Genomic DNA, 53,910 nt, shown 5'->3' with positions numbered 1-53,910 from the left:
AAGAAAATTTGCCGTTACCTCAAAGCATGGCGAGACGCGCAGTGGGGCGATCGGGGACCTTCATCCATTTCATTAATGGCTGCGGCGGTAGGTATCCTAGACCAAACTCCTCACGACAAAGCTGATTTAGGTGCGACGATGCTGATGGTCGCACGTAAACTGCCGGATGCATTTTCTGCTGGCGTGGCGAGTCCGGACCCTTCTGATACAAAGCCCCTGTTCCCACCGGCGTATGAGCATGGAGAATGGGAAATCGGCGTGATAGAAAAACTGCGTGCTTTTAGCCGGTTCTTGGATGAAGCCGAAAATGCAACATCAAAACAACTAGCTCTGACTGCATTAAACAAAGCCTACGGTGAAAGGGTGATCAAAAGCGAACTGATAGACACGAAAGCGTCAGGCCCTGCGTTTACCAGCCCACCCGCTCAGGCATCGCAACCAAAAACCATCAGCAAAACGATGAGCAGCGGCTGATCCGATGGAAGTGCTTGAGTATACCCATCAGTGCTTGCTGCGCTGCGGCTTCCAGTACGTACTTGCCCGGACCCTCCCGGAGGGTTCTCCACTTCGTTTACTGAGTAAAGCCAGAGGTTTCTATGTTAAAGATTACAACACGCCCGAGGGCGTGTTTAAAATCGGTCTGCGGCTGACTGACGATCCCTTTACTTCGCTCCCCACTGCTTGTGTTTTGCGCATGCCTGAGCAATTCTGCGGATTATTAATGCCCCACATCAATATGGGCTGGTACCTGTGTTACGTTCAGGAAAAAGAAGCAGACTGGGATGTAACCGACCTGCAGGGCATTTTTACCAATATCGACCATCAGATTACCGTTACCATCGACAAATCCCTGCGATCAATCACTGATGGCGGGGTTGCTGACACTGAAATGGAAGGTGAGTTTTCAGCCTACTGGCTTTCCGAAAAAAAAGCCTACCTTCTTTCAGAAGCACCGCAGGAAAAAAAACTCAGCTGCTATGTGGCAATACCTGGGAAGGAAACGTCTCTCGGCCGCAGTGAAAAGTACGAAGAATGGATCGTCTGCGATGAGAGCACATTGACTGAACGTGACGCCTGGCTTACACAACGTGCGCTCAGGCTTCGTGATATGAAAAGTATCGTTGCCGGCTACATCCGGATAAAACCAGCCCGGCTTGCTGGAATTATGTGGCCTCCTGAGAGCTTTAAAGACTTACTCGGCTGGCTCGCCGTGGTTGATAATGTCGCTAGACAGCATATGATTGAGCATCTTATTAAAAACCCGGTAAAGCGGCATTTTTTGTTGCTGGATGTGGTTAAGCAGGACATGGTCGGCATTTACTTCGAGCTGAATACACAGGCAGTAGCCCTCAACTCCTATACATCTCCTAAAAAACGAAAAGCGAACATTAAAGCACGCTCCGGTTTCGGCAATCTGGCCACCGCACTTGGGTCAAAAACCGCCGTGAATGCGTTTTGTAGAACAGACGTAATTAAAGCAGATAGTCATTCGGTTCTTCGTCGTAACCGGCGAGGACATCTGGCTGGTGATTTGAGCAGCAGAAGTATCGCCCTGATTGGCTGCGGAACAATAGGCGGTTACCTAGCGGGTCTGCTGGCCCGCGCGGGCGCAGGGTGCGGAAGCAAAAAATTTGACCTCTTCGACGGTGATACGTTTTCTCCTCATAATTACGGGCGCCATGCGCTGACCACGGCTGATTTCGGCAATAATAAGGCTGTATCACTTGCTCATTCGCTAAATTCCTCTTCTCATCTGGCCCGAAGTATTAACGCCATGCCGTTTGAGTTCCCCCTCAAAGAAGAAACCCTCAAACGTTATGACATCGTGATTGATGCAACAGGACGTCCGCCAGTCTCAAAGCGTCTAGCCGTTGTTGTGCGCCAGATGCAAGCATCCAGCCGGCCCGTCCTTATCCATGGCTTTAATGATGGTAATGGCAGAGCTGCCAAAGTCATTATTGATGACGGCACCTGCTGCTATGGCTGCCTGCTAGCAAATGTCACGCTCTATAAGGACGGTGTTGACCTAAGATTTCAGGGAATTGACCACGACTTGGAACGCCATATCAGCTGTGGCAGTACCTTTACGCCCTATGATGCAGCCGTCAGTCTTATGACTGCTGCCATGATGCAGGAGGCCGCACTCTCGCTTTTAGAGCCGATAAAGAAATGGACGTATAACGAGCATGTACTGGATGGCGGACGTTCACGAAGGCCTCAGTACCTGCCGCGTATTGCAAAATGTGAGACATGCCATGGCAGAATTTGAAATGACGTTTAAGGACAGCGACAATAACCTGATTGTTATCATGCCGCACGTAGCTGAGAGGTTACTTGCTCACAAGCAGGTTAAATCGGACAGTGCAGAAGCTGCTGGTGTGATCATTGGGGAACGGAGGGGTAATCATATAGTGATTCAGCATATATCTGAACCCGGACAGGATGACAGGAGAAGTCGCTACGCTGTGGACCGTTGCAGTCGAATTCATCAACTGGAGGTAGATCAGGCATTCTACCAGTCCGGAGGTACATTCCAGTATCTCGGTGAGTGGCATACTCATCCGGAAGATTATCCCATACCCTCCCCGCGAGACCTTAAAAGCTGGCGAAAATATCTTACAGATCCAGAACCGATGGTGCTCATCATTGTGGGTCTCAGCCAGATTTGGGTGGCTAAAAAAGCGGGTTCGGATATTGTCCCGCTGACAGAGATTACCTGACGTAATTTTTCTGGCTGTATTCTTCATCGGCGGCCTGCCCAAGTAGGAAAACTGTCAGCCCCACTTGTATAAGACTTTTATGGAAGGGGTGAATTGCATTAAAAACTTAAAGGCAATAAATTTAATTTATTCGAAACATCAAGGTAACAAAAAGTCTTTTATGCCAAGCTTTATGACCCACGACGATGAACGTAGTTAGGATACTCTGTCGCATAAGAGCAGCAACGCTGCCGTTTCCTTCAAGCGTTATGAGCTCCATATGCGCTAGCCGGAGATTGAATTAGGGAGATTAGTGCTGGGGTGTTAAGGATTTTGAGCCGTTCATCAGGTGTCCACCTAATTAAAAATAAGTGGACATCTAAATTATAGGGAGAAGCGAAATTGACCAGAAGGTGTTGGCTACAGCATCCTTGCCGCTTGTGATCAATTTTTTATAGTTTAACTGCTTTTTTTGCTAATTCAGCTGCACTACCTCCTGCTTGCTGTACTTGCGAAGTTCCGTTTCTGAGTGCGCCATCGAGTGCACCACCCACTCTGATGCCTGCCCATGAAAGTGCACCCATCCAGAACGCCGGCAGTACCAGAAACATGGTTGCCATAACAAAGTTCATGATCAGATCATCCGAGCTATTCTGGAAGCCGGCCATGTTGAAACTGCTGTGCGTGTCCGAGCTGTACAGCGCGGTCAGCAGCCAGCTGTCCAGCCAGCGCGCCAGCTCCCACCAGAACGTCAGGAAGTTCAGGGCGAATACAACAAATGTCAGCGTGATAACCGTCTTAATTTCATACGCTGAGAAAGCCAGAATAAGCGGCAGAACCACCACCACGGCCATTAGCAGTACGGCCTGAACCATAGGCAACGCCTGCCGCATGGCGTCAAACGCCGGAAATGCCGCGACACTTCCCAGCGCGGTTCCGCCAATCGCCGCAACGCGCGATACAGAGTTATCCAGCGTGAAATCCGCATTGCCGCCGTAGCCAGCATAAACGTGGCCGCCCTGTGAAACCGTCAGGCTTTCCGGGCTTACCAGGCGGCGTATTACGGCCTCCCGGTAGTCGGTCGCATTGCCGCCGATCATGGTCATGGCCGCCGAGAGGCGGGTCCATAAGCCCGGATCAGCCTGGTCCACGACGCGGGCCTGCAGGCCGGTTTCGGCCTTGCTCCACCATTCGCTGCAGGTCGGATATCCGCCCCGGCCGGTGTCCGGCCGCCCGCTGTCCCGGCTTTCGCTCCATGGAAACGCGGCGCGTGGTGTTTTTGACTGCAGGCTGCCGTAATAGCTGCCCAGGAACGTCTTACTGCCAATCCACTCAATGTCGCGCAGGGTGGCTTTATCCTTCGTCTGCCCCTGGTCCTCGCGCTTCCACATGTACAGCGCCAGGGAATAGCAGTCGTTGGTGAAGTCCTGCAGCTCCTCGGCGAGTCCCTTGTTATTGATACGCGTGTGTTGCACCTCAAAGCGGATCTGGCGCATATCAGGACGGCAGGGGATGGTGGCGACGGACGCCTGTGTGATGCCCTTTGCCAGCTTGTGCATCAGATACCACCACACAGGTGCGGCGGCGGTCTGGTCATTAAGGCTGGAAATCACGGGCGAATAGCCCGTGTCATCCGGTGCCTTCGGTGTCCACGTCCCGCACGTCTGCGCGCGCGTGGCGTCATATTTGATGGTGCTCATGTCCACGTTCATCAGCGGCATACAGCAGGCAATTATGACCAGAAAGGAGGTGTAAATGGCGTGCTCCATCCGGGGAATGGACAGCGCCCCCTTGTTTCCCTCATCTTCACCTTCCTCCCGGACCTTGAGCCAGATGCCGATAAGGCGAAAGGCCACCGGGGCGGCAAAAAGGCCGGTACTGAGCAGGATATTCCACAAACCATTATTAACGACCCAGCCGAGCAGGGTCAGGAAATACTCCAGGTAGCTGTTAGTCAGCATTATGATGCTCCCGTGCCGCTGAGCAGCACCAGTTCACACACAACGGCAAAAACCACGCTGACGGCGGCAATCCGCATAAGCGGCTGCCTGTACTGCGACCTGAAGCCCGGCGCGCGCAGGATCTTCACAAACCCCCACGTCAGGGCGCCGTATACCGCCAGCCGCCACATCAGCCAGCCGTATTTTGCCTGCTCCATCCACTTGCTGAAAGCGGCCGTCTTGTCAGGATTTTTGATCGCGTTATCCGCAATAACGAGCGCTGCGAGCAGCAAAATTAGCAGCGTGCCGGCAATAATCAGCGTGCGCTGCAGAAAAGGATGACGACGGAAAAACGAGGCGCGGCGCGCCTCCTTTACAGGTTTCATGGTGCGGGCCTCGCTCATTTGCTTTCAGTCTCAGGCACCGCCAGGCGGTTCATGCGGCTGTCAGTGTTGTCATCGCTTTGGGTCTGCGGGTTGCTGTTTACGCGGCCATTTTCGCGCTCGATAATGGTCAGCACGGAGTTGCGGGACAGCTCGCGTTTGAGCTCCATTTCGTTACGCAGGGCGGTAATTTCCCTGTCGATGGCAGTTACCCGGCGGTCGCCTTCTTCAATGGCGGCTGTCTGGGAGGCGGCGTTCGGCTCTGACATGCCGGTGACGATCATACGGCGCATAATCAACGCCGTTTCTACCGTATCAGCCATTGCCAGCTCGCCTGCAAGTCGGGCTGTGAGTGCGGCATTGTCAGGATCACGCTGCAGCGCCCTGATAACGCCGGCTGTGATTGGCAGGCTGCCAGTTTTAAGCTTCGCCAGGTTGGTGGCGTTGGGCGGCTCGGATCCGTTAACCAGTTTCACAAGCTGATCCGTATTCTCTTTTGTTGTTTCCTCAAGAATGGGGGCAAAGCCGGTGCCGGCCTGAGTGGCTCCCGGCTGTTGTTCGTCATCGCCACTGGTGCACTGGGATGCATCAGCGCAGGTACGCAGTGAGCTGTCGCCAACCACTTGGACCACGGCTTTTGCTGCCTCTTCTGCGCTGCCATATTTTGCGCACGCACCGCCATTGCAGCTGCTGTTGCTGATTGGCGTGTTGCTTAGCACTGGCTGGCTGTTCATCATGTTATAGCCGGCGGCGGCCAGATCGTGCGTAGGACGAATGGCAGGCTGATTTTGCCCGCCGCGCTTCTGTCCACCTATCCAGTTCTGTCCGGACTTGCCCTGCAGCTTTTCAGAGGCGTTGTTAACGCGTACCGCGTCGGCATCGCCACTGTTGACAAGCGATTTATACTCATCCATGACTGCGCTCTGGTTCCACTTGTTGTTGCCAGCAAAGTTCATCATGCGTTTGGACATGTTCTGACAGTTAAGCTGGGCCTTATCAAATGCAACGCTGCCCTGCAGCACGCCGTTGGTCAGCATGTCGTACAGGCCCGGATTAGCGCGCTGTATTACCATGGCCGGCAGGCTGGCGACCGCGCCGGTAGCCCCCTGAATAACGTCGCTCATCAGGTTTTTATAGCCACTGGTCACGCCGTTCAGCTGGTTACCCACTGTAGTTTTAAGATCGAAATTGCCGCACATCAGGTCACTGCTCCAGCCTAAATCCATTCCCAGTTTGCGCATGCTGCTACGCGTGGCTGGCTGGGAAATTACGGAGCCTCCGCCGAGGGTGTAATAGAGCTTGTCAGATACCGCGCCGCTGACGTTTTTGCCATAGCCGAACGCACTGTCGTTGACCGACGGCAGTGAAATGCCAAATGCGCCGGACCGGTTATCGTCATCAGCCTGTGCCATGCCGATCGATATGCTGACCAGGACCGCAAGAAACGCTGGCCTCAGTGTGGTTGTGTTCATGATTGCCTCTTAAAAATTGGTTGCATACAGAAAGGTCTGGCCGCGACGTTTGCAGCAGCTGTAGGGCTGCCAAAGGGCATAGGCTTCGTTGCCGTCCTGCGCCGTGGGATAGGCGCCGTCGGGGAATACGGCACAGGTAGCCGAGAGCGTGGGCGACAGACGCTGCCATTTATGGTTAGCCGTGCCGGTGTTTTCTTTCACCTCGCCCGGCGGCCAGTACCCCGGCTTGCGAGTGCCCTTCAGCTGCTGATAAACGTGGATCTGCCCGGATCGGGTGATGATGTCGGCCACGCGCTGGGCGACGACGGCGGAAGCCTTGTCATCGTCCGTCTGGCTGACGAAGCCCGATCGTGGATAGAGGTTGCCCCACATGTTGGCGGCGGCCTGGCTGCCCAGCTCGCGCTGTCCGGGAATAAGCGCCTCCGGATAAAGCGATTCCGGCAGGCCCGTGCGCCACATAAGCGAATCGAGGGTGCTGAGAAAGTAGGGGTTAAATGCCCGGGCAGCGGTGTCGCAGGAGTAGCCGGCGATGCTGCCGCCAATCAGGGAGGTCGCCGGATGCCCGATAGCGTCTGCGTATTTAAATTTGATATTTGACTGACGACGCCCTGCGTCCTTGATGTCGGCGGCATTCCCTCCGCCGGCGGCAGCGCCGCTGGTCAGTCCGCCGTCAACGGCTCCCGCAGCTCCGCTCATAAAAGCCATTTCATGCCAGGGATTGCCGCCCGGGCCGGTGTAGGTTGATACCACCACCTCAGGAATGTAGTGCGTCACCTTAACCGAGGTTTTGACCGAGCAGCCAAAGGGCGTACACATCAGCCAGTAACAGACGCCACTCACGCGCCAGCTGATACAGTCCTGCGTCACCGCGCTGGCTATAATCCCGGCGGTATTGATGGCGGCAAATGTGGCAGGAGCGGCGGCTACGGCCAGAACCGAGGCAGTGCCGGCGGCGAAGAGGTGCTTTCTGAATGACCCTGGCATCAGCCTGCCCCCTGCGTGCGGTGCAAGCTGGCCTGCGCCACGTCAGCCGTGCCATATACCACGTCCCGATCATCAAATACGACGGCTGGGTACTTGTGCAGGCCAATTTCCCAGGCGTGGACCACCTGACGATAGGCGCCGGCAATTTGCGCCTGCTTCCGGGGCCAGTCTGGTGACTGAATGACCTGCTGAGCCTGCAGGGCAGCCTGCTGAGGATCTGACGACAAATCACCGAAAATAGCCTGCTGCAGACGATCGGGGCCGTCCAGCCAGACAACTTTGGTGTCGGCGGTAAGGTTCAGGGGAGGGTGCTGAGCGTCGGTGAAAACGACGGTGCCTGCCATTACCTGAATCGGTATCAGCAGGGAAAAACACAGGAGTGGCCTGATGCGCATTGCAAATCTCCGTCACGGATATCAGGGTGCCAGCGTGACAGCGCGTGCTCAGGGATTCAGCAGTAAACTCTATTTCGGATTTTGAAAATTTTCAGATCACGCCAGAATTCGGCGCCTGAACAAAAAAGTATGCGACAGAACATTTGTAATGACAGGTTTAACCAAAATGGGAAATTGCCTCCTGCGCTTTCAGGAGGCATTTGGAAAAACAGATAAAAGCTGGACAATGCAGATTTACTGTTAAATTTTCTTACTCATCTGAGCCATGCCAATGTCGAACTTATGATTTTTTGCTGCATCCAAAACCTCTCCGAGCCCCTGACGTTCAGGTCCGTCCCGGCCATCAAGACCCTCGCCTTCAGAGCGATTAAATTTAACAAATTTATAAATAGTTTCAACGCAAAACTCAGCCATTTCGGCTCGCGAGCTGGCATTATCATTTTCACTATTATTTAAAAAACTCTCCAGTTCCTGAGCAATACTACTTGTGTTTTTCACTAAGCAACCCTCTTGGTGATTTATTGTAATAACAAAATTCGGTCATTGTTGGTTAGTGAAGCTAATGTATTTAAGCATTTGGAAGCAAGGCGAGCTCAGGTGTTAATTGAAAGCGGATGTTAATTAACGTGGATTGAAAGGTTTGATTAGATGTTTTTTAGTTGCAAACAAACCGGCCAGATTGGCCGGCTAATTGATACGTCTGAGACGGGCATTACTCGTGAAAAACACTGCTAACCCAGAGCGTCATATACACCATGTTCGCCGCGTCGGGCACGTTGACGTACCAGCGGGGCGAGTCAAATTCGTTGTCCAACTGCAGGCTGGCGTGGCCTTCCTAGGTTACAAGAATGTCCGTGTGCTTGCCCCGGCTGTCTTCCAGATGAATGGCGGCTCAGCTGTTTTCTCCGATCCGGTGCGGGTTAAGGTAATGTTGACCTGTGGCTGTAGTGGAAAGGACCACTGCGAGAATAGCATCTCGTAGCGGTCTCTTTAGCTTTAAGTTTTTTATGCTACTAATTCTATTTCACATAAGTATAATGATTCAATTACAAATATAGATGTATTTCTTATCATATTTTCTAAAGTAAAGTTGAATAGTATATATCCATTAACTTCTATTTGATCAACTATTTTCTCCATGGATTCCATGAAAAATAATGAAGTCATTTCATTTCCTTCTGATTTACTTAACTCATTAAGTATTAAATCTATACTATCGTTCAATTTAGCGACTGATATGGTATCGTATTTATTATTATAGTGAACACATCTATTCCGTATAAGTGTCAACAAATCCCATGATAATGATAATGTTTTCCAGGTTTTGAAAAACTTACTTCTTTCAGATATTAATCTGATAAATTTATCTTTATTTTTAAATTTATTCAATCTTTTATTTAAACAAAGCGTTATTGCTTGTGATCCTGTTATTTTTTTAGGGTCATAAGATTTATTCGATTCTAGGAGTAAATTTTTTAAAGTTTCCTCCAAGAGGAAATAATATTGCAAAAACACATTGCAATTTAAAGTCCTTAACACTAACTCTCGTGGGGATATATTATTTTTATTCGCTTCCCCTATGAAATAATCAGATGCAAATGTTCTTTTTTCATTTTCCTGAATCACATCACCCACATCTATATGAGAACCTTTTGCAAATTTTCTATAAAACTCTCTTCTTTTTCTAGAGTCTTCTGGCATCGTATTTATGAATTCTGTTACATCTTCATCTAATTCATCATTTTCATTCCCACGTAATGGGATGAGAATCCCCTGAGAAACGTTGCAACTAATTGTTATATGGCAATATTTTGAGATAAAATCAGTGTAGTATGGTATGTCTTTTATCGGTGTTAAATAATCTGTTTGATTAATCTGTAAAAGAATCATATTAACTTATCCTTGTGAATCACAATTCATACATTCATTTGCATGTACTTTTATTCTGGTGAGCCCATTTAAGCCCATCACTCATCATGCAAGCTTTACAAGAGCTAAAATTAAGGCTGAGAGTGGAAAATAAATGACAACACCACCTTTCCCTTCAAGCAAAGATTAATATAGCTGAATATCACTTTTGAATGAAACAAAATTAACAGGTTCACTCTTTCGAATGATCTGTCTGCTGCCATCAGCCACAAAAAAGCCGCCTTTAAGGCGGCTTTTACTGAAGCGGGTTAATAAGGCCGTCCCGATTTCTCAAGCGATGTATCAGCGTATATAAAAAAACCAGAACACGGCAATAGCTGAAAACATCCATGCCATCCTGAAACTTAGGTTCACCTGCCTCTTTTTTGCCGAAATCATCATCTTTAGCGTTTCTTCTTTGCTTTCCGCAGCCGAATAGCGCGGGAGATCGTTCCAGCGTTTCTGGCGCTTCATCTCGACATAGCCGTGATATTTTTGCCGGTAGTATACGTGGTAAGCCGCAGAAGAAAATTGCGGCGCACACCGGTACATATCTGAGAATATCGAAGGTTCCGTATATTTATTCCATATGGTTTATCCTTTAATTATTGATTTTCAAGGCGGCGTCAATAATATTCGTGGTGACACTGCTAACACCAGTATGATGCTCTGAATCTTCACCACCTCTTTGTAATCACTGCAAAGCCGCCGCCAGGCGGTTTTTTTACGCCCTGAAGCATATGTAAAACTACGGGCCAATTTTAAAAACTACCGGCCATGCAGGCCGGCAGTTTTATCAGATGACAACAGGCATTAATCCTCAAACACACTGCTAACCCAGAGCGTCATATAAACCATATCCGCCGCATCAGGCACATTGACGTACCAGCGCGGCGAGTCAAATTCGTTATCCAGCGGCAGGCTGGCGCGGCCTTCCTGGGTTACAAGAATGTCCGCGCGCTTGCCCCGGCTATCTTCCAGATGAATGGCGACGCAGCTGTTTTTACCGATCCGGTGCGGGTTACAGGTGATGGCGACCGGTGGCTGCAATCGATGCTTCAGCGCGCTTTTCATCGCCTCAAGCCGATCCTGGGTGCTCTGCGTGGCGACAGGCTCACCCTGCGGATACAGGCCGAAAAGAGTCGGCGTGGGCGTCTCATCGGCCGCAGGGGTATGTGTTACAGGGCTCGCGTATTTAAGCTTAATCATGCGGTCAGCTTCTCTCTTTTATCGTTGTATTCCGGCATCCCAGCCGACTCAGCCGTCATCAGTCCACGCAGACGATCCAGTTTTCTTGCTACGAGAATAGCAGCATCGAGCTCTGAACAGTTATGTTTACGCATCAGTGCCTTGCGCTCCGCTTTCTCTTCCTTCTCCGTCATGCCCAGCGCCAGAAACAGGCTGGGCGGTACGGCCCGGAACAGCGCCTCAATTTTTTTCGACAGTACCACGCCCTCGGTATAGCACCCGGAAAGCTTGCTGGCGGAGAGCAGCACGGACTTTTGCTCCTCGGAAAGCGTACGGAAGCGGGCGATGTCCTCCACCTCTTTTTTTGGCATGGTCAGGCAGATCCACCATTCGGCCATGTTCAGCATTTTGCCTGCAGCTGCCGGATAATCCTCAAGGTTCTGGGTGGCAAGCCAGAGCCAGGCTCCGAGCTTACGCCACATCTTGACCACCTTGGTCATATACGGCGCCAGGAGGGCGTTAACGGTCACGATATGTGCCTCATCCACCGTAAACACGATGTCGCGCTCAAGGTATTGGTCGCGCTCCGCAATGTTGTTGATGGTGTTGGTCAGGGAAACCATAGTCAGCGCCATCTGGGCCTCGTACCCCTCGCGGGCAAGGTGGCCCAGGTCGATGAGCGTGACGTCTGCCTCCGGCCACAGCGATCCTTCCTGATTAAACAGCTCGGCCTCAAAGCTGCCGGACTGGGTAAACATGCCCAGCGACTCCGCCATCTCCGCCGCCTTGGCCCGGCGTGATTCGTTACGGGCCTGCCCGCCCTCGGCGGCCTCGTCGGAGGAAATGCGGTTCAGGGCGTTCTGCAGGTCGCTGGGCAGCATCTGGCGGTTTTCATCCAGGGTCAGTCGGGCGGCCATCAGCAGGGCTTCGCGGATCATGGCCCGGTCGGCGCGCCTGAGCGCGGCGTCTTCCTTCGGATCGCCGCCGGTGATCATCATCCGGGCGGAAATTTCCATTTCTCCCAGAATGTCGCGCTTTTCATTGTCCTCGCCCTCGTCGTCCTCATCGATTTCCGGCAGGTCGCTTTCGGCCACCGCCAGCGGCGGGGCGTCGCTTTCAAACAGCTTGTGCGCGTCGGCGAACGGCGGCAGGGTCACGCCGCTGCCCGGCTTGACGCTGACCTTGTTCACCGTAAGACCGAGGCTTTCAAAGTAGTCCGCCGTCAGGCCGAAGCTGTTGCCGGCCTCGGCGATAAACAGGCGCGGGCGCTGTACGGCCATCAGCTGGCAGAGCATCGAGCATAGGGTGGCCGACTTGCCCGCCCCGGTTGGCCCGAACAGCAGCATGTGCGCGTTCTGAGAACGGTCGTGTTTGTTAAGGGGATCGAAGTTCAGCACGTCGCCGCCCCGGTTAAAAAAGCTGAAACCCGGGTTGCCGGTGCCGGTTTCCCGGCCGGTCACGGGCAGCAGGCCGGCCAGGTGCTGGACCCACGTCAGTCGGGTGTACCAGTTCTTTTTGTCGTGCTGCGGGTTAAAGCACATCGGCAGCGCGCGCAGCCAGGCATTCAGCGGGCCGACCTCGTGCTCTGCGCGCACGGGCTGCAGCCCCTCGTTGAGCAGCACCGTGGAAAGCTCGATGCGCTTGCGGTTCATCTCCTTCATATCCCTGGCCTGCAGGAAAAACGTGATGCCGGCGCGGTACAGCTTGTGCCGGTTGCCCAGCAGCTCCTTCACGGCTGCCACGTCCTGGCGTACGCGCCCCGACTCGGTGTTTTCCCCGATGGCGTTCTTTGCCAGCCGGTTAAACTTCTCTTCAAGAGTATCCTGCGGCTCCGCGATGATCGTCATGCACAGCATGGTGCCCTCGGGAAACATGTCCATCAGGGCGTTAACCTTTTTCTCGCCCCGGCTTTTCTCACCCGTCAGCGTGCCGGGCTCGGGCGGCTTGCGCAGCCGCTCAACCGTCAGGGCTGAGTGGGCCAGATTATCCAGCCACCACACGCCGTTTTCCACATCCGAGCGCGGCGGCGTGAACAGCAGCGTTTCGGAGAAGTCGTTTTCCACGGGGATCATGCCGTCAGGCGTGTTGCGGGTGTCCTCGTAGGCTGCCGCGCGGTAAAACTGCTCCGGGTCCATGCCTTCCGGCGCCGGGTTAAACAGCCGCAGGAGCCAGGCGTGCACCTGCAGGCCGTTCTGCCGCGTGCAGCCGATGTTGACGCTGGAGAGCGCGCCGCACAGCCTTTCGCACGCCTGGTTCAGCATGCCGACCGGCGGCATTACGTCGCGGTTGTTTTTCTCCACCCAGCGATACACCACCATGCGAGTCCGGCGCTGCTGGCCGCGCCACGGCTGGCCGGTGATTAGCTTGTCCACAAACAGCCCCTGCGGGCGGGCGATGCCGCGCAGGTGGCTTTCGGTTTCCTTCAGCCACGCCTCGGTAAAATCCGTGTGCTGCGCGTGCGGCTTAACGTACCCGCGCAGCCTGTCCAGATAGGCGTCCACGTCGTTTTCGTCCTGGCAGAAAAACTGCACGATCCAGGGGTTCGCTTCAATGTCGTCAAAGCTGTCCTGCAGCGCGTCTTCAACCACGTCCCGGATCTGCTCCAGACGCGTGTCGGGACGCCCCTCGGTGGCAACCGGGGTGATATCGTATACCGCTCCGACCGAGACGCCGTCGTCCAGCAGCAGGCACTGATCCTCGTCTAGGAACTCCGCCCACGGCAGGTAGTCCACGATCGACGGATTGTGCGAGTACACCTGCCTTTCGTCGCCCTGCGTCATTTTTCCCGGGCGTGCCAGCGGCTCCGGGCCGTCCTGCTCCGGCGCATCCTGTCCGGCCGGCCGGTTTTTCTTGAAAAGTCCAAACATCACAGCGCCTCCGTGCGTTCACCAGGCATCGCGTACTGCGTCTGGTCATAGAAGGGGAAAACGGTGCTGTAGCCCGGCACGGGCGTGTTGCCCTGCGCCAGGTGTGGAAAAACGTACATCACCATGTCGGGATTCGGCAGGCGCGGGAACTGCTGGCTGATCTCCGACTCCTGGGTGCGGCTGTAGCTGCGATCGTCGCCGGCCGCCGCCTGTTGTTCGGTATCGGTCAGGGCGCGGCGCAGGGCGGCGCGCCCCTCCACGCCGCGCGACGGGCCGCTTTCGCCGTCCGTGCCCTTCCACAGCTCCAGCATGTTGCTGTCGCCCGCCGGAAGCATCTCATCCTTTGACGTGGAGCAGCCCGTCAGGGTGGCGGCCGCAACCAGTACAAAAACGCCGAGCGTTACTGAAATCTGCATGTTATTTCTCCTCAGTCGAGCCCGCCGGTGCTGCCGTCTTCACCGGGCAGGGTGAAGTCGTAGCGCACCTTGCGGCCTTTGTCTTCATAGTCGATTGCCAGCTCGCGGGTGATGTGCACGGCGAGGTGCGCGCCCGGCTGAACGTAAATGGCGTCAAAGGTCTGGCCGTAGCGCTGCTTCACCCACTCGGTGATCTCGTCGGAGCTGCCGGAAAGCGCCTTGCCGAGCACGGCCTGTCCGGCGTCGCCGGTCAGCGTGGAGGTGACGCCGCCGTAGGCGTTGGTCTGGCTGGTCTGCTGGTTCTGGCCCACCGCATCGCCGGCCGCGCCGGCCGCGCCAAGCAGGCCCAGCGTCGGCAGGTAAGTGGACGCGTTGGATTTACGCGTGCCGGAAATGCATGGAATGCCGTTCTCATCGGAAATCCAGCCGATGCCGCCGTTTGTTCCGGTGTCTTTACCGCCGTTCTGTGCGTTCTGACCGTTGCCGGACTTGCCGCTGCGGTCGGGCTTCGGCAGCGTTCGCACCGTACCGTCGGTGAACACAAAGGTAATGCTGCTGACCTGGCCCCTGACGCAGGACAGGGTCCAGTCGCCCGAGGCCGTGCCGGACACGATGGCACCCTCCACGTCCGGGAGCTCGATGCCGTTGGCGGTCAGGTTGTCCTTGCCGATAAGCACCTTGAAGGGATACGGATCGGTCACGGTGCCGTTAACCGGCACGCGGCCCAGCAGGGCGGTCATGGCTCGGCTGCCGATGAGCGTGGAGTTTTCTGGCAGGGTGTAGACCGGCTCGCCCTCGTCTTCCTCACCTTTTTCGCTGGTTGAGCCCTTAACCTGCTGTTCGTAACTGGCCTTCTGTCGGGTGACGGCATTTTCGCTCATGAAGGAGGTCGGGAAGGCCGTTGTGCCGCCGGTGCTGGCTGAGCCGTTGCTGCTGCCGCCCTGTCCGGACTGGGTGCTTTTGCCATCCTGCGGCGTTACCCACATCAGGCCGTCGCTGCCAGCTGCCGCCGCGCCGCCGCTGCCGGCGCCCATGCCGTCCAGCCCGAGACCCAGAGGAATGTCGCCGTCCTGGCCGCCGGCCTTATCGGCCAGCCCTTTGCCGGTTTTCTGCAGCTGGGAGGTCAGGTCGTTGATTTTTGACGTCAGCGCGTTCTGCTGCTGGCGTAGCTGCTTCTCGCGGTCGCTGAAGCCCTTCTGTACGCCCTGAACGGCCTCGTTAACCTGGCCGGACACGTTCTGATTCCGCTCACGCAGCTTTTTATTCTCGTCCAGCAGGTCAGCGTTCTGCTTGTTTAGCGTGGCCTGCTGTTGCCGCACGGCGTTTAGCGAGCCCACGATGGTTTTCAGCGTGTCCTGCGGCGTGTCACCTTCGACGCCGAGCGCCTTAAGCTCCTGCGGGGAGAGGTTCGCTAAAGCCGGGTCGGCCTGCGCTGTTGTCTGCGCGGCGGGCTCGGGCGTCTTGCTGTTGTGGCTCTTGACCGCGATAAAACCGCCGGCGACGAGCACCGCCGGCACCAGGACCTTGACTAGGCCATTTGACTTAATCTTCATAGCGGATCACCTTCTGGGCGGAACGGGCGGCCTTGCGGGGGGTGGACGGCTCGCGTACGAACGCCTCATCGGCGCGGCCGGCGGTCACCAGGTACAGCGTGGTGGTGTCCTCCGGCGTGCCGGCGGCGCCCAGCCAGCGGTGCTGGAGGGTGGCGGTGATGAACTGGCCCTGCAGCTCACGCGGATCGAGCACGATCTTTTGGGAAGAGGTGTTGCGCACCCGTAAAGCCACCACTGTTCTCCCTGCAGCGCCCCAGCCAGCCACGGGTGACACGGTCACGGGCGCCGTGGGGTAAAGCGTGGTGATGCGGGACGGCAGGTGCGGATTAACGGGATGAATCCCGGGCACGCCTTCGACCGTGCGCACCGGGGCGTACAGGTTCTGCGCGGCGTAGCGCGTCAGCAGTACCGGAATGGGCGCCTTGTAGCTGACCTTTTTACGGCGAGCCGGCGCCCTGCCGGCGTCCTCGCCGGACGTCGGGGCAGCGTCAGCGGCGGCGCTGCCGGCCGTGCTGACGTCGCCGCTGTAAATGATTTTTACCGGCTCGGTCGGGCCCGCACCGGCGGCGCGGACGTCCAGCAGAATCACCTCGCCTGATTCCATGTCCTGCAGCTGCAGGCGGGTAGCCGGGAAGTCGCTGTCGGCCTTCAGGTAGACCGCGCCGCCGGTGCTCTGCACGCGCAGCTTGCCGTTCAGCGCGGGCGGAAAGCCGACGCGCACGTTTTTATCGGCAAAAATAACGCGCTCGGTGCCGGTTTTCAGGGGGATCTGCAGGGGAACGCGCTCCCACTTCATCAGCTCGTCGGCCCGCGCCGGGGCCGTGCTCAGTATGGCTGCCGGTATCAGCGTAAGCGACAGCGCCACCAGGCAGGCGCGGGAGCTGAATGTTAACGTTGAGCACATCATCAGAACATCCCCTTGTTGGTGTGTTTTGGCAGCTCCGGGGCGGCGGAGAGGCGCTGTGGAATGCCGTCGTAGCAGTCCAGGGCCATGCCGAACGGGTTGGTCTCGGAGTCGCCGTCCCAGCGAACGACCCTGATCGGGTAGCGCACGGTCACGCGCTTGACCGGCTCGGTGAGGTAGTATTCATCCGCGACCAGATCGAGCTTCACGACCCAGTTATCGCGGTCAACCACCTTCACGCTGTTGGTGTCGTAGCCGCGGCCGGGAATTTCATAAACCACGCGGACGCGGTCGGTGAGCTCGTTTTTCTCACCGCGCTGCTTAGCGTCTTCCTCAAGAAACGCCTTACACTGCGGCGTGAGGTAGGAGGACAGCGACTGAATGCGGGCGGGATAGTCCACTTTTCCGTTTTTGGGCCAGGCGTTGAGCTGCTGAAAAATGTAATAGGTAAAGCCGTATACCGTCGGCGGCGGGATTTCCCACCAGGGGCGGGTACTGCCCTTTCGTAAATCGGGCGGGTTATGAATGGTCAGCTTTTCCGGAGCGCGCATCCAGCCGCCCAGTGCGGTCATCAGCAGTAACAGCAACACAACGCAGGCCGCACGCAGGGTAAAAATATGCTGATCGCGGCCCTTAACCGCGTGGCGAAAACGACTCATTTGATGCTCCTGATGCTCTTGCTGCGACGCAGGGACCAGCCCCGCGAGTCGATGATTAGTGAAGGATCGCCGAAGCCCGTGCGGCGCATTTTCAGCGCGACCTGTTGCCACAGGTAGTTCTCGGGCTTGCCACGCTTTCTGGCGGCGAGCCATCTGCCGCCAAAGGCGATCAGCACGAGTGGGAACAGCAGGGCCACCGTCGGGACCGCCAGCCAGCCAAAAATGAAGGCAAATGGCAGGGAGAGCACAAAACCGATGCCCACACCCGCCAGTGCCGCCATTCCCAACTCGGGGGTGGTAAACCCCCGAAAAACAATAGGCTCTGAGTTCAGGCGATCCGGGAGAAAGCGAATGGTCGCCATCCGGATGCGCTCCTTAGTTGATAACTTCTGCGGACTTGCCCAGCAGCCAGATAACAGCAACGAGCAGAACGATACCCACCACCACGATGGAGCCGAATTTAGTCCAGGAGGCGCGGTCGTTGCGTACCTCGCCGAACGTCACCAGGCTCGCCTCGGCCACCTTGAAGAAGGCAAAGCCGCAGAGCACCAGGCCGCCCAGCACGAGGCCGTCCTGTACGTGGCCGCTCAGGGTGCCCATCAGGCCGTTGCCTGAGCCGCCAGAGGTTGGTCCCTCAACCTGAGGCAAATCGGCCATGGCAGGGGCGGCGGCAAACGCGCTCAGCAGGCCCGCGGTGATGAGGCGGGCATAAGCGGACTTGGCTTTAACGGAAACGCGGGACAGAACGGAAGAAAATGTAGACATGATTTCACCTGTATTGGGTTGATTAAGGGTTAACTGCAAAACATCCAGATACTTACGACTAACAATAAAACCGTGCGGACCACGGCCCTGCCCATGGCGGCTGACTTAACGCGATCCCCGGACCAGCCCGACCAGACGTCGACGATGGCCCAGGCGGCCCAGAAAAAAAGGAAGCCAATCAGCAGACCAAGGCACAGCAGGTGCATCCCGCTGGATTCCAGATTTCCTGAGGCGGCTTTAAAGGCCGCTTCTTGCGCGGCGGTCATCGCCATCAGGGGCGTTCCCGGCGGTAGTTACCGACCATGCCCGACAGATCGCGTGGCTGAGCGCGGGACGGCTCAAGGTAACGATCGATGCCGGCGCTGATGGTGCGCAGGTCGGCGCTGGCGCGCGGGTAGTCAAAGAAGTAGCGCCCACGCTCCGCGGTATCCTCTTGAGCGGCGGCCACCCGGGCACGCTCCAGCGACGCCTGCACCTGAACGATCATGCGCTGGGCGGACGCCAGCTCGTCCTTTTCAGATGCCTGTGCCGGCAGGACCGTGAGAGAGGTAAGGCCCAGCACGCCGCCGTACAGAAACAGTCGGGTGACCGGGCGAAAAGATTTCATATGCACCTCCAGTGGTTGTCAGGTGCGGTAAGGATGCTGAATCCGGCTGGACGGGTCAGCCGTTAACTCATTACCCGAAAATGAAAATTAATTGCGGCGGGCTGATGTGGGATGAAATGGGTGAAATATGTTAGGGTGTTGTAACTACTAATACATACTGACGCGCCGCTGCACCGGCTTGTCTGCTGACGACGTCACCCGAAACGAGTTCAGGTGACGTCGTCCAGCCTGATAAAAGCAGGGGTAGGCTGTTGAGGCATTAAAGTCCGCTATGAGCGAAGAGCGGACCTTTTTTGGCAAAGATTTATATATTCCAATTGCTTTAAATATCACTTTCTGGCGAAGCGCCTTAATGGAAATCAAGTAGAGCATCAATTAATATCCAAAATTATGGAAATAAACCTTTATGGCTTTATGCCAGCACTACTCCCTGTTGCACTGTCCCCCGGAGCAAGCTTCACTCTTGTTATGAATGGAGCTCTGGCAGGCGGTTACAAAGGACTATTCAGAACGCTTGCCGGAACAGCCTTAGGTATATACACACATGCGGTTCTCATAGGGCTAGGTATAACCGCTGTGATCATCTCGTCTCCAGCAACTTTTGCGGTGTTGAAAGTTTTCGGAACCGCCTATCTGCTCTGGTTAGGAGCAATGCTCATCCGCAGCGGGATAAGGTCAAATGCCAGCGGGCTTGCTGTTACGAAACATTCGGTGACTTTAAGAGAGGCTTGGATAGCTAATATTTTGAATCCTAAAGCCATCATTTTTTATCTGACAGTCGTTTCGCAGTTCGCAGGGATACAGGGAGGCGTCTACAACTATCTGACATTGGCAACAGTACATGTCGTGGTCATGAGCGTTTGGCTTGTCGCTGTCAGTCAGACACTTATATTTTCAGTAAAAAAAACAAATCCATTAATGCTCAAAAAATACGTCAACATTGCCGGCGGGGTGTTGCTCATTGCTTTTACTCTGCACAGCCTGACCCAGTAACTCATCACCTTTAGCAAAAATGTCCGCTTCTGGCACAAAGCGGATGGAGTCAGATGAACGTCCGCTATGAGCGAGAAAAGAACTTTTAAAAAGTAGTATTTGATAAATTGATTGCAGGGAACTAAATGATTAGCATTTGCTCTTTCGGACAAAGAAAATGACTGTTAACGATTCCCTCTTCGCATTCTCTCTCTCGCAGCACTGTTACTTACCCTGACTCCCGGCCTTGATACGGCACTTATTCTGCGCACCGCTTGTGCTGAGGGCGGCAAAAGGGCTTTTCACCCTGCGCCTGGCATTGATGCTGGCTGTTTTGTATGGGGCGCGCTGGTCGCGTTAGGTCTTGGTGCTCTTCTGGCAGTTTCAGAGATGGCTTACACTGTGCTCAAAGTTTGTGGCGCGGTCTACCTGAGCTGGCTGGGCTTACAACTGCTGATACGTCCTCGATCTTCTTTCAGTGATGGTGATGGCAACAAAGTTTCTCAGGGGAGCTGGTTTATCAGAGGAATGCTGGGAAATGTGCTCAATCCCAAAATGGGCATTTTCTATGTCTCTTTTTTGCCGCAGTTCATACCAGCCGGTCACTCGCCTTTAATATGGACTTTTATCCTGGTCAGCATCCACGTAGCGATTGGGACTATATGGTCAGTCACTCTCATTTTATCCACGCATTTTGCGTCAGCCGTATTGAAGAAAAGTCGCGTTGTGCGGGTGATGGACAGAGCAACAGGAGGCTTATTTTTATGCTTCGAGGCTAAACTTGCTAGTAGTACGAGATAGCTTTGGACTGGCTGGCGTTGTCCGTTCTGGCACAAAGCGAGCATGTCAGCATAGTGACGTCCGTTAAGAGCGAAAAGCGGATCTACGGTGTTAAGCATCATCTCTACTGAAAGTTAGTTCGTGGATGCAGAAAATAGAATATTGGTTATGGCAGTGAGGAGGGGCTAACAAAATTCTTGAGCTGGAAAATTAAGTGTTATACGGTTGGATTAATATTAAATTTCAAAGACATCTGAGGTCGCCATGCTGGATATTACCAATTTTGGACTCTTTGCCATTTCAGTTTTTTTGCTATCTGTAACTCCAGGACCTGATATGGCTTATGTGATTGGGCAAAGCGTTGCTAACGGCCGCCGCGCCGGTATTGTTTCAGCTTCTGGAGTGGCGTTAGGAAGCTGCACACATGCGATTGCAAGCACTTTGGGGCTTACTGCCCTTATCACTGCCTCTCCTGTTATGTTTACCGCGATTAAATACATTGGAGCGAGCTATCTGATGTTTCTGGGTGGAAAAATGTTGTTAGGGACATTCGCAGGGAAAAAGGACCGGGGAGATGCTGCCCCCCAAAATACCAGCAGAAAGGTAAGTGCCTACAGGTTACTGTCCAGGGGGTTTATAACTACATTAACTAATCCCAAAGTGCTCCTTTTCTTTATTTCATTTTTCCCTCAGTTTGTCACACCGGAAGGCGAACAACATGCAGCATCCTTTCTGCTACTGGGAGTGACATATGCTTTTATAGCTTTTTTGGTCGATGTGACATTTGCCATATTAGCTGGCAGCACGGCAGGAGCTGTTGCGGGTAATCAAAAACTACAAATTTTACTGGATAGAATTGTGGGAGCTACGTTCATTGCATTGGGCATAAGGCTAGTATTAGCCCGCCGGTAAACAATGAGCGAGGAGCGGACATTAATCTTTAAGCATGTCCTCAAAGGCGAGGCTCCACGATAAAACCTCAACCGATGCTCGCAAGCCATGGACCCAAAAAGGATCATCGGAAAATATGGATAAGGCCTCTTCTTCATGCTCAGTCTTCACGACCCATAGAGCTCCCACAGGTTGATCGTTATATTTTTCACGTAATGAACCAGCAGCAAGAACCACACCTCGTTTTTGCTTTAACCAGTCTAAATGAGCATTGAGATATTGTTTTCTGACATTGTATTCACCTGGGTGATCCATGAACCTTATTGCGAAAAGCATTTCTTCCCCTTTCCAGCATTCTAGATGGCGCTTCCTGAAAGTTAATAAGCACTGAAGATGACTTTTTATCAAGCGTTAACGTCCGCTTTTGGCACACAGCGGACTTACTGCAGGCTTAGGTCCGTTATGAGCGATCTACGGACATAGCTAATAGCGTTATATGTGAACTAACGAGGAGCAGGTCAGCCCAGCTTTTATACCGAAAAGCTTAATTAGAATTAATTAAGGAAAGTCAGGGTGCCATAACCCAGCTGGTCATAACCACCGCTGTTCGGGCCGTAATTACCACCACCACCTTCATTGCCTTCACTCATTATCGCCGCTTTTATCTCCGGCGCGCTAATATGCATCATCTGTACATAATGGCCGTAGAATAGCGCCCATACGGGCCTTTTTTCTCCGCGGGCTACGCTGGAAATGACTGACTGAGTGACATCACTGTTTTGGTAAATCGAATAAGGGACGCTGTTTCCTGAATTATATCTGGCTACATAGCGCGCCGCCCCGAGTAGGCGGTTGTTATAGGCACCGAACAGGTCATCGCCCTGGTTCCAGGCCAACTGACAAATGGTCCCTGCCAGACCAATGCCAAGCAGCGTATGCGCCTGATCTCGCCCGCTTTCCTGCCACTGTACAAGCCCGTCAGGATAAACTTTCCATGCTGCGTTTTTGAGCGCGCCGTTACCGTTTCCGCCGATATAGTAGTCACGAGCTTTTTTATAAAAATCTCTCCGGTCTGCATAAATACCAATAGCCATGAGGGAAGCGGTATTTGACAGGTCCCAGTTGGCCCAATAGTGATCCGTTTTTGCGCCATTATGATGTTCAAGAAAATCGATGTTCATGGGTGCAAATACCGTAATCAGCATATCTCTGACCGCCTTCTGCTGAGAGGCTGAGAAAGCGGATGACCCCCGAAGCGTTTCGGCTGCGACAGCAAGCTGGTAGCCGTAGAGTCCGGCCGCGAGAAATTTATCAGATGTTCCGTCAACGGCGCGTAGTTTATTCGCCCACTGAGTGAGTATGTATACAGCACGCTCTGCACGTGAGTTGTCGCCGCTCAGTCGCCAGTCCAGAGCTAAAGCATATGCGGCTGCTGCATCATTAAACAGGAATGAGTAATTTTCTTTTGGGTGACCTGTCGCAGCTCCCCGGTAAAGAGTAGCAACAGGATGAGGTGTGTAGTCAGGTGAGTCATGAGCATTAGTGCGTAATAAAGCAAAATCTGAAGACCAGGGCTGGTGCCCTTCTTTTACTTCCAGAGCTATTTTTCTGAAGTCATCAGCCGTGTTTAGTGCACCAGGATGGATAAATGAACCATTTTCAGAAAAACAAGATGGTGAAAATCCAAAAAATAACATGACTGCTATAGCCAATTTTTTATTTTTCATGATGTTAGCTCATTTATCGTGGTGTTTTATTAGAGTAACGGGACACAGCTGCAACCCAGAACACTATTGACCTGCTCGCCCGCATATTAGTTCATGCCGATGTTAGCAAAGTTCGCTTCTGACACAAACCGGACATCGGCATCACGTAGTGTCCGCTAAGAGCGAAAAGCGGACCTGGGATTGAGGCCGATTACGCATTAGTAACCGGACTCCAGAAGAGTTAACTTTGCTTGTTCTGGTAAAGATCCCAGCTGTTGCCGTAGATGTCTTCAAACACAACGACCATCCCGTACTCCTCCTCTCGCGGCTCCTGGCAGAAATGGACGCCTTTCGCCTTCATAGCGTTATAGTCGCGCCAGAAGTCGTCAGTCTGCAGGAACAGGAATACCCGTCCGCCGCATTGGTTGCCGATAAAGCCTTCCTGCCGTTCGTTTGAAGCACGGGCCAGGAGAAGATTACAGTCGCTTTCCGGATTCGGCGTCACAACGACCCAGCGCTTACCCGGCTGCGGCGTGTCTTCTACCAGCGTAAAGCCCAGCTTGTCGGTGTAGTACTCAATCGCGCGGTCATAGTCGTCGACCACGATGGCCACATAACCCATGCATCTTTTTTGCGTTCTCATTTCTGCTCCATCAGGTTTCAGACACAGCTGTCTTGAAACAACTTTTTAACACAACCGAACGCTACTAGTTGCATTGATAAGTCCAAAATAATAACGTCCGCTTCTGGCACAAAGCGGACTGACGTCGGGCTAATGTCCGCTATGAGCGAGGAGCAGTCATTCGTTCTATCTCTTTTATCGCACTCTCAATAACCACATATTCTTGATTGAATTCTTTCGTTTATCGTTCTTTCAGACAGACTTTAGAAATTTAAAACTGTTTTGAATCGAAGATTTATGTAACCTATCACACTCATGTACTAGTCAGGTGGATTGCAATGAATTTTTCGTCAATTGAGGATGTTAGGAACCGTATCGATCAGATTGACAGTGAACTGGTTAAAATGATCGCGCAACGCAGCCAGTGTGTTAAAGCTGCAGCAGCTTTCAAAAGTGACCATTCAGCCGTGCGTGCTCCAGACCGCGTCCAGCAGGTAATCGATAAGGTAAGTAAACAGGCGACTGAAGCAGGACTTCCCACAGTGATTATCGAAAAGGTCTACCGGGCTATGATCGGTGCGTTTATCGATTATGAACTCGATCAACACAACCAACTGCGACAAGAAAACCGCTGAAATTGTGCGTCAAGTTATAATAAAAGAGCTAATGAATGTCCGCTCCTGGCACAAAGCGGACTAACGCCAAGCGAATGTCCGCTAAGAGCGAGGAGCGGACATTGAGGAGATATCAGAATACCGAGCGACTATGTTTTGGGTGTTGTGCTTTTTATTCCCATCCCATTTCTTTGTAGGTCTTACTATCTTGTTCGGGAAAACCAGTTTGATATTCTCCCCAGTTACGGAACGCGTAATATTTTTTCATTGCTTCCAAATGGGAATCTGCGTCACATGTCCATACTAATCTGTAGTCCGGATCCAGCAATTTACGTGCAGAGTCTCCCCGTGGACCGGCAAGACAAAACAAATCTGAATCATCTTCGTTTGTCCATAGCTCATGCTTCATAATTTTTTCCCATACATTATTTCCCCTAAATTAAGATATTGCGATGTTATCAACGTCCGCTTCTTGCATAAAGCGGACAGGTGTCCGGTAACATCCGCTATGAGCGAGAAGGGGAAGTTATACCATTACTCGTTGAGATGTTTGTCTACAGACATGTATGCTTTCTGTCCACTCTGAATTTTAGGAGGTACATATGTTATCTACTGCAGGAACACCACAATTATCATATATTTCAGAAGGAAAAGGCCCTTTGGTCATAATGCTTCACGGTCTTCTAATGGACGGAAAGTCGTGGCGGAAAAATGGATTAATCTCCTTATTTAGTCCATTTTTCCAGGTTGTTTGCCCGGATCTTTTAGGCCACGGTGAAAGCGAAAAGCAGCCAGTGCCAGAATTGTACACACAACAAAACCAGGCGTTATCCATTATCAAAATTATGGATAGGTTGGGTTATGATAAAGCGCATGTGATAGGTTATTCCTCTGGCGCATGGGCTGCATTAGGACTACTAAACCACCATCCGGAACGGCTGCATTCTGTCGTTTTAGGCGGATGGGACTTAAAAAATGGCCTTCCGGAAACGCCTGAAGGCAAACTTAGTTTTGATATGTTTATGTCTTATGCAGCAAGCACAGCCCCAGAGCTTACCTCTGGGCTTTCACTTGACGATCAAGGAAGTATCAGATGCTTTTTCAATGAGTTAAGGAAATACTCTGAAAAAAAAGAAGCTTTATTTCCTTATAAGACACCAATTTTACTTTGGGCCGGGGCCAGCGACCCTTATAACTCAGCTATGGCTGAGATAGCGCAACAATATGGCTTATCTATGACCCTTGGAAAGGGGGATCACTTGAGTGAATTTAACAATCCTGACAAAGCATCACTAAAGAAAATTTTTAAATTTATTGAAACTCAGGAGGGTTCAATGCCATCGGTTACTTGTTCATAAAAATATAAATTGTGGTGGCTGCAGTCATGTCCGCTTTTGGTACCAGGCGGACTGACAACAGGCTAACGTCCGCTATGAGCGAGGAGCAGTCATTCGTTCTATCTCTTTTATCGCACTCTCAATAACCACATATTCTTGATTGAATTCTTTCGTTTATCGTTCTTTCAGACAGACTTTAGAAATTTAAAACTGTTTTGAATCGAAGATTTATGTAACCTATCACACTCATGTACTAGTCAGGTGGATTGCAATGAATTTTTCGTCAATTGAGGATGTTAGGAACCGTATCGATCAGATTGACAGTGAACTGGTTAAAATGATCGCGCAACGCAGCCAGTGTGTTAAAGCTGCAGCAGCTTTCAAAAGTGACCATTCAGCCGTGCGTGCTCCAGACCGCGTCCAGCAGGTAATCGATAAGGTAAGTAAACAGGCGACTGAAGCAGGACTTCCCACAGTGATTATCGAAAAGGTCTACCGGGCTATGATCGGTGCGTTTATCGATTATGAACTCGATCAACACAACCAACTGCGACAAGAAAACCGCTGAAATTGTGCGTCAAGTTATAATAAAAGAGCTAATGAATGTCCGCTCCTGGCACAAAGCAGACATTCAATGCAGGCATAAAATGAATCAAGCTGGCACGCACAGCCAGCAGCCAGCCCCTGAATGCCGCGTTAGCGGCATGGAAGCCCCAGATTTCGCTGAGGGTAACAACTAATAAGATAAGGCAAGTGACCTGAACCGACGGAAAGGCCCGCAACTGCGGGCCCGGGGGAGATCAAAGGTACTTTTTAAACGACGCGGTGGTGACCGTAATGGCAAGCCCCAGCATGATGGCCGCGGGCAGCAACAGCAGGTTGGGATAGACCGCCGACGGCCAGGACAGGTACGCCATCGCCGGTATGTAGACCGCCGGCTTAATCAGCCTTTTTGCCCGGTGATATAAAAACGACGACTCATAGCCCGCTCCGTAACGACGCAGATCGCGGCGTCCCAGCCCTTCCACCACGGCCACGGCGATAACCAGCACAAACAGCGGGATGGAGAGCGTCAGTATCGTGACCCGGATAAGCGTCACCACGGCCACCCAGACGGTGGCAAGCAGATACTGCTGCAGATAGCCGGCGAGCCAGCCGCTGCCTGACTTCAGCTGACGGGAAATTTCGTTGCCGCTGTTCATTTCCGATTCATACATCGACTGTACCCAGCCCACAAAACCGCTGTCAACGAAGGCCCACTGATAGGCAAACGTGATCCAGTGCGTAACGGTGACGGAGGGTTCAGAGAGCATCAGGCTGCGGGTAAAATCTGACGACAGGTAGCCCATTTCCGTGGTCATCACCTGCTGGCTGTGCGCGGCGCCCATTTCCGGCCAGAAGAACGCGATCCCGACGTATTCCACAATCAGGCTCAGGAACAGGGAGGCCAGGATCATGCCGGCCAGCTTCCACGGCCAGCCCCAGACCAGGTTGTAAATCAGCCCGTGCTCGCGCGGCGGAACCGGCTGCTGCGGATTCTGTGGCGTGACGTTGCGGCGCGGTTCAGCCATTGTCCTCTCCTTTCGTTACGGCCGGGGCAACGTGACCGGCGCCGCCGTTCCACCACCCTTCGCTGCTGTGGTAGTTCCGGCGCATCTCTTCGGCCAGGCGGGTGATATCGTCCGGCATGTGCTCGTCGGCGGCGTCGCCGGCGGGCAGCGGCATGCGGATTTTCCAGAGCTGCCCGCCCTCAAGCAGGGCGAATGCCTGCCCTTTCGGCAGCGACACGATATCCGACGGTTCCAGCAGCGGCACCTTGATCGTGCCGACGCGGTCCTGCGTGCTGGAGGTAAAGTCGTGATTAACGGTGACGTCTGCTGAATCCTGGTGCCCGGAGACCAGCGTTTTGCTGTAGATTTCAACCTGCGGCAGCTGGGTGGTCAGCAGCTCCGCCGTCCGGTTCTCACGTACGCGCAGCATGATGAGGTTGTTAAAGTTACCCTGCACCTGGGACGTTTTGGCCGCGCTGCCGATACGCGCCTCAATATCAGAGGACGTCTGCGTGTAGGCCGTGACCTGCATCCCGGCGCCGCCGCCCTTGTTGATCAGGGGGATAAACTCATCGCCCATCAGCTCGTTGAACTCATCACAGTGAAGGTTAATCGGATTTTTTCGGTCGTCCGCTCCCGGCAGGCCCGCGTTGATGCCGTGCTTGTAAATGTGTCCGGCAACACTCACCAGGTCGGCAAACATACTGTTGCCCACCGCGCTGCCCACCTCACTGTCGCTGAGCGCGTCGAGGCCGATGTACACCACCCCTTTTTTACGGATCACCTGCTCCCAGTCAAAGATTGGGCGCGGGTCTTCCATGTTGAGGTAATCAGGCGACAGCAGCTCGGCCGTTTTGCCCGTGGTCAGCTTCTCCAGCAGCGGCAGAAGGGACGCCACTATCTTGTCGAAGTAGGTCCGGTCGTAGCGCACGGCGGAGCGCAGGCCGTCCAGTATCGGGTCGTACAGCTGCTGCCCTTGTTCGGAGCTTAGCGCCACCTCATATGCCCAGATGCGCACGGCGTCCGGCTGTCCCTGCATGTTGCGGGGCACGTCATCCTCACCGAAGAGTTTAAGGTTGTTTTCGATCTGCTTACTCAGATCGGGAAGTTTGTCCGTAATGACTTTCACCGCGTAGCGCAGATACAGGTCCGCGATGTTGTTCACGTAGCGCGTGATCAGCGTGTAGTCGGGCCGTTCGCCCAGCGCAACCAGCGCCCGCGCTACGATGTTCACGAACCGCCAGGCAAACTCCCGGAATGCCGCGCTGTTGCCTTCGCCGCTCAGCTGCCCGGCCACGCGCGATGCGACCTCAGAGACGCGCCCGAACCGCCCCACGGCGTTATAGCGGGCAGATATGTCGGGCCACCCGAGGTGGAAGATGGTCAGCTCGTCGCCGCGACCGGCGCGGTGCGCCTCCGCCCACACACGCTTGAGCAGGTCGGCGTCCCCTTTTGGATCAAACACGATCGTCGTGTCGCCGCGCCGGATGTCCTGGGTGATCAGCAGCTCGGCCAGCCGGGTTTTACCCACGCGCGTCGTGCCGTAGACCACCGTGTGCCCCACGCGCTCGCGCAGATCAAGCGTGACGTCGATTTCGTTGGGTTCGATACCGTGTATGGCCGGGTTGCCGCCCACTGGCGGCAGCGGGCGGACCGGATTCAGAACGGAGTCGGCGTTAAGCAGTTTGCTCAGTGCGGGCAGCCGCTTTTCCGTAGCCTCCTCGGCGCGGCGCGCCAGCTGGTACAGCCTGGACGGCTGCAGGTAGTGGGCTACCTCGGGGCGCAGTGTGTCGCGCAGGCGCTGGGTATGCGTCTGCGTCCAGCGAAATCCCCGGCCGATAAAGAGCCGTCGTTTGCTCAGCGGGATCTGCCGGGAGGTCATCACGTAGCGCGGCAGCCGGCGCAGGTTGCGCCGGTAGCGGATCACCTGCATGCCCTGACGGGCGCGCACGATGGATAGCACGGCAAAACCGCCTGCCGTAACGTAGCTGACGGAGGGGGCAAGGGCGACCGCCCAGGGCGCGGTGACGCACACCACGGCGGCGGTGCCCGCCACGGCGGCCGTGTTCAGCTCAACAGCCGGGCGCAGCAGCGCTTCAATAACGTAGCGGTTACTCATGGGACCATTCCTTTAGTGAGATGCCGGACAGCAGCCTCAGCAGGTTTTGCCCACTGATGATCTTAAGCCGGGAAGAGGTACGGCAGACGGCCTGGCTCATCTGCCCGGTTCTGCCGGTATGGATAAAAAATCCGCGCTGGCCGGCGCGGGAGAGCAGCGCATCAAAATCCCGGACGTGACCGGGGGAAATGGCCCGGCTATAGCGTTTGGCCTGTATCAGCCAGCACTCGCCGTTGATAAACACTTTGCCGTCCAGGCCGCCGTCACCGCTGTAGGACGCGTTGCGCTCGACCTTCAACCCCTGCCGCTCAAAAGCCAGCAGAAGCAGTTCCTCAAAAACGTAGGGATTTATTTTGCGCAGATAGCTCATCCGCTGGCCGTCGCCGTTCAGTTCGCGCAGGCGCTGATGCACGCGCGCTGCGGTGGCGCGATAACGACGGTGCCGGCGGGCGGTGGCCGTCTCCCGGCGAAGCAGCCATGCCACGACGAAGAGCAGGATGACAAGCCCGGCGGCCAGCAGAGGATTGACCGACAGCAGCAGGGCAACGATTTGGGGCGTGCCCATCATGGCGCGGGCTCCTGGGTCAGCCCGCCGTCGGTGATAAGTACGGGGTAATGCGTCAGCTGCAGGCGGCGCGCCAGATCCGAACCTGAGGCCGGGGCAAGGGTCATGCCGGGCGCCAGACCGCGCAGCCCGTCAAGGGCGTCCTGGCTGTCCACGTTCACGACAAGCCCCACGGCGCCTCTGGCCGACAGACGCTGCGCGTTGTGCCGCAGCCAGGACCGGGATACATCATCGTCCCCGATGATGAACAGCGCGCCGATGCCGGGCAGCTGCAGGTCGCGCGGGTTGACTGCGCCCGGCGACATTTCCGGCGTGGTAACGGGCAGCATGGCCGCTTCGCCCTGGGCGGGCGGCGCGGAAACGGGTGCCGGCGAGTCCTGCCGGTTGACCGCGTCAAAGATGGCCTGCGTGCTCTGTCCTCCGAGGTCGGCCAGCACGTTCAGCTCCGCATGGGACGAGAGCGACAGCAGGATGAGGGGCATGGCAAGAAAGCGGACGTTTTTCATGGTCTCGGGCTCCTGGGTTCAATCCAGACGAATCCGGTGTTGGAAGTAGCAGCGGGCACAGGGGCATTGTCCGCCAGCTGCACGGGAGCCGGCGCCGGGCTGTTATCCACGGGGGCCGACTGCGAAGGCGGCGACTGCAGCGTGGCAAGCTTTGTTCTGATAAAGGAGCGGTAGCGCGCGGCGGCCTGTCCGCCGGCGGGATGGTGATAGCAGCCGGCGGCGTCCAGCCAGCTGCCGGGCTTACGGTCCCAGCATTCGCGCAGGATAACGGCAGCGGCGTTGAGGTTGGTGTACGGATCCAGCGCTTCCCAGGTGGACGTGAAGTGATCGCCGTTCCAGCCAAGGTTGACCTGCGCAATGCCCACATCAATGCGCTTCAGGGAATGGGTTTTCATGAACACCTGCAGCGCCTGCCAGGCCTCAAGCCGGGTTTTGTAGCGATACCCCTTCCCCGCCACGTTCAGCGTCCAGGGCCAGGGACGTACGCCCCGAGGCAGCGTGCGGGAGGATTCCTGCAGGGCAACCGAATACAGCGCCTCCGGTGGCACGCCGTGCTGGCGCGCCACCTTTGTATAGCCGTCGGGTACAGTCTGCATACCGGATGACCAGCAGTTTGCCGACGCCAGCAGCAGCAGGGCCGCGCCGGTCAGTACGCTGCGAGTTGCCATCCGTTTTCCCCCTGCTGCAGCACCACGGGCATCATGCCGTTGCCGAACCGCATCCAGCGGCCGCCGTCGTGATTAAGCGTGATCTCACGGCTGCGTACCTTGTCCAGCGGGATGTGATGCGCTTTGGCCCAGCTGCGCAGCGCGTCGTCGTCGCCCTGGCTGTCAACCAGATAGATATCGACCGGACGGTCGTCGGCCAGCACGGCGGACAGTCGCGCGTCACACTGCGAGCATCCGGCAGACTTCACGAACAGCGCCAGTCGCCCGCCGGTGTCGTGGGCAATGCCGGCGGCGTTACCCATGTTAACCGCCAGCGTGTTGGGGTACAGCCGCTGCCAGGCGCTGTTCACCTCGCGCTGAAATTCCATTTCTTTCTGCGTGCGGGCAAACTCCTGCTTCACCCACTTCTCGGCGTACTGACGGCGCTCTTCGGCGCTGCGCGCCTCGATGCCGAGCGTGGAGAGTGGATCGAGGCCGGGCGACTGCGTGCCCCGGGGGCCGTTCATCAGCTGCTGATAGCGCTGATAGTCCTGCTGGTTCAGCCCCCACTGCCCCGCCTGCTGCTGCAGATCCTGAACCGCGCTTTGCCCGGTGTGCTGCGCGTCCGTAGCCTGCCCCTGGCTGTCAGTGGTCTGGACACTCGCGTACGCGGTGCCGCCGCATGTAAGTAGCAACAGAATCAGTGCTTTTATCTTCATTTCGACTCCGTTATTGAACGTTAACGGTGGTTACGTGCCCGTTTACCCGAAACTGCGCCTGTCCGTAGCCGGCGCCGATCAGCGTCCAGCCCTGCACGGACTGGCCTTCGCCGATAAGGCGGATCTGTGACAGGTCGCTGAAGCCCTGCGGGGCTACGGCGGCAAAGGACGTGGTGCCCCGCTTTTCCACGCCGGTCAGCACAAACGGCGCCCGGCGTGCCACTTTATGGGCGGCACGATGTGGCTTAGCGGGTGCCGGCTTTTTTACGGCGGGCGAGGTGTCGGCGTGAGGCGTCTCTTTCGTCTTGCCCTGGAGCGCGTTCAGCTGCGCGTCAAGCCCGGACAGCTGCGCCAGCATGCTCTGCCGGGCGGCGCTGAGATCGCCGACGGCCTGCTGCAGGGCGACAAGCGCCGGGCCGCTCCGGTCCTCCTTCAGCGCGGCCTGCAGGGCGGCGATCTGCTGCTGCTGCCGTTTCAGATCTCCGCCGTACGCCTTCAGGCTGTCCTGCAGGGGCGTAAGATCGGACTGAGTCAGCGCCTGCGAATACACCACGTTTTGCTGTTTTTCGACGTGGGCGAGACGCTGATCGAGCGCGCTCACGCTTTTAAGGGAAATAAACGTCAGGCCGGCCACGGCCAGCGCCACCGCGACGCCGCCATAAAGCGGCAGTCGGCGCAGAATCGCCGCGCCTTTGCGTGGCTTCTGCTGCACTTCACCGGCGAAATCGTCTTCATCAAGGGCGGGATTGCTCATTTTGTCAGAAACCCTCCGCGTACGGGCTGGCCCTGAATCACCGGCGGGGAAATGGTGTTGCCGGACGCCTCAGGCAGTGTGGCGGTGCGCGGCGACAGCTGGGTGGCCGGAAGCTGATAACCGGCGCGCAGGCTGTGGCACACCACGCGCTGCACGTCGTCCACCTCAAGCTGCCAGGCCGCGCCGGCCATTACCTGTAGCGCGGTGCGCAGACGCATCGGGCCGAGCTGATACTGCACCGCCGGCAGCGGCTGCCGGTATAGCACGCCGTTGGCCGGGCCGGTCTGACAGAGCGAGTAGCCGGACTGCTTCAGGGCATAGCGCATGGCGTCGGCGACCGTGGGCTGTACGGACGGGGGAATGCGGATGTCGATAATCTGAGAAAGCGGATCCTGCTGGGCTGCCTGCGGGTCGGTGCTGACCAGAAGGTAACGGTCGTAGCGCACCACCTCCGGCGCGCGTCCGTAGGGATCGTCGGCCGGGGTCTGGACGTTGCGGGAGACGCTGACCGACGGCGTCGGCTGGACGGGCGCCCGCTCCTGCAGCTTCTGGGGCGGCGTGGCGCATCCCGTCAGCACCACGAAGGGCAGAACGGCGGCGAGGGCGTGTAGTTTCATCTGAAGATTCCTGTAGGTGACAGAACAGGCATCACTGTGCGGAACTCTTCAGCGGGCTTCTACGAACAACTCTTTTTCCGGATCCAAAAAAAAACGCCGACCGGGGTCAGCGTTCAGGCAGGGCGCGTCAGGCGACCTGATGAGGAGGGTGCGTGATGTCACCGCGCCCCTGTATCAGCCCCTCAACGGAGATGTCTTCGTCAAGGGCGTCCCAGTGTATGCCACGGGGAGATAGTTCGTAGTCGTTGCGCTGCTCGGGCGTGGCGTCAAGCAGCCGCGGAAACCAGGACAGCGGTACGCCAAGCGTGCGATCGTCCGTGAGTTCAACCCACATGGTGGAGTCATCGAACCGGACATCTCTAGCTGAAATAGTCATTCCAGGCCTCCAGTAGTGTCGTTTTGTGTAGCTTCACCAGTACGAACAGCTCTTTAAGGGTCCGTGAGTCAAATCCGTCATTTCTTGCCAGCGCCACCACGGGTTCAAGCCAGAACTTAGCTTCAGCGCCGGCTTTGGAAACGTGGATATGCGCGGGTTCACGCGGATTGCCTTCGTTGGAGTAGAAAAAGAACCGAAAACCGTTCAGCCGAAGTATGACAGGCATCGTCAGTAACCTTTAGGGAATTATGGTGGAGATTACAGCGGCAGTCAAAACCCTGCAAACGCCGTAAAACTGCCCGTGAAAGGGCAGATTTGGGAGGGTAAAATCAGAACGAGTTGTCAGCGTAGGACGGCGCCTGCTCTGAGCCACTCTGTGCCGGCGGCGCATCGCTGCGTTCCGGTTTGTAGACCATGTCCTGACCGATTTTAATCCAGTCTACCTTGATCAGTCGGGCCTTCAGGCTGACGCGGCTTTCACCGGCGTGCTCACCGTTTTTCAGCTGGAAAATGTCGGTTGACGGGTTGCTCAGAGAAAACCCGATCAGCACCTTCTTGTCCTCATCAACCGCCTTCTGGCAGCGGTTAATCAGGCTACTGGCTTCTTTGCCGGCAACCGTTACGTCAAAACGAACGTAGGAAGGACTGTCACTCGGGCCGGACAGCGCGTTGATCACGCAGCTGATGAAGGTGCCGGACTGCGCGTTAACCTGCCGGACGTTACTCAGGTAACCCAGGCCTTTAATGGTCAGGTTAAAGTAATCGTTGCGGCTGGCGGCGGACGTAGTGGTGGCGGACTGCGCGTTGTTTACAGACATGATGTTATCTCCGGGGGTCAAAAAAAATCGACGGAGAAAACTTCGGCCCGGACGGGAGAAGTCTTCCCGTCGGGGAGTCAGATTCAGGTGAGTCTGACTGTCTGGTTAGTTGAATAAACCCTGATCGTCAGGCAGTAGGTGCCATATGTTGACGATATCTGCTTCCAAAGGTGCGCAGATGTACCACACAGTGTGCGCTCCCTTTCAGGCTACAGGAGCTTTCTGTTCAGCCACCCGAAGGCGATTCTCTCAGGCTGATGAATCATTGGTAGTCGTCAGAGACGACGGATAAGCCCTTTTATTTTTAGGCCGCGCGTTCGCAATGTCAACCGTCCACCTGTAAAACGCCCGGGGCTTTTGGCCCGCTGCTCCTGCGCTTCCCGGCGGCCCGGCGTTTTGTTTTGCGGTTGGCCTCACCAACGATCCCCTTGCATTCCGGGTACTGAACGCAGCCCCAGAACATGCCCTCTTTACCCGTTCGCTGACGCATCGCCTTGCCGCAGAGCGGACAGTCTGGACCGACCGGCACTGTGACGTGAAACGGCTGCGCGCGCCCCTTTTCAATCAGGTGACGCGTCCACTGCGCCTGTTTTTGCATAAAGCCGAGCAGATCCGATTTCCCCTGCGCGATATCGTCCAGCGCCTGCTCCCAGAGAGCTGTCATGCCCGGGCTGGTCAGCGTCTCCGGTAGCGCGGCGATAAGCTCGCGGGCCATCTGCGTGGAGTGAATGTGTTTCCCTTTTTTCTCCAGGTATCGACGCTTGAAAAGCGTTTCCAGCACGCCGCTGCGCGTGGCCTCCGTACCCAGCCCGGCGTTTTCCCGCAGCACCTTTTTGAGCTGGGGATCGCTGACCAGGCTGGCGGCATTTTTCATGGCCGCAATCAGCGTGCCCTCGGTCATCGGCGCGGGCGCTTTCGTCACGTTGTCTTTTACGGTCCCGCCCTTCACGCGGCATACGTCGCCTTTATCGAGCGCCGGTAGGCTGGCCGGCGCGTCCTCTTCGCCTTCCGCCTCGTCGTCGTCCTGCAGGCCGCTGAACAGCGCTTTCCAGCCGGGCACCACGGTAACGCGTCCGCGCGTCCGAAACAGCTGGTTTCCCAGGTTAAACGTCGCGCCAGTGACGTCAGATTCCTGTAGTGGCATAAACTGCGCCAGATAGTGCTGACGAATAAGCTGATAAACCTTCAGCTCATCTGAGCTGAGGCGCGCCAGGTCAAATGCCTGACGCGTGGGAATGATGGCATGGTGAGCAGTGATTTTTTTATCGTTCCATACCCGGGACATAAAGCTTTTGTCCAGGCCCGACAGCGTCGGACCGACCGAAGGGTCGGATGCCAGAATAGCCCGGAGAACGTCCGCCACCTCGTCCCGCATGGACAGCGGCAGGTAGCCGCAGTCGGTACGCGGATAGGTTGTCGCCTTGTGGGTTTCATAAAGCGCCTGCGCGATGGTCAGTACCTGGCTGGCCCCCATCCCCCACTTTCGGGAGCACACCTGCTGAAGCGTGCCGAGATCGAAGCACAGCGGCGCGGGCGTTTTTTCCCGTTTCTTCTCCGCGGTCAGAACGGTAGCCGATCCGGTTTTCTGGCAGAGCTGCAGAACGGCATTGGCAATCGGCTGATTGATGCAGCGCTTTTCCTCGTCGCAATATTGTTCTGCGCCGACCCACTCGGCGTGAAAAGTAACGCCGTCTTTTTCCAGCTGTGCCCTGACCTGCCACCAGGGTTTGGGGGTGAAGTTCGCGATCTCATTGTCGCGATTAACCACTATAGCTAGTGTCGGCGTCTGTACCCGCCCCACAGAAAACATCTCCGCATGGCCGGCCTCGCCGGCCTTCAGGGTGTACAGGCGCGTCAGATTCATCCCGATAAGCCAGTCGGCCTGCGAACGGCCGACGCCCGCCTGATACAGTTTTTCGGTTTTCTCGCCGGGCAGCATGTTCTGTAGCGCCTGGCGAATGCTGCCCTCGTCCAGCGCGGACAGCCACAGGCGGCGAATAGCGCCACGGTAGCCGCAGTACGTCATCAGTTCCCGGGCAATCACTTCGCCTTCGCGATCCGCGTCGGTGGCGATCACTACCTCGCGGGCTTTTTTCAGCAGCTTTTTAATCACGGCAAACTGATCTGCCGTTTCTTTCTTAACCACCATTTGCCAGGTTTCGGGGATCACCGGCAGCACGTTTGCACGCCAGGGCCGTCCGAACTGTTCGCCGTAAGCCTCGGGCGTGGCCGTTTCCAGCAGGTGCCCCACCGCCCAGGTGACGGTGACGTTCTCGCCTGAAATATATCCCTGCCCGCGCTGGCTGACGCCCAGCACTCTGGCGATATCCTTTGCCTGTGACGGTTTTTCACAAAGATAAAGCTGCACAGCTGACCTCCCGGATTAACGGACCTTGCCTGAGGCGACTTGCTTAACTTCCGTCATCAGCTTTTCAAATGCGCTGCCGGTCAGGTGCGATGCCGACGGCGACCGGTATGTGACATAAGCGCGCGTGCCGGCTCCGTTTTTTTCCAGCTCAATCTCCATATGATCGTTGTCACCTACATCACTGCCCATTCGGTAAGAACTGCCCTGTACAGCTTCCCAGACCGGATGGCTGTCTTCTATCGCGGCAGCGGCCCAGCGGCTGTTACGGTCTTTATTGCGAATATGGGCGATCTCATCAGGGGTGACATAGCCGTAATGTCGCTTGAGACGGGCGGCGGCGGTATCGATGTCAACCGGCAGGCTGAATTCGCGGTTGACACTTTCTGTTGCTCCTGTTGACGCTTTTGTCATTACAGGCATGCCATTGCCTAGATCTTCGCCACCGCCACGCAGGGTTTTACTGACGCTGAAAGCGGTATCGCTGATGTTCTTGTTTATGGCGGCCAGCTCGGTGCCGGCACAGCCGGTAAGAAGTGCGCAGACGGCGCCGGTAATCAGTATGTTTTTCATGTCAGACATTCTCAGCAGGGGTTGTCAGAAGCGGGGAAAAAGAGGATCGCTTTTCACCGGAAAGGATGGCCGGATCAATTTTGCCAAGCTTTTCAGCTGCGGCGATGCCCCGGGCGGTGTTATTGCGGATATCGTCATAGGTCACCGGCACGGTTTTGTATCCCTGAATGACGCCGTAGACCTGACGCACGGCGTGACCACCAACGTTAAGGTACTGATCACGTTCCGACAGGGAAATCAGACCGTAATGGAATGCCTGGAAAACCTTGAGGGCTAGCTGGTCAAAGTGCACCAGGAGCCACACGCAGCGGTAGCCAAGAGGCGATCGGCTGAAGACATCCAGATTCAGGGGCTCAACGGATGAGACGTCAGACAGATTGATACCTGCCGGGATAGCCGAAAGGACGCGTTCAACCTTTTCAATGGTTTCATGTACCCGGTCGGTAGCGGCTTTAAGCGCATCCTCAAGACGTACGAGAACCTGATCGGCATAAGGGTTGCCGGCGGCAGAATCACGCCCGGCCAACCCTGCGCGCGCTATAGCCTGCGGCATGCCGATAATTTCTGGTCTTTTTTTACCCTGATTCGGTATTTCATCCCGGCGCCGGCCTTCCCACAGGCGAATGGCGTAGTGTGAATGCAGGTCGATAGAAAGTGATGACTGCAGGGCTCCCGAGCGGCGTGGTGCGGCCTGAGGGGTGGTTTGTTCGGCCATAGCTGTCTCCTGTTAGGCAAAGGCATCGATTATGCTGAAGGGGCATCCTCATTCCTGAGGAGCGAATGAACAATTCAAAATCAGTTTTCGGAAACAGAAAATTTCCGCAGGAACAGGAGTTTCGGAGCGGAGTGCTGCTTACGTTTCGTACTTTGTTGCAGGCTGCAACACTGCTCACTTTTCGTACTTTGTTGCAGGCTGCAACACTGCTTACTTTTTGTACTTTGTTGCAGCGTGCAACACTGAGCGCCTGACACTCCCATCCGGACGCTGACTTAGTCATTGTCAGAGCGGTCAGAATGAATGTGAGATCGCACACGCTTAATGATGTCCCGCACGCGGGCGTCATTAGTGACTTGCCGGCGTAAAGGCCGTTCGGACTGGACTGGCCGGTACTCAGGCCGGGCGGGTATAGGTTTAGCGATGGATTCCCTCTGCGGCTGGTAAAGCTCGCCCTTTCGGGCTTTCTTGAGCACGGTCAGCATCCATCCCACCGGATTTTGCAGAGTGCCATCTTTCATGGCCCTGGCGAGGTTTTGCAAAACCAGCAGTGCCTGCTCTGGCTGAAGCGCCTGAAGCTGTGCGCTCAGCATTTTATGGTCCTGCTCACTCAGCAGGCTGGCAAATTTCTCCGGCAAAGCAGACGACTGCTGTACGTATGTATTTTTAGTATTGTTATTAACAATACGTACGTAACTGTTCGGTTTCCGAACTCTGTTGTTTTCAGAGGCTTTTTTACCGGGTTCGGAATCCGAATCCGGTAATGTTTTATGGCCTTTTTCACCGGGTTCGGATTCCGAACCCGGATGCATTAACTGCATACGATTTTTCATGTCAGAGGGGTTTTGCGCTGCCCCCAGGCGCCCTTCTATAACCGCCAGGTGACTTCGGTGATGACGCATGGCGGGATCAAGGCAAACATCGTTGATAATGGTTTTCGCCGTCTGGCTTATTGTCTTATTGCTGTTAAAACACGCCTCCGCTACCGTCTGAAGCCAGCGAGGATCAAGTAACTCGGCATCTGCAAATGTCAGAGGTTCGTCATGCTGCGCATAAATGTTTCCCCTTATTCGTCCCTTTTCATCTCGGACGCGCTTACACAGGCTCAGCCAGCCGGTAATGCGCAGCATAAGCAATACCCGGCTGATGGTCTCTCTGGAGGCTTTACCTTTGCCCGGCGTTGCCAGCTGAAGCTGCAGATCGTCATAAGAAGGAAATACCGCGCCGTCGTTATGCTGGGCGTGCAGGCGAATAATTATCCAGGCCATTTTATCGAGAGGTGATAACCGGGTATCCAGCAACAATCGTCGGGGAAGTGCATCATGTACGTTACCCATAAACAGCAGCCCGCCGCGCGCAAAGTTATTTTGCTCTCCCGACTCACGCGCCTGCAGGCGGTCATTCATTTTTTTGACAGCGTGGCTAATCAGGCTGTCATCCGGAAGCTTCATTACTCTCCCTTATGCGGATCGTGGCTATAAAAAACACTTAGCGCTATGCCTGGAAGCGTACCGCTAAGCAGTCTCTCTCGCGTTCAGTTACGAATCGCAGTGTTGTATCTTTCATGATTCATCATTATCCAGGTCTGGCCTTCATCTCTGCTGAGTAAGCGCCAGAACGGGCCTATATCTATTTTGTAATAACCAGTCCGATTTTCATGGAGCAGCTTAAAGTTACGCTCTCCCTTATAGAAACCGTGTACCGCTCTGGCGGCCTTGTTGCAAATGGCAGATGGAGCCGTAGCCGGCGCTTTCAGACCCGGGATAATTTCATTTAGCTTCACGATGAGTCCCTTAGCTTACTTATTACAGTGAATGTTCATGCCCGCTCTGTCTCAAGCCGCGGGCAGGCTCTTATGCCATTCTTCGACTCGCAGCGGTCAGCTTTTCACTTTCCCATTTACGGATCGTATTCCAGACGGCGGTAAGCGGAATGTTCATTTCCTCAGCCGCAAGCAACATGATTTCAAGGCCTTCTTCCGTGTCGCAGGAGACCGCCTTGCCGCTGTTATCCCAAATCGACCAGAGCCGGGCGCTCTCATCGTCAGATATGACCGTTCCACGACCGGCACGAACTTTTATGCCGGCAATGCGGCGGCGGGTAGCAACTTCGCTGCTTGGTAGGCCAAAGAAGTGGGACAGCAGCGCAATTGAGCCACCCAAGGCCAGGGCACGATCGAGCCTTTTAAGCCGTGTCTGCTCTGTCCGCGCCTGATTCAGCAGCCGGCTGAGGTTTTCATGGTTTATCTGGAACGACAGCACAGAAACCTCACTGTTACAGATGTAGTGAATATCCTCGATCGTCATATCCTTGAGTGCGGCAATTTCCTCCCCAGTCAACCCCATTTTGTCACAGCGACGAATGAAACCATTTTTAAGCTCCATAACGAGATCGAGCAGAAAACCGTTAGCAGCGCGGGATAAATTAGTGTTCATTGTGCAACCCTTCAGTTGTTAAGGCATAAGTCGGAGCAGCGGCCTGTCGCTGCAGTTCGCGGAGGCGACGAAGCACCCTGACCAGGCGAAATAACGTCAGGGTCATATCGTCATTGAGTAAAGGAGGATGAGATTCAGATGTACCGATCAGCAGATTTACAACGAGCTCCATATTCACGGTGTCAGCACCGGTGCCAGTGAGCGAAGCCAGAAGTAGTGCAGCTGGATGTGAAGTTTCTGCAGATGCCATACGATAACCTAGGGCGTTTTCGTCTTCGCTCGCCGGCTCGAAACCTTCAGCACAGCCTAACGCTTCGCTGATATCCCAGCACAGTCGATAGGCCATGCTTTGCAGATGTTCGATATCGTCCTGAAGGGCATTTATTTGCCAGAAAGAAACATCTGATTGGTTATTTGCAGTGAATTCAGCTGACTGAGGGGATTGTCCATCAGTTGCAGTATGTGTTTCAAACGCTGAGGAAGCGACTTCTGCATGTACAACCGGAGATGACTCGCTTTGAATATCATCAAGCAAATCAGAGGCTTTAGAGGGAGTCTTTTCTTCTGTAATGTGGAGTTCGTTATTTCGCGGTATATCAGCAGCGATTAGTTCAACCTCTGTTTCTGCCGTATGAGCAGCTGCCTCATCATTGGCCCCAACAATTGGCACGACTGACGCTTGAGGTTGATGCAAGACCTCCTGATCAAGATCCCCAGCGTGTAACATTGGTTTTCTGGCGTCTCGAAGTTCCAGCAGCCAGCGGTCATAGTCCATTTCATCATCAGGCAGCGCATCAGTCAGATCACCAATAAGCTCGTCAAGGAACATGTCCTGAGACCAGCTTTCAGGATCGTCGAATTTTTGGCAGCAGCCGCCGTACACCTCTGCGAAGGTTTTAACAGGCTCAATGCCTTTATTAAGGCAGCAGTTGTCCCATACTTTTTCGGCACTTTGCCTGAGCGACAGAAGCTGGTTGATACTTTCTCGTTTAAAACCGGATGTCAGCAGGGTCGGCATCCAGGGAAAAAGATGCTTCAGAGTGTCTTCCATCCGACTTATTGTGGAATAGTGAACGGGCAGACCTTCCTTCGCCAGAATAGCTGACAGCTCACGTAAGGTTGCTTTTCGGCCAACCGTTTCCTCGTGAATTTTTCGGACATTCTGCACGCCAAAAGCTTTATCGATAAATGTCAGTGACCCGCGCCCTTCATTTTCGGCCAGATGGCCAACCAGGCAATTTAATCTGCCAGGCCAGGGTTTAATGGCGCATAAAATCTCATTGAACCGGCTTTCACCCGTTTCTTCCCAAAGCTCTTTAAGAATTGCATACCGGGTATTACCCCCGTCACTGAACGTCCATATCCCATCAGGATGGCGTGGGTCACGAGTAACAATCGGCACGGAGGCAAGTCCGCGAGCCCTGATTGACTCTTTTATATAGTCGAAGCGCGGATTACGCGTTTTGCGCGGATCGTCAGGATTAGGACGTAACTGATCAAGCGTAAACACCCGCGTAAGAGTGCTTTCTACTCCAGCAATTGAACTTTCAGGCAGGATTTTTTTCATCGGTACTGCTTCCTGTCATCGTATCCGAGGTCATAACTGCCTTCAGGGTACTCAGAAAACAGCGTGTATTTTCCATCAAACTGCACTTTCAGGGTTCCGGTTGGCCCCTGGCGCTGTTTACTGATGATGATCTCTGCCTGCCCTGGACAGTTAGTGTCGGCGTTATAAACCTCATCCCTGTAGATAAAGCTAATCAGGTCAGCATCCTGCTCAAGCGCGCCGGAATCACGAAGATCGCCATTATTAGGGCGTTTATCAGCGCGTTGTTCTACCTGACGATTAAGCTGGGAGAGCGCAAGCACCGGGCAGCCGAGTTCTTTGCCCAATGCCTTAAGAGAACGTGAAATCTCGGCGATTTCCTGCGTGCGGTTCTCCATGCCAGGACAACGTACCAGCTGCAGATAATCGATCATGATGAGTGAAGGCTGCCCGTACTTACGGATATAACGGCGCGCACGGGTACGAAGCGTTGCCGGGGTTTGGGCGCTGTTATCATCGATGATAAGTCGATTGCGCCATTCGGCCAGTTCGTGAGCCCCTTTACTAATGAGATTCCATTCAGTGTCACCAAGATCACCGCTGCGCAGACGACTAAGCTCTACCTTGCTACGCATGGAAAGCAGCCGCATCATCAGCTGTTCGGTAGGCATTTCAATACTGAAAATGAAAACGCTTTTTTTCGGTCGTCCCAGCAATGCGCCAATGCACCAGCTCAGCGCCATAGAGGTTTTACCCATTGATGGCCTGGCGGCCAGCAAAATCAGATCCCCTGGCTGAAGTCCGCAGGACATGTAATCCAGCGCTGCCATACCTGTTGGAGTGCCGGTTATAAAATTGTCTGATCCTGTAACTGATTCAAGTTTGCTAAGCAGTAAGTCCAGCGCTTCCGTTACTTCAATCTCTTTTGCATTCTGAAAAACGCCCTGCTCACTTAGTTTGAAAAGGGCATTTTCAGCATGCTCTGCAACCTCCGGCGCGCTAAGGCGATGGTGATGCACGTCGGCAAGAATGGCATTGCCAACCACAAGCAGCTCCCGTAAACGACTTTTCTCCACCATGACGGCGGCATAGCCCATAATGTTGGCAGCTGAAGGGGTATTTTTAGAGAGTTCCGCCAGATAAGCGAAACCGCCACAGCGCTCAAGATCATTACTGCGCTCCAGTTTCTCGCTAAGCGTGATCAGATCAAAAGGCTGGGACGCGGCAGACAATGTAGACATAGCCATATAAATGGCGCGATGCCCGGAAATGAAGAAATCTTCCTTCTTCAGCAGTAGATTGACGTCATCCCATCGATCATTTTCCAGCATCAGCGCACCAAGCACGCACTGTTCTGCCTCAGTCGAAAAAGGTATATCAGTAGCTTTTTCAGGCATGAAATTCCCCTCTACCGTCAAGTAGATATAAAGAAGTAAACAATCAGATTATTTAGTTTTGCGGGCCGTTATTTCATTCACGTAAATATCTAAATAACGGTCGATCAGGCCTTGTACGAGCTTTGATGACGTCATAACTCTTCCGAACGCGGAGCCGGCTGACATAGCAGCCTGCTCGGTTTTGACTCGTCTTGCGGGACCTATGTAAACCAGAGGGGCTAATTTTTTATCGTTTTCGAGCGAGGGCATAGCTTCTGACTCCTTGTTAAGTTTTGTTGTGGAATTAGCCATAAATAAAATTCCATATGAAAACGAACTGAGCCCCTGAAATTTTAATGCGCTGCCATTTAAACCGCGCTAACCCTCGCTCAAACAGGTGTGTGTGTTAAGAAAGAGCAATATTATGATAATGTTAAACACTAAATACCTTTAGTGTTTACATATTAACATTACTGATGAAAAAAACGCAATTATTTTGCGTTCGATTGTTTTTTATTTACCTTTAATGCTTATAAATTTCCTTTAAAATCATAAAATTAATTAGCCTCATGGTGTGTGCATGTTAGATACGATTGGGAAGCGGCTTAAATGCTGTAGAGCTGCAACCGGCACTTCTCCTCAGGAGTTAGTTGCCTATGTTCATGAAAAAAAACTGGACCTGTCTTACACTTCTTACACACGCTGGGAAGCCGGCAGTGCTTTTCCTGTCAAAAAAATCCAGGCACTCAATGTGATTGTTGAATTTTTCAACAATCATGGGCTTCATGTTGAAACGGAATGGATCTTAACTGGCGAAGGATTTCCTCCTCAGTTTGCTGAATACACCACGCTAGACGAAGACACTCTTTTTATACTTGCAAGCCGGCAGCTGGCTGACGTCGAGCTAATACAAATTGGCGGCGTCTATGGTGAGCCGTATGTAAATTTCGGAGAGTTCTGCATTGTATCTAATGAGATAAATATCGACCCTAATAATGGTAAGTTGTGTTACATCAGGCATGCTGATGGAATAAAGATAGGGGTTATCTTAGTTTTGGATGAAGATACAATTCAGATTCAAGGCAAAGAAATAATAAATGTAAAAAAAGAGAACGTAATAGAGTGTCGGAGAATAAAGTGGATTCAAAAGAAATAAAAATTAACTTCCATCGTTGTAGTAACGAGGTAATTAATTTTTTAGATAAATTTGAGCGAACCACATACGTATCTACCTTACTTGTAGAGAATAATCTGATCTCTGCTCATCAGAGCAATGGTTACGCAGATTGGGATAACAAGTTTTATTATGAAGGTAAATACAAAGACAGTCTTCTGATAAAAATAGGTATAGAATTAACCAAGATACGTAAGGGTGATGTTAGCACCGTTATATGGGATGAAGCCCTTAAGATTGACAAAGATAATATTATCGACAAACAGCGTCGCGAGCATAATATTTATCATGGCATAAGTTTTATTTACGGCATTGAGGACAATGTAAGTATGGCCCTCAATGTCTGCACTGGAGAAGACACATCGCAAAAGGAGTTTGAAAATTTGATGCTCCCAATGCGCTTTGCGCTTCTGAATTATTTTAAGGATTTATAATGTTTACTAAAAATTTTACTGTTGACGAAAAACATGTTGATTTTCAAGGTGTTGTTGACGGACTTTACTATCCGTTCTATATGGAATGGACGCGCCATGCGTTTATGAAAGATGAGCTTGGTCTGGATCTGGAGCAGGAATTCACTGAAGGTAGAATTCACATGATTCTTGAGTACACGATGAAATTCAAGAAAAGCCTGCAAAAAGGTGATGAAATGCAGGTCACATGCTCCGTTGCGGAAAATGAAAAAAAGAACCGTATCAACTTCGTTCAGCAGATATTAGTAAATGGTTCAGTGTACGCAGAGGCTGTATTTGTAGCAACCTGCCTTGTTAAAGGGCGCCCGTCTGTCCCTGATGTCGTAAAAAACGCTCTCGCTAATTGATATTAAGGGAATCCGTTCGGATTCCCTATTAACTAAACATCTATAAATATATATTTTCCATCCACACCGGTAAGCCCCTCCCTCCCTAATACCTTTGAAGACTTCAACATATAACCGCTCTTTTTCTTAAACTTCCCCTGAAATTCAACCTCTTCATATATACGAGCCCTGAAAAAACGATTATCATTTTTAGAATGTAAAATATTCATTTTCTCTATTGCTGATTGTACTTTCCTTTTATCTACTTCAAGAGAGTTAGAATTGATGAATTTGAATATGGTGTCGGGTAACGATACGAATAAGAACCCACTTACTGTATGCACTAAGCTTTCATTCTCATTAATACTCAGGTCTCCGCTTTCAATTCCATCTGATAGCCATGAAATAAACTGGGGACCTAAATCATTAATGTTATTTATATTATTTTTTGGTTCTTCAATGACAGATTTAAGGTTTCCATTATTTAATTTTTCCTTAACGCAAATTTCCAGATCTCCATCCTGGGCAACAGTATCTTCCAAGTCTAAATTATTGCTTTTTACTGTAGGATCAATGGCTAGGCATGCCTCCTTTAGGAGAGGTACTGGCTTCAGTTTTGACTCCTGCGAATTTTCCGAAAAATCGGGTGCGTTAATAGGCATTTCAGCATGGTGATCTGTGTCTAATCCTTTGTCGTCATTATCGTTATCAACAGCAAACATGCTAAGTAAAAGAGCAGTGTCGTCCTCCGGAACCTGAGCAGCGTCCTCCCACACCTTTTGCTCTGGCTCTGTATTTTCTATGCTTTGTTGCAGTTTTTCTGGTACCAGATTTAGGTCAGTTTCAGAATGTGGTAAAGCCGATGAGAGCAAAGCGTCCATATTTTTTGCAAGTTCTGGATTAGCAGATAGAGCATCCCCTGAAGATGTCGAGCCGAGTTGGTGACTCTTCGCAATGCTTACATCAATTGCAGGTTCCAGACTCGCTCCTGAAGCTGTCAGACTTAGCGTATCTTCTAAGCCTGGAATCGGCGATGTCTCCTTCGTAGAAGGATGACTTTCTGCAGTCGTCAGTGTGTTGTCTAAAACACCTGGAGCACGCAATTCAGGTGAGCGCACCAGTTCCCTTGCCTTTGCAATGATCTCCTCAATTAAAGGTATTCCACTTATCCCCTGATGCATCAGAAGAGTCATAGCCCCAAAAGCAGCAGGTTTGGAAGAAAGCCATAAAACTCCGTCTTGCGGCAAAAGTCGGGCGGCGATAAATGTTGCTAATGGCTGTCCACTGGCATTGCCGGCATCTTTAGCAATATTCCGGAACCTGAAAATACTGTCTGGTGCTTTAACCCCGGGAGGCCAGGAACTACCATCCAAAAGCTCGCCTTCGTAGTGAGCCAGTAATGGCAGATGATGGAATAAAGCCGCCCAAAAAATCACAGCATTCCATAAAGAATTTTGCGCCGCCTGCTCCTCAGGAGCAGCTCCGGGTGGAAACATATACCCCTTCGCTAATCTGACGCTATAAGCTGTAAACTTGATCGTCAAATCAAGATATCCGCCTTCTGAGCTCCATTCTCCAGCTGAAGTGGCTGGGACATTCTGGGTAGCTTGCGCGAGCGTTCTGAGGGGTTCCAGATAAAGTCTTTCATACACATTTTCAGGAAGCGAAGTATTATCCCAGAGCTGTTTTAAAAGCTTTTTTCGGTGTGGCAAAGCCAGCAACTCAGCGCCTGTGGAAGGGGTAAAGTATCCTGAAGGAGATTTTTTTGCTGAACTGTCTTCAGCTGCATCCTTACCTGAAAATAAATTTTTCAGCTTGTTTAACATACTGAAATCCTGAGAAGTTGGTGTTGGTTCGTATGAGCTATACAGAGGGATTTATGGTGTTTTTTTGACGACTTGCCTGACTATTTCATTGAGGATCAGCATTTTTCTGGCTCGTGTCGCTGCAACGTACAGCAAGTTCAGCTCATCTCTTCTGTCTTCTGCGCTTATCAGCGGATTATTGATGTCATTAAAATCGTCGTTAAGAACAACCGTATCCCATTCCAGGCCCTTACTGCGATGAGCCGTTACTACTGTTAAATCCGCGTCGCTTTCGTTATGTGCTATCTGTCGCTTCAAAATCACGAGTTTCTGCGGAAGTGGAAAGTACATTTCCAGCAGCTTTATAGCCTGCCCCATATCTGCATCTTTTGTAGCTTTTGCTATCGCTTTGTACTCATCAAAATCCCTGTAATCTTTGGTAAGCAGCGACTTTTGCATTCGCTCAGGCATATCAACAGAGAACCAATATAAATCCTCCAGATCCTCGACCCGATATCCTTCGATACCGCCTATCCATAAGACCCTTTTTCCTGAAAGGCTTGCCGTAAGCGCTACCCCAATAACGCCGGCTATCGTTCTGCTGATCACACAGTGATGCTCTGCATTTTCCGGAAGCGTATCAGCAATACTGTCTTCACCACCGCAGCCAGTGACTTTCCGTTTTTCTCCTGCCTCTCTCAATAATGCATTTGCCACTTCTGCTACAGCCGGTCCAAACCTAAAGCTGTTTGTTAGCCAGAGTCGATCTGCGTCTGCCAGCTCAGTAGCATTAAGAGCATTTTCAGCCCCCCTGAAACGGTAAATCTGTTGATACTGGTCACCGACCAGAATGACGCTACATCTCTGATTAAGCACAAAATGACTGGTCACGGGATTTGCATCCTGAGCCTCATCAAAAAGGATGAGATCCCATTTCAAACTAAGATCTGGAGTTGAAAGCTGGAATAATTTCAGATAGGTATCGTGTGTGACGGGAAAGCGGGAATCAGAGCAGCTCATTTCTCGCCATAAAACCTGTACGGCGCCCAAAATTTTGCCAGCATCAAGGCCGCTACGATCGTTCTCATCAGGCAAATGAGCAAGACTCGGAGCTAAATCAGCACTGTAGAGAAAGTTATTCAGCGAAGTGAGGCATGCTTTTGCAAGAGGCCAGTATCGTGAGTTCAACAGCTTTGCAACGTCGGTTATGCGAAGAGACGTTGTAAGTCGATGCTGAAAGAAACGACCGAACTGGGACCAGGCAAGCTGATGCGACGTTTTGCATTCAACATTGAAAGGAAAACGGCGTTCAGCCTCATCCCGGATGGCACGGTTATATGCCAGATACAGCATTCGCCGTTCCGGGTTCGCTCTGGCAAATGCTTCAAGCGTTGATGTTTTTCCGGTTCCGGCAAAAGCACCCACGACAAGCTTGTTTCCCGTCCACGTAATGATTCTTTCCTGTTCGGGAGTCTGTTTAAAAGACATAGCTCGGCAACCTCTAACAATGGGTAGTCTCAAGGCTGACGGTTTTCAGGGCAATAAACGACCATAAACTGAATGTTGAGATTGAACATTTTCTTCTTCCGCTTTTTTCCTGATACAGGACAATAAAAAAACGCCTCCGAGGAGGCGTTATGGTTCAGGCAGCGTTATGAAGCGGTGAACAATGACTGCGCACTGTCCACGGTTTCAGGTTCATCCACATTATCAGGAACGACCACCTCTACTTCCGCGGCCAGTTCGTCAATGGTGACTTCGCCGCTGCTGACGTGTTGCCCACGATCGTAGCAATCGAAACCTTCCAGTTCATGGGCTGGCTCGCTGTACCAGTGACGAATCTCGCAATCGAACATAGCCGATAGCGCGGCCACTGATTCACCGGACGGTGGAAACCAGGGTGAGTCGAAGGACAGTTTTATGCTGTTTATCCCTTCACGCTGAAAGCGAACGTTATGGCCGGCGGGCCATTCCATTCCGTACAGCCGACAGTAAAGACTGGTTGCCGTAGACATACCGGCCAGCAATCCGCCGCTCCCGTTTATCTCAGCCGCAAGCCGGCTGGGAATAATCTGCAGCAGATCGCAGGGCTGGGATCGTTCGGGTAACTGCCCGAGTTTTTCCCAGCACAACGCAAAGTCAATGTCTCGCGAAAGGGACGCTACACCAAACCAGTCGGCATACCGATCTTCCATGAGCCTGCAAATCTGTCTGCGCGACAACTCTGGAATGCTTTCCCACTTTATGGCGCCAATACCCGACTGATGATAAACACGATTTATCAACCGGATATGATGACCGTCCAGGGGTACGTCTTTTTTCAGATATTCCAGCCACTGTTCATATGCCTGATTAGCCAGCGTATTCTGCCCGACCCCAAGTTTTATAAGCTCCGGGAAGGGTGAAAAATGTGCCGTTTTAACGGGGCGGAGCAGGCCGCTATAGCCAGCAAGAAAAATTTTTATGCTCTGCATAACGGCATGACGGTAAAGAGGTTCTGTTTCGCCTTTTATCCATTCCTCCGCAACGGCCAGAAGCGGAGATTTACCGGTAATTTCAAAATGATTTCTGCACCAGTCAGACATGGTTGATTTCCTCTCAGGTAAAAAAAGAGGGCATCATCCCGTGAGGAATAATGCCCTCACGGGATGGCAGCGCACGAAGTGAGCGCTACCGGTTTGGTTAATTAAGCAGCCTGGGCCGCTTTTTCAGTTGACTGCAGTAAAAAATCTGACGCTTCTCTCGCGTGCCGGCAGGCACGAAAAAGGGCTTTTTTGTCCTCTTTTAGCGCCTTCAGCCAGGAGTCGATATAGCTTTCGTGCTGGACCTCACCATAAACGCCAAGATGGGCGCAGAGAAACGCGCTGCCCATTTCGGCTATCAGCTCCTCAAATGCATAAACCGGATCGCCAAACTTTCTGGATGATTTGGTTATGCCTTCGCGGTTGAGTCGTTTCTCATGGCCTGATGCATGCACCATCTCATGCAGCAGCGTGGACCAGTAATCGGCCTCGGTAAAAAATTGCTTCGCCTCCGGCATCACAATTCTGTCGGTGCCAGGGCTGTAGTAGGCGCGATCCTGTAAACGAATGCTGATAGCCACGCCTGCGGCATCGATCAGTTCCATTATTCGCTGTTCGGTCGGCCAGTGAAGCCCGCCCTGCTCATCTTCATCAGGGGAGGCATGCGGTATATCAACAGCAGATTCGGGTAACCCGTCACACTGATCGACGTTAAACAGGAAGTTGGGCTTTATCATCACCCGCGACTCCATCAGCGGATTACCTTCGGCATCGAAACGCAGGTTTCCACTGAGATCTTCAGCCTGTTTTTCAAAAGGCTTGAAGATAACGGCCTGCGCGCAGGTTTCACCCTTGCGAACCTGGCCGCCCATGTCCTGAGCCTGTTTGTACGTCACCCAGCGATCCGTTTTGTAACCCTTCTCTTCGGCCTCAAGCCAGAGAAGCAGAACGTTAACACCGCTATAGGCGCGCCCCGTCGATGCATTGACCGGCAGGGGGCCTGTGGCGGCGTACTTCTTTGTCGTGCGCCATGGTTTTTTCCAAGGCGTTACGCCTTTCTCAAGTGCTTCAACAATGCGATCCGTTACCTTCTGATAAAGATCGACGGTTTCTTTTTTCTTTGCGCGACGCGCTTTGATTGGTTTTTTCACGGGATACTCCTTCAGTAAAAAAAGGGCGTATCCCTCCCCTGATGGGCGAGAAATACGCCCATCAGGGAAAGTGGTTAACGCACCGGAGAAATGATCTTTCCGTCGGCGGTTATGCTGTTTAGTCGCAACCGGAGTTGTCGCCTGGAATGATAGAAAGCGTGGCGGTCTTGCCGCTTACTGTCAGTAAAAATTGCTTCTTCAAGCATTGAAGCTGCCGAACCGAACCACCGGGCCCGCTCTTCGTCGCAGCTGCAGTCACAAAAATCCGAAGTCCTCATCAGGTCCATCCGTTCACGGAACAGCCCGAGTTTACGCTGACTGAGCCAGCTGATGGTTTTGCGCTTCAGCTGATAGGGTGAACGGACAGATAGAACAACCACCTTGTCTGCCGGCGTTATGGGACTGAAAAAGGCCGGGTCATCTACAGTGAGATCGTACGTCTCAGAGATCTGACCAAAATTCAGTTCTACCTGCACGCCCGGGTCGGCACTCCCACCGCTGTATTCAAGGGCATAAATGCGCTCTTTGCGGTAGAAAAGCTGACCGGGTAATCCGTTCCTGAATTCCAGGAACAAACCTTCCTGCGAACAGATAACAAGCCTGACTGACATAGCCTGATGGTAGGTTTCATGAAACAGCTGCGCGAGCGCGTCACTGTTGAAAGTAAACATAGGATCACCTGCTGTAATAGCGGGATCTGTCTCCTTCCGGAGAGCAAATCCCGGAAGGATGGGTATAGGTCAGTCGTTATGCTGCTGAGAAAGCCAGAACTCAATGCCTGATATAGCTTCCCACTCTTCAGTGGTGATCTGCTTGCCGGGACCGGAGGTTTTTACCAGCAGCAGGTGTTCAATTGCGCCAGGTATAACAAACGATGCCGGTATTTTTTCAGGTGCTTTGGTAAACATATCCATATTCCATGCCAGCCATCGCTGCGCGAAAAGCCAGCTTTTTGGACAGGAACTGGTTATGTGATAGCTGTCCGGGCATAGGTTATGCAGAAGAACCAGCACGATGCGCACAAATAAATCCTGTTTGCATCGCTGGCTCTCGACTTTGCGGTACGGCCGAAAATTATCCGAAAGTGTCTGCCTGAGGTAGAACGGATTAAGGCAGTAGCCTTCACCGTCCTTATGGTTGAACGTGACTGAACCCTCTTCGTCAAAAAGTTCTGACGCGCGGTTCATGTCAAAACCCAGCTGCTTATAAGGCCGGAGCTGAGCGGGAAGAAGCCAGAATGCTTCTTTAACTGCGTCGGTAAATCTGAACCACTGTTCATCATTTATGGACGCTCCCTGCTCAAACTGGTAAACGCCTGGAAGGACCAGAGGCTCGGATGGTGTATGTGTCATGGTGAATCTCCATTAAAAATGGGGATTTACCGCCCACAGGGAGGTAAATCCCCGTTGGGTTAAGTTAAAACGATTGCCGGATCAGCGTTTGCGGGTTTTCTGTTCTTCGAGTGTGAACTCAAGTTCTGAAACCAGTCCCCAGTCAGCCGTCGTAAACGGACGTTCACCCCCGGAAACGCTTCTGATAAGCAGTTCATCAGCTGCGCCGGTAATGAAACCTTCCGTGCTGAAAGGCTGAGGAGCATTACTGCCACCAATCAGTTGGTGACGTATTGCCCAGCGAACAGGAAGCGCCCAGCTGACGCCGCCAGCTGATGACGTTATCTCAAAGCAGCCTGAGCAATGGTGATACAGCATTAGCAGCGCAATGCGCGTGAAAAAGTCGATGGGCTGACCTTCCGTTTCAATACGCAAATCAGGGTTCATATCCAGGGTAAACATCACGCTTTTGGATATGTAATTCCCTTCGTCTTTTCCACCGAATTCAAAAGCATCGGGGTGAGTAAACATCATAGATGCACGTTCCAGACGTGTACCGTCAGTTGGCGAGCACGGACGGAGATGTACCGGTAACAGCCAGAATGCTTCAGTGACCGCCAGGGTAAAACTGTGCCACTGGCTAGGGGATATCCATTCGCTCTGCTTCACGGTATAGGTAACGTGTTGGGGCGGTACGGAGATTGGTGTCATGATAAATCCTCAAAAAAAGGGGATTTATCCCCCTGATGGGGAATAAATCCCCACAGGGTTAAGTCAGATTAGAAAGATTCTAATCGGCTAATTGCCAGATCGCCCAAGCCTTCAGAGCGTCCATTTAAGGAAATCCGTTCATGCAAAGAGCGGTCAAGCCTGATGCTCATGGCACGGATGGAGTCAACCAAATCAGCACAGCCAGAACTGAGAAAACGATCCTGAACCATACCGAACTCAAGGTTGTATATGACGTTGATCTGAACAGCTATCGTGAAGGGCAGCTCACCGTATAGGTGCACCTGCTCGTCAAGGTCGTCCAGACCAAATCGCTGATAGGCTAATGCCGTAAGCATGTCGCACTCGTATTTAGCTAACTGCAGCATATCTGCCAGGTTTGTTGAAATAGCCATATTCCACGTCCCTTTACTGATATGCATAACGCAGGTTTGCCATCTGATTCGCCAGCTTCAATGCAAAACGGCGAGCCTGACGGTAAGAGCGGAATACCTCATCCGGCTTTTTCAAAGAACCAAACCGGTGATTACCGTAAAACGTGCCGGAACGAGTAAGTATGCCGGCCGTCCATTTTCCTGAAGGTAACTGATGAACCTGAACCTTAAAGCTGAGTGAGCCAGTTCGGTTCGTTATCCACTCTTCTTTTGTTTTGCCGGCCACAACGCGATCCCGCAGGGATAAAGCTGCAGCGAAGGCTGCTGAAAAGATGCCTTTTATGGAAAGGGAGGTTGGTAATAAAAGGGTAATCATGGTGTTTCTCCTGTAAAACGGGAAACACCTGCCCTGTCGGGAAAGATGTTTCCCGAGGGGGTCCGCTGAGCGGATGGATGGTTAAGAAAGTAATCAGTCCTGACGCGTTAAGACGGTAAGTGTCGCCAGTGCTGACGTTGCCATTTGCGCCGTTTTACGGGCCGCTCTGAACGTATGAAACTCACCGTGACGGCTGTGCACAAATGCTTCCGACGGCTGTCCGTCGATCATCTTACGGGCCATAACAATGGCGTGGTAACGACGATCGTCAAACCAGACGTGGGAGCGGTATTCATGCAGACCGGA

General features: G+C 53.3%; 65 protein-coding genes (1 of these 65 only partly in view). 13 read left to right on the top strand and 52 right to left on the bottom strand.

The window, feature by feature from the left end:
- The 3 genes in view from ACMGGP_RS20255 to cap3 are tightly spaced (at most 4 nt apart) and all read left to right on the top strand, a layout consistent with a single transcriptional unit that may run on beyond the window.
- Positions 1–474, top strand: the 3' portion of a protein-coding gene (locus ACMGGP_RS20255) for a CBASS cGAMP synthase (RefSeq protein ID WP_236352602.1). Its footprint begins 828 nt before the window's first position; 474 of the gene's 1,302 nt are visible here — the last part of the coding sequence; its start codon lies beyond the left edge, outside the window; it ends in the stop codon at positions 472–474.
- A 4-nt stretch (positions 475–478) separates the two neighbouring features.
- Positions 479–2,269, top strand: a complete 1,791-nt coding sequence (locus tag ACMGGP_RS20250) for an E2/UBC family protein (protein ID WP_236352603.1) — start codon at positions 479–481, stop codon at positions 2,267–2,269.
- Complete coding sequence (cap3, locus tag ACMGGP_RS20245) at positions 2,256–2,720, top strand: CBASS system CD-NTase/cGAS isopeptidase Cap3 (protein WP_236352604.1); 465 nt, start codon at positions 2,256–2,258, stop codon at positions 2,718–2,720. Before ACMGGP_RS20250 ends, cap3 begins: the two co-directional genes overlap by 14 nt.
- Before the next feature lie 431 nt (positions 2,721–3,151).
- Here cap3 and ACMGGP_RS20240 read toward each other — a convergent pair whose 3' ends face one another.
- The 18 genes from ACMGGP_RS20240 to ACMGGP_RS20155 form a co-directional block, all read right to left on the bottom strand.
- A complete protein-coding gene (locus ACMGGP_RS20240; RefSeq protein ID WP_236352605.1) occupies positions 3,152–4,660 on the bottom strand; it encodes a conjugal transfer protein TraG N-terminal domain-containing protein in 1,509 nt (502 codons plus the stop codon).
- Complete coding sequence (locus ACMGGP_RS20235) at positions 4,660–5,043, bottom strand: hypothetical protein (RefSeq protein WP_236352606.1); 384 nt, start codon at positions 5,041–5,043, stop codon at positions 4,660–4,662. Before ACMGGP_RS20235 ends, ACMGGP_RS20240 begins: the two co-directional genes overlap by 1 nt.
- Positions 5,040–6,494: an integrating conjugative element protein gene (locus ACMGGP_RS20230; protein ID WP_140034358.1), complete on the bottom strand. Its 1,455-nt coding sequence runs from the start codon at positions 6,492–6,494 to the stop codon at positions 5,040–5,042. The genes ACMGGP_RS20235 and ACMGGP_RS20230 overlap by 4 nt, the downstream gene beginning before the upstream one ends.
- A gap of 9 nt (positions 6,495–6,503) precedes the next feature.
- Complete coding sequence (locus tag ACMGGP_RS20225) at positions 6,504–7,478, bottom strand: TIGR03756 family integrating conjugative element protein (RefSeq protein WP_236352607.1); 975 nt, start codon at positions 7,476–7,478, stop codon at positions 6,504–6,506.
- The gene (locus ACMGGP_RS20220; RefSeq protein ID WP_236352608.1) at positions 7,478–7,873 is read right to left on the bottom strand and encodes a TIGR03757 family integrating conjugative element protein; all 396 of its coding nucleotides are present in this window, start codon (positions 7,871–7,873) and stop codon (positions 7,478–7,480) included. The genes ACMGGP_RS20225 and ACMGGP_RS20220 overlap by 1 nt, the downstream gene beginning before the upstream one ends.
- A gap of 240 nt (positions 7,874–8,113) precedes the next feature.
- On the bottom strand, positions 8,114–8,371 hold the full coding sequence (locus ACMGGP_RS20215) for a hypothetical protein (protein WP_236352609.1): 258 nt from the start codon (positions 8,369–8,371) through the stop codon (positions 8,114–8,116).
- Between the two features lie 507 nt (positions 8,372–8,878).
- Positions 8,879–9,763 carry a hypothetical protein gene (locus tag ACMGGP_RS20210; protein ID WP_498798779.1) on the bottom strand — a complete coding sequence of 295 codons (885 nt, stop codon included), beginning with the start codon at positions 9,761–9,763 and terminating at the stop codon, positions 8,879–8,881.
- Between the two features lie 321 nt (positions 9,764–10,084).
- On the bottom strand, positions 10,085–10,255 hold the full coding sequence (locus ACMGGP_RS20205) for a hypothetical protein (RefSeq protein WP_236352611.1): 171 nt from the start codon (positions 10,253–10,255) through the stop codon (positions 10,085–10,087).
- A 339-nt stretch (positions 10,256–10,594) separates the two neighbouring features.
- Positions 10,595–10,990 (bottom strand): hypothetical protein, encoded by a 396-nt coding sequence (locus ACMGGP_RS20200; RefSeq protein ID WP_110412165.1) that lies wholly within the window; start codon positions 10,988–10,990, stop codon positions 10,595–10,597.
- On the bottom strand, positions 10,987–13,836 hold the full coding sequence (locus tag ACMGGP_RS20195) for a conjugative transfer ATPase (protein ID WP_187493236.1): 2,850 nt from the start codon (positions 13,834–13,836) through the stop codon (positions 10,987–10,989). The genes ACMGGP_RS20200 and ACMGGP_RS20195 overlap by 4 nt, the downstream gene beginning before the upstream one ends.
- The gene (locus tag ACMGGP_RS20190; RefSeq protein ID WP_236352626.1) at positions 13,836–14,252 is read right to left on the bottom strand and encodes a TIGR03751 family conjugal transfer lipoprotein; all 417 of its coding nucleotides are present in this window, start codon (positions 14,250–14,252) and stop codon (positions 13,836–13,838) included. Before ACMGGP_RS20190 ends, ACMGGP_RS20195 begins: the two co-directional genes overlap by 1 nt.
- 11 nt (positions 14,253–14,263) lie before the next feature.
- Positions 14,264–15,805: a TIGR03752 family integrating conjugative element protein gene (locus ACMGGP_RS20185; protein ID WP_236352627.1), complete on the bottom strand. Its 1,542-nt coding sequence runs from the start codon at positions 15,803–15,805 to the stop codon at positions 14,264–14,266.
- Positions 15,795–16,712, bottom strand: a complete 918-nt coding sequence (locus tag ACMGGP_RS20180; protein ID WP_498798778.1) for a TIGR03749 family integrating conjugative element protein — start codon at positions 16,710–16,712, stop codon at positions 15,795–15,797. Before ACMGGP_RS20180 ends, ACMGGP_RS20185 begins: the two co-directional genes overlap by 11 nt.
- Positions 16,712–17,368 carry a PFL_4703 family integrating conjugative element protein gene (locus ACMGGP_RS20175; RefSeq protein ID WP_110412169.1) on the bottom strand — a complete coding sequence of 219 codons (657 nt, stop codon included), beginning with the start codon at positions 17,366–17,368 and terminating at the stop codon, positions 16,712–16,714. The genes ACMGGP_RS20180 and ACMGGP_RS20175 overlap by 1 nt, the downstream gene beginning before the upstream one ends.
- Positions 17,365–17,730, bottom strand: a complete 366-nt coding sequence (locus ACMGGP_RS20170) for a TIGR03750 family conjugal transfer protein (RefSeq protein WP_236352574.1) — start codon at positions 17,728–17,730, stop codon at positions 17,365–17,367. Before ACMGGP_RS20170 ends, ACMGGP_RS20175 begins: the two co-directional genes overlap by 4 nt.
- A 13-nt stretch (positions 17,731–17,743) precedes the next feature.
- Complete coding sequence (locus tag ACMGGP_RS20165; RefSeq protein ID WP_187508738.1) at positions 17,744–18,133, bottom strand: TIGR03745 family integrating conjugative element membrane protein; 390 nt, start codon at positions 18,131–18,133, stop codon at positions 17,744–17,746.
- A 29-nt stretch (positions 18,134–18,162) separates the two neighbouring features.
- The gene (locus tag ACMGGP_RS20160) at positions 18,163–18,405 is read right to left on the bottom strand and encodes a TIGR03758 family integrating conjugative element protein (protein ID WP_236352575.1); all 243 of its coding nucleotides are present in this window, start codon (positions 18,403–18,405) and stop codon (positions 18,163–18,165) included.
- Positions 18,405–18,740: an integrative conjugative element protein, RAQPRD family gene (locus tag ACMGGP_RS20155; protein WP_236352576.1), complete on the bottom strand. Its 336-nt coding sequence runs from the start codon at positions 18,738–18,740 to the stop codon at positions 18,405–18,407. Before ACMGGP_RS20155 ends, ACMGGP_RS20160 begins: the two co-directional genes overlap by 1 nt.
- Before the next feature lie 390 nt (positions 18,741–19,130).
- Here ACMGGP_RS20155 and ACMGGP_RS20150 point away from each other — a divergent pair, with 390 nt between their 5' ends.
- From ACMGGP_RS20150 to ACMGGP_RS20140, 3 genes are all read left to right on the top strand, one after another.
- Positions 19,131–19,733, top strand: a complete 603-nt coding sequence (locus ACMGGP_RS20150; protein WP_236352577.1) for a LysE family translocator — start codon at positions 19,131–19,133, stop codon at positions 19,731–19,733.
- A 183-nt stretch (positions 19,734–19,916) separates the two neighbouring features.
- Positions 19,917–20,513, top strand: a complete 597-nt coding sequence (locus ACMGGP_RS20145) for a LysE family translocator (RefSeq protein ID WP_498798781.1) — start codon at positions 19,917–19,919, stop codon at positions 20,511–20,513.
- Between the two features lie 243 nt (positions 20,514–20,756).
- Positions 20,757–21,404 carry a LysE family translocator gene (locus tag ACMGGP_RS20140; RefSeq protein ID WP_236352578.1) on the top strand — a complete coding sequence of 216 codons (648 nt, stop codon included), beginning with the start codon at positions 20,757–20,759 and terminating at the stop codon, positions 21,402–21,404.
- A gap of 21 nt (positions 21,405–21,425) precedes the next feature.
- Here the strand turns inward: ACMGGP_RS20140 and ACMGGP_RS20135 are convergent, their stop codons facing one another.
- The 3 genes from ACMGGP_RS20135 to ACMGGP_RS20125 form a co-directional block, all read right to left on the bottom strand.
- Entirely contained in the window at positions 21,426–21,719 is a 294-nt protein-coding gene (locus tag ACMGGP_RS20135; protein ID WP_236352579.1) for a YciI family protein, read from the bottom strand.
- A 218-nt stretch (positions 21,720–21,937) separates the two neighbouring features.
- Complete coding sequence (locus ACMGGP_RS20130) at positions 21,938–23,110, bottom strand: alginate lyase family protein (RefSeq protein WP_236352580.1); 1,173 nt, start codon at positions 23,108–23,110, stop codon at positions 21,938–21,940.
- Positions 23,111–23,330: 220 nt separating this feature from the next.
- Positions 23,331–23,732, bottom strand: coding sequence for a VOC family protein (locus ACMGGP_RS20125; protein WP_039661348.1), 402 nt, complete (start codon positions 23,730–23,732; stop codon positions 23,331–23,333).
- Positions 23,733–24,049: 317 nt separating this feature from the next.
- Here ACMGGP_RS20125 and ACMGGP_RS20120 point away from each other — a divergent pair, with 317 nt between their 5' ends.
- On the top strand, positions 24,050–24,346 hold the full coding sequence (locus ACMGGP_RS20120) for a chorismate mutase (protein WP_179898175.1): 297 nt from the start codon (positions 24,050–24,052) through the stop codon (positions 24,344–24,346).
- 151 nt (positions 24,347–24,497) lie between these two features.
- Here the strand turns inward: ACMGGP_RS20120 and ACMGGP_RS20115 are convergent, their stop codons facing one another.
- The gene (locus ACMGGP_RS20115) at positions 24,498–24,734 is read right to left on the bottom strand and encodes a hypothetical protein (RefSeq protein WP_236352581.1); all 237 of its coding nucleotides are present in this window, start codon (positions 24,732–24,734) and stop codon (positions 24,498–24,500) included.
- 193 nt (positions 24,735–24,927) lie between these two features.
- Here ACMGGP_RS20115 and ACMGGP_RS20110 point away from each other — a divergent pair, with 193 nt between their 5' ends.
- Positions 24,928–25,683 (top strand): alpha/beta hydrolase, encoded by a 756-nt coding sequence (locus ACMGGP_RS20110; RefSeq protein ID WP_236352582.1) that lies wholly within the window; start codon positions 24,928–24,930, stop codon positions 25,681–25,683.
- Positions 25,684–25,933: 250 nt separating this feature from the next.
- Positions 25,934–26,230, top strand: a complete 297-nt coding sequence (locus tag ACMGGP_RS20105; RefSeq protein ID WP_179898175.1) for a chorismate mutase — start codon at positions 25,934–25,936, stop codon at positions 26,228–26,230.
- A 232-nt stretch (positions 26,231–26,462) separates the two neighbouring features.
- Here ACMGGP_RS20105 and ACMGGP_RS20100 read toward each other — a convergent pair whose 3' ends face one another.
- From ACMGGP_RS20100 to ACMGGP_RS20035, 14 genes are all read right to left on the bottom strand, one after another.
- Entirely contained in the window at positions 26,463–27,233 is a 771-nt protein-coding gene (locus tag ACMGGP_RS20100; RefSeq protein ID WP_236352583.1) for a TIGR03747 family integrating conjugative element membrane protein, read from the bottom strand.
- Positions 27,226–29,331 carry a type IV conjugative transfer system coupling protein TraD gene (gene traD, locus ACMGGP_RS20095; protein ID WP_115388382.1) on the bottom strand — a complete coding sequence of 702 codons (2,106 nt, stop codon included), beginning with the start codon at positions 29,329–29,331 and terminating at the stop codon, positions 27,226–27,228. Before traD ends, ACMGGP_RS20100 begins: the two co-directional genes overlap by 8 nt.
- Positions 29,324–29,899 carry a restriction endonuclease gene (locus ACMGGP_RS20090; protein ID WP_498798777.1) on the bottom strand — a complete coding sequence of 192 codons (576 nt, stop codon included), beginning with the start codon at positions 29,897–29,899 and terminating at the stop codon, positions 29,324–29,326. Before ACMGGP_RS20090 ends, traD begins: the two co-directional genes overlap by 8 nt.
- Entirely contained in the window at positions 29,896–30,402 is a 507-nt protein-coding gene (locus ACMGGP_RS20085) for an integrating conjugative element protein (protein ID WP_236352584.1), read from the bottom strand. Before ACMGGP_RS20085 ends, ACMGGP_RS20090 begins: the two co-directional genes overlap by 4 nt.
- On the bottom strand, positions 30,399–31,070 hold the full coding sequence (locus ACMGGP_RS20080) for a lysozyme family protein (protein WP_236352585.1): 672 nt from the start codon (positions 31,068–31,070) through the stop codon (positions 30,399–30,401). The genes ACMGGP_RS20085 and ACMGGP_RS20080 overlap by 4 nt, the downstream gene beginning before the upstream one ends.
- Positions 31,049–31,744, bottom strand: coding sequence for a TIGR03759 family integrating conjugative element protein (locus ACMGGP_RS20075; protein ID WP_498798776.1), 696 nt, complete (start codon positions 31,742–31,744; stop codon positions 31,049–31,051). The genes ACMGGP_RS20080 and ACMGGP_RS20075 overlap by 22 nt, the downstream gene beginning before the upstream one ends.
- 34 nt (positions 31,745–31,778) lie before the next feature.
- Positions 31,779–32,522 (bottom strand): DUF2275 domain-containing protein, encoded by a 744-nt coding sequence (locus tag ACMGGP_RS20070; protein ID WP_236352587.1) that lies wholly within the window; start codon positions 32,520–32,522, stop codon positions 31,779–31,781.
- Positions 32,519–33,139 (bottom strand): PFGI-1 class ICE element type IV pilus protein PilL2, encoded by a 621-nt coding sequence (pilL2, locus tag ACMGGP_RS20065; protein WP_236352588.1) that lies wholly within the window; start codon positions 33,137–33,139, stop codon positions 32,519–32,521. The genes ACMGGP_RS20070 and pilL2 overlap by 4 nt, the downstream gene beginning before the upstream one ends.
- Positions 33,140–33,266: 127 nt before the next feature.
- Positions 33,267–33,515, bottom strand: a complete 249-nt coding sequence (locus tag ACMGGP_RS20060; RefSeq protein WP_064703432.1) for a DUF2442 domain-containing protein — start codon at positions 33,513–33,515, stop codon at positions 33,267–33,269.
- A complete protein-coding gene (locus ACMGGP_RS20055) occupies positions 33,499–33,741 on the bottom strand; it encodes a DUF4160 domain-containing protein (protein ID WP_193585639.1) in 243 nt (80 codons plus the stop codon). The genes ACMGGP_RS20060 and ACMGGP_RS20055 overlap by 17 nt, the downstream gene beginning before the upstream one ends.
- Before the next feature lie 103 nt (positions 33,742–33,844).
- Positions 33,845–34,333, bottom strand: coding sequence for an STY4534 family ICE replication protein (locus ACMGGP_RS20050; RefSeq protein ID WP_110412182.1), 489 nt, complete (start codon positions 34,331–34,333; stop codon positions 33,845–33,847).
- 325 nt (positions 34,334–34,658) lie between these two features.
- Positions 34,659–36,701, bottom strand: coding sequence for a DNA topoisomerase III (locus ACMGGP_RS20045; protein WP_236352589.1), 2,043 nt, complete (start codon positions 36,699–36,701; stop codon positions 34,659–34,661).
- A gap of 15 nt (positions 36,702–36,716) precedes the next feature.
- Entirely contained in the window at positions 36,717–37,271 is a 555-nt protein-coding gene (locus ACMGGP_RS20040) for a hypothetical protein (RefSeq protein WP_236352590.1), read from the bottom strand.
- Position 37,272: 1 nt separating this feature from the next.
- On the bottom strand, positions 37,273–37,986 hold the full coding sequence (locus ACMGGP_RS20035) for a PFL_4669 family integrating conjugative element protein (RefSeq protein WP_110412185.1): 714 nt from the start codon (positions 37,984–37,986) through the stop codon (positions 37,273–37,275).
- Between the two features lie 65 nt (positions 37,987–38,051).
- Between ACMGGP_RS20035 and ACMGGP_RS20030 the strand changes: the two genes are divergently transcribed.
- Positions 38,052–38,240 carry a hypothetical protein gene (locus ACMGGP_RS20030; RefSeq protein ID WP_133846899.1) on the top strand — a complete coding sequence of 63 codons (189 nt, stop codon included), beginning with the start codon at positions 38,052–38,054 and terminating at the stop codon, positions 38,238–38,240.
- Positions 38,241–38,261: 21 nt separating this feature from the next.
- Here ACMGGP_RS20030 and ACMGGP_RS20025 read toward each other — a convergent pair whose 3' ends face one another.
- The 6 genes from ACMGGP_RS20025 to ACMGGP_RS20000 all read right to left on the bottom strand — a co-directional run bounded on the left by ACMGGP_RS20025 (position 38,262) and on the right by ACMGGP_RS20000 (position 43,655).
- On the bottom strand, positions 38,262–39,437 hold the full coding sequence (locus ACMGGP_RS20025; protein WP_498798775.1) for an STY4528 family pathogenicity island replication protein: 1,176 nt from the start codon (positions 39,435–39,437) through the stop codon (positions 38,262–38,264).
- An 83-nt stretch (positions 39,438–39,520) separates the two neighbouring features.
- The gene (locus ACMGGP_RS20020; protein WP_110412187.1) at positions 39,521–39,769 is read right to left on the bottom strand and encodes a ParE family toxin-like protein; all 249 of its coding nucleotides are present in this window, start codon (positions 39,767–39,769) and stop codon (positions 39,521–39,523) included.
- Between the two features lie 70 nt (positions 39,770–39,839).
- Positions 39,840–40,421 (bottom strand): DUF2857 domain-containing protein, encoded by a 582-nt coding sequence (locus ACMGGP_RS20015; RefSeq protein WP_110412188.1) that lies wholly within the window; start codon positions 40,419–40,421, stop codon positions 39,840–39,842.
- A complete protein-coding gene (locus ACMGGP_RS20010) occupies positions 40,411–41,988 on the bottom strand; it encodes a ParB family protein (protein WP_498798774.1) in 1,578 nt (525 codons plus the stop codon). The genes ACMGGP_RS20015 and ACMGGP_RS20010 overlap by 11 nt, the downstream gene beginning before the upstream one ends.
- On the bottom strand, positions 41,985–43,364 hold the full coding sequence (gene dnaB-PI, locus ACMGGP_RS20005; protein ID WP_110412190.1) for an SPI-7-type island replicative DNA helicase: 1,380 nt from the start codon (positions 43,362–43,364) through the stop codon (positions 41,985–41,987). Before dnaB-PI ends, ACMGGP_RS20010 begins: the two co-directional genes overlap by 4 nt.
- Positions 43,365–43,412: 48 nt before the next feature.
- On the bottom strand, positions 43,413–43,655 hold the full coding sequence (locus ACMGGP_RS20000; protein ID WP_110412191.1) for a hypothetical protein: 243 nt from the start codon (positions 43,653–43,655) through the stop codon (positions 43,413–43,415).
- A 268-nt stretch (positions 43,656–43,923) separates the two neighbouring features.
- Between ACMGGP_RS20000 and ACMGGP_RS19995 the strand changes: the two genes are divergently transcribed.
- From ACMGGP_RS19995 to ACMGGP_RS19985, 3 genes are read left to right on the top strand one after another with little or no spacing between them, the layout of a single operon-like run.
- Positions 43,924–44,499, top strand: a complete 576-nt coding sequence (locus ACMGGP_RS19995) for a helix-turn-helix transcriptional regulator (RefSeq protein ID WP_110412192.1) — start codon at positions 43,924–43,926, stop codon at positions 44,497–44,499.
- Positions 44,481–44,951, top strand: coding sequence for a hypothetical protein (locus ACMGGP_RS19990; RefSeq protein ID WP_133846897.1), 471 nt, complete (start codon positions 44,481–44,483; stop codon positions 44,949–44,951). Before ACMGGP_RS19995 ends, ACMGGP_RS19990 begins: the two co-directional genes overlap by 19 nt.
- Complete coding sequence (locus ACMGGP_RS19985) at positions 44,951–45,337, top strand: acyl-CoA thioesterase (protein ID WP_110412194.1); 387 nt, start codon at positions 44,951–44,953, stop codon at positions 45,335–45,337. The genes ACMGGP_RS19990 and ACMGGP_RS19985 overlap by 1 nt, the downstream gene beginning before the upstream one ends.
- 32 nt (positions 45,338–45,369) lie before the next feature.
- Here the strand turns inward: ACMGGP_RS19985 and ACMGGP_RS19980 are convergent, their stop codons facing one another.
- The 10 genes from ACMGGP_RS19980 to ACMGGP_RS19935 all read right to left on the bottom strand — a co-directional run.
- Complete coding sequence (locus tag ACMGGP_RS19980) at positions 45,370–47,142, bottom strand: TraI domain-containing protein (protein ID WP_498798773.1); 1,773 nt, start codon at positions 47,140–47,142, stop codon at positions 45,370–45,372.
- Between the two features lie 51 nt (positions 47,143–47,193).
- Complete coding sequence (locus tag ACMGGP_RS19975) at positions 47,194–48,609, bottom strand: UvrD-helicase domain-containing protein (RefSeq protein ID WP_110412196.1); 1,416 nt, start codon at positions 48,607–48,609, stop codon at positions 47,194–47,196.
- Positions 48,610–48,773: 164 nt separating this feature from the next.
- The gene (locus ACMGGP_RS19970) at positions 48,774–49,706 is read right to left on the bottom strand and encodes a DUF1281 domain-containing protein (protein WP_498798772.1); all 933 of its coding nucleotides are present in this window, start codon (positions 49,704–49,706) and stop codon (positions 48,774–48,776) included.
- Between the two features lie 101 nt (positions 49,707–49,807).
- A complete protein-coding gene (locus tag ACMGGP_RS19965; RefSeq protein ID WP_498798771.1) occupies positions 49,808–50,794 on the bottom strand; it encodes an ArdC family protein in 987 nt (328 codons plus the stop codon).
- Between the two features lie 74 nt (positions 50,795–50,868).
- Positions 50,869–51,465 carry a hypothetical protein gene (locus ACMGGP_RS19960; protein WP_110412199.1) on the bottom strand — a complete coding sequence of 199 codons (597 nt, stop codon included), beginning with the start codon at positions 51,463–51,465 and terminating at the stop codon, positions 50,869–50,871.
- A gap of 69 nt (positions 51,466–51,534) precedes the next feature.
- Positions 51,535–52,146: a hypothetical protein gene (locus ACMGGP_RS19955; protein ID WP_110412200.1), complete on the bottom strand. Its 612-nt coding sequence runs from the start codon at positions 52,144–52,146 to the stop codon at positions 51,535–51,537.
- 81 nt (positions 52,147–52,227) lie between these two features.
- Positions 52,228–52,836: a hypothetical protein gene (locus ACMGGP_RS19950; protein WP_110412201.1), complete on the bottom strand. Its 609-nt coding sequence runs from the start codon at positions 52,834–52,836 to the stop codon at positions 52,228–52,230.
- Between the two features lie 68 nt (positions 52,837–52,904).
- Entirely contained in the window at positions 52,905–53,249 is a 345-nt protein-coding gene (locus ACMGGP_RS19945) for a hypothetical protein (RefSeq protein ID WP_110412202.1), read from the bottom strand.
- A gap of 13 nt (positions 53,250–53,262) precedes the next feature.
- Positions 53,263–53,604 carry a hypothetical protein gene (locus ACMGGP_RS19940; protein ID WP_110412203.1) on the bottom strand — a complete coding sequence of 114 codons (342 nt, stop codon included), beginning with the start codon at positions 53,602–53,604 and terminating at the stop codon, positions 53,263–53,265.
- A 93-nt stretch (positions 53,605–53,697) separates the two neighbouring features.
- Positions 53,698–53,910 (bottom strand): hypothetical protein (locus ACMGGP_RS19935; RefSeq protein ID WP_498798770.1); only part of this gene is annotated, 213 nt, incomplete at its 5' end.

Source organism: Curtobacterium sp. BNK-1 (genome assembly GCF_048685235.1).
GTDB lineage: Bacteria > Pseudomonadota > Gammaproteobacteria > Enterobacterales > Enterobacteriaceae > Pantoea > Pantoea agglomerans.
The sequence above is the reverse complement of the archived record's forward strand: the minus strand, read 5'-3'. Positions and strand labels throughout refer to the sequence as shown.

What these genes read in the sequence shown, in the direction of transcription:
- ACMGGP_RS20200 (WP_110412165.1), bottom strand. Translation starts at nt 10,990, where the DNA reads ATGATTAAGCTTAAATACGCGAGCCCTGTAACACATACCCCTGCGGCC.
- ACMGGP_RS20230 (WP_140034358.1), bottom strand. Translation starts at nt 6,494, where the DNA reads ATGAACACAACCACACTGAGGCCAGCGTTTCTTGCGGTCCTGGTCAGC.
- ACMGGP_RS20120 (WP_179898175.1), top strand. Translation starts at nt 24,050, where the DNA reads ATGAATTTTTCGTCAATTGAGGATGTTAGGAACCGTATCGATCAGATT.
- ACMGGP_RS20195 (WP_187493236.1), bottom strand. Translation starts at nt 13,836, where the DNA reads ATGTTTGGACTTTTCAAGAAAAACCGGCCGGCCGGACAGGATGCGCCG.
- ACMGGP_RS20130 (WP_236352580.1), bottom strand. Translation starts at nt 23,110, where the DNA reads ATGAAAAATAAAAAATTGGCTATAGCAGTCATGTTATTTTTTGGATTT.
- ACMGGP_RS20240 (WP_236352605.1), bottom strand. Translation starts at nt 4,660, where the DNA reads ATGCTGACTAACAGCTACCTGGAGTATTTCCTGACCCTGCTCGGCTGG.
- dnaB-PI (WP_110412190.1), bottom strand. Translation starts at nt 43,364, where the DNA reads ATGCCTGAAAAAGCTACTGATATACCTTTTTCGACTGAGGCAGAACAG.
- ACMGGP_RS20175 (WP_110412169.1), bottom strand. Translation starts at nt 17,368, where the DNA reads ATGAGTCGTTTTCGCCACGCGGTTAAGGGCCGCGATCAGCATATTTTT.
- ACMGGP_RS19970 (WP_498798772.1), bottom strand. Translation starts at nt 49,706, where the DNA reads ATGTCTGACTGGTGCAGAAATCATTTTGAAATTACCGGTAAATCTCCG.
- ACMGGP_RS20150 (WP_236352577.1), top strand. Translation starts at nt 19,131, where the DNA reads ATGGAAATAAACCTTTATGGCTTTATGCCAGCACTACTCCCTGTTGCA.
- ACMGGP_RS19980 (WP_498798773.1), bottom strand. Translation starts at nt 47,142, where the DNA reads ATGTTAAACAAGCTGAAAAATTTATTTTCAGGTAAGGATGCAGCTGAA.
- traD (WP_115388382.1), bottom strand. Translation starts at nt 29,331, where the DNA reads ATGAGTAACCGCTACGTTATTGAAGCGCTGCTGCGCCCGGCTGTTGAG.
- ACMGGP_RS20110 (WP_236352582.1), top strand. Translation starts at nt 24,928, where the DNA reads ATGTTATCTACTGCAGGAACACCACAATTATCATATATTTCAGAAGGA.
- ACMGGP_RS20125 (WP_039661348.1), bottom strand. Translation starts at nt 23,732, where the DNA reads ATGAGAACGCAAAAAAGATGCATGGGTTATGTGGCCATCGTGGTCGAC.
- ACMGGP_RS19995 (WP_110412192.1), top strand. Translation starts at nt 43,924, where the DNA reads ATGTTAGATACGATTGGGAAGCGGCTTAAATGCTGTAGAGCTGCAACC.
- ACMGGP_RS19975 (WP_110412196.1), bottom strand. Translation starts at nt 48,609, where the DNA reads ATGTCTTTTAAACAGACTCCCGAACAGGAAAGAATCATTACGTGGACG.
- ACMGGP_RS20220 (WP_236352608.1), bottom strand. Translation starts at nt 7,873, where the DNA reads ATGCGCATCAGGCCACTCCTGTGTTTTTCCCTGCTGATACCGATTCAG.
- ACMGGP_RS20015 (WP_110412188.1), bottom strand. Translation starts at nt 40,421, where the DNA reads ATGAACACTAATTTATCCCGCGCTGCTAACGGTTTTCTGCTCGATCTC.
- ACMGGP_RS20010 (WP_498798774.1), bottom strand. Translation starts at nt 41,988, where the DNA reads ATGAAAAAAATCCTGCCTGAAAGTTCAATTGCTGGAGTAGAAAGCACT.
- ACMGGP_RS20000 (WP_110412191.1), bottom strand. Translation starts at nt 43,655, where the DNA reads ATGGCTAATTCCACAACAAAACTTAACAAGGAGTCAGAAGCTATGCCC.
- ACMGGP_RS20100 (WP_236352583.1), bottom strand. Translation starts at nt 27,233, where the DNA reads ATGGCTGAACCGCGCCGCAACGTCACGCCACAGAATCCGCAGCAGCCG.
- ACMGGP_RS20035 (WP_110412185.1), bottom strand. Translation starts at nt 37,986, where the DNA reads ATGGCCGAACAAACCACCCCTCAGGCCGCACCACGCCGCTCGGGAGCC.
- ACMGGP_RS20070 (WP_236352587.1), bottom strand. Translation starts at nt 32,522, where the DNA reads ATGAGCAATCCCGCCCTTGATGAAGACGATTTCGCCGGTGAAGTGCAG.
- ACMGGP_RS20040 (WP_236352590.1), bottom strand. Translation starts at nt 37,271, where the DNA reads ATGAAAAACATACTGATTACCGGCGCCGTCTGCGCACTTCTTACCGGC.
- cap3 (WP_236352604.1), top strand. Translation starts at nt 2,256, where the DNA reads ATGGCAGAATTTGAAATGACGTTTAAGGACAGCGACAATAACCTGATT.
- ACMGGP_RS20165 (WP_187508738.1), bottom strand. Translation starts at nt 18,133, where the DNA reads ATGTCTACATTTTCTTCCGTTCTGTCCCGCGTTTCCGTTAAAGCCAAG.
- ACMGGP_RS20190 (WP_236352626.1), bottom strand. Translation starts at nt 14,252, where the DNA reads ATGCAGATTTCAGTAACGCTCGGCGTTTTTGTACTGGTTGCGGCCGCC.
- ACMGGP_RS20080 (WP_236352585.1), bottom strand. Translation starts at nt 31,070, where the DNA reads ATGGCAACTCGCAGCGTACTGACCGGCGCGGCCCTGCTGCTGCTGGCG.
- pilL2 (WP_236352588.1), bottom strand. Translation starts at nt 33,139, where the DNA reads ATGAAACTACACGCCCTCGCCGCCGTTCTGCCCTTCGTGGTGCTGACG.
- ACMGGP_RS20180 (WP_498798778.1), bottom strand. Translation starts at nt 16,712, where the DNA reads ATGATGTGCTCAACGTTAACATTCAGCTCCCGCGCCTGCCTGGTGGCG.
- ACMGGP_RS20160 (WP_236352575.1), bottom strand. Translation starts at nt 18,405, where the DNA reads ATGGCGATGACCGCCGCGCAAGAAGCGGCCTTTAAAGCCGCCTCAGGA.
- ACMGGP_RS20060 (WP_064703432.1), bottom strand. Translation starts at nt 33,515, where the DNA reads ATGACTATTTCAGCTAGAGATGTCCGGTTCGATGACTCCACCATGTGG.
- ACMGGP_RS19960 (WP_110412199.1), bottom strand. Translation starts at nt 51,465, where the DNA reads ATGTTTACTTTCAACAGTGACGCGCTCGCGCAGCTGTTTCATGAAACC.
- ACMGGP_RS20050 (WP_110412182.1), bottom strand. Translation starts at nt 34,333, where the DNA reads ATGTCTGTAAACAACGCGCAGTCCGCCACCACTACGTCCGCCGCCAGC.
- ACMGGP_RS20250 (WP_236352603.1), top strand. Translation starts at nt 479, where the DNA reads ATGGAAGTGCTTGAGTATACCCATCAGTGCTTGCTGCGCTGCGGCTTC.
- ACMGGP_RS19955 (WP_110412200.1), bottom strand. Translation starts at nt 52,146, where the DNA reads ATGACACATACACCATCCGAGCCTCTGGTCCTTCCAGGCGTTTACCAG.
- ACMGGP_RS19985 (WP_110412194.1), top strand. Translation starts at nt 44,951, where the DNA reads ATGTTTACTAAAAATTTTACTGTTGACGAAAAACATGTTGATTTTCAA.
- ACMGGP_RS20155 (WP_236352576.1), bottom strand. Translation starts at nt 18,740, where the DNA reads ATGAAATCTTTTCGCCCGGTCACCCGACTGTTTCTGTACGGCGGCGTG.
- ACMGGP_RS20030 (WP_133846899.1), top strand. Translation starts at nt 38,052, where the DNA reads ATGAACAATTCAAAATCAGTTTTCGGAAACAGAAAATTTCCGCAGGAA.
- ACMGGP_RS20225 (WP_236352607.1), bottom strand. Translation starts at nt 7,478, where the DNA reads ATGCCAGGGTCATTCAGAAAGCACCTCTTCGCCGCCGGCACTGCCTCG.
- ACMGGP_RS19940 (WP_110412203.1), bottom strand. Translation starts at nt 53,604, where the DNA reads ATGATTACCCTTTTATTACCAACCTCCCTTTCCATAAAAGGCATCTTT.
- ACMGGP_RS20135 (WP_236352579.1), bottom strand. Translation starts at nt 21,719, where the DNA reads ATGCTTTTCGCAATAAGGTTCATGGATCACCCAGGTGAATACAATGTC.
- ACMGGP_RS20170 (WP_236352574.1), bottom strand. Translation starts at nt 17,730, where the DNA reads ATGGCGACCATTCGCTTTCTCCCGGATCGCCTGAACTCAGAGCCTATT.
- ACMGGP_RS19945 (WP_110412202.1), bottom strand. Translation starts at nt 53,249, where the DNA reads ATGGCTATTTCAACAAACCTGGCAGATATGCTGCAGTTAGCTAAATAC.
- ACMGGP_RS20235 (WP_236352606.1), bottom strand. Translation starts at nt 5,043, where the DNA reads ATGAGCGAGGCCCGCACCATGAAACCTGTAAAGGAGGCGCGCCGCGCC.
- ACMGGP_RS20105 (WP_179898175.1), top strand. Translation starts at nt 25,934, where the DNA reads ATGAATTTTTCGTCAATTGAGGATGTTAGGAACCGTATCGATCAGATT.
- ACMGGP_RS20205 (WP_236352611.1), bottom strand. Translation starts at nt 10,255, where the DNA reads ATGAAGCGCCAGAAACGCTGGAACGATCTCCCGCGCTATTCGGCTGCG.
- ACMGGP_RS20055 (WP_193585639.1), bottom strand. Translation starts at nt 33,741, where the DNA reads ATGCCTGTCATACTTCGGCTGAACGGTTTTCGGTTCTTTTTCTACTCC.
- ACMGGP_RS20090 (WP_498798777.1), bottom strand. Translation starts at nt 29,899, where the DNA reads ATGATGGGCACGCCCCAAATCGTTGCCCTGCTGCTGTCGGTCAATCCT.
- ACMGGP_RS20185 (WP_236352627.1), bottom strand. Translation starts at nt 15,805, where the DNA reads ATGAAGATTAAGTCAAATGGCCTAGTCAAGGTCCTGGTGCCGGCGGTG.
- ACMGGP_RS20210 (WP_498798779.1), bottom strand. Translation starts at nt 9,763, where the DNA reads ATGATTCTTTTACAGATTAATCAAACAGATTATTTAACACCGATAAAA.
- ACMGGP_RS20025 (WP_498798775.1), bottom strand. Translation starts at nt 39,437, where the DNA reads ATGAAGCTTCCGGATGACAGCCTGATTAGCCACGCTGTCAAAAAAATG.
- ACMGGP_RS20085 (WP_236352584.1), bottom strand. Translation starts at nt 30,402, where the DNA reads ATGAAAAACGTCCGCTTTCTTGCCATGCCCCTCATCCTGCTGTCGCTC.
- ACMGGP_RS20115 (WP_236352581.1), bottom strand. Translation starts at nt 24,734, where the DNA reads ATGAAGCATGAGCTATGGACAAACGAAGATGATTCAGATTTGTTTTGT.
- ACMGGP_RS19950 (WP_110412201.1), bottom strand. Translation starts at nt 52,836, where the DNA reads ATGACACCAATCTCCGTACCGCCCCAACACGTTACCTATACCGTGAAG.
- ACMGGP_RS20140 (WP_236352578.1), top strand. Translation starts at nt 20,757, where the DNA reads ATGCTGGATATTACCAATTTTGGACTCTTTGCCATTTCAGTTTTTTTG.